The 57,443-nt window shown below is 67.0% G+C and carries 47 protein-coding genes (2 of these 47 running past the window's edge); 31 read left to right on the forward strand and 16 right to left on the reverse strand.

All coding sequences use genetic code 11. From position 1 onward, the window contains the following. A protein-coding gene (pilB, locus tag AC5P8D_RS15085; RefSeq protein ID WP_414614806.1) for a type IV-A pilus assembly ATPase PilB crosses the window boundary here: on the forward strand, positions 1-1,185 show its 3' portion. Its footprint begins 543 nt before the window's first position; 1,185 of the gene's 1,728 nt are visible here — the last part of the coding sequence; its start codon lies off the left edge, out of view; the stop codon is at positions 1,183-1,185. Positions 1,186-1,370: 185 nt separating this feature from the next. Here the strand turns inward: pilB and AC5P8D_RS15090 are convergent, their stop codons facing one another. Both AC5P8D_RS15090 and AC5P8D_RS15095 read right to left on the reverse strand, forming a co-directional pair. After that, complete coding sequence (locus AC5P8D_RS15090) at positions 1,371-2,744, reverse strand: sigma-54-dependent transcriptional regulator (protein WP_171955091.1); 1,374 nt, start codon at positions 2,742-2,744, stop codon at positions 1,371-1,373. Positions 2,745-2,804: 60 nt separating this feature from the next. After that, positions 2,805-4,418: a sensor histidine kinase gene (locus AC5P8D_RS15095; RefSeq protein ID WP_010481516.1), complete on the reverse strand. Its 1,614-nt coding sequence runs from the start codon at positions 4,416-4,418 to the stop codon at positions 2,805-2,807. Between the two features lie 405 nt (positions 4,419-4,823). On the opposite strand from AC5P8D_RS15095, the gene sucC reads away from it, so the two are divergent. The 3 genes from sucC to AC5P8D_RS15110 all read left to right on the forward strand — a co-directional run bounded on the left by sucC (position 4,824) and on the right by AC5P8D_RS15110 (position 8,748). Continuing rightward, a complete protein-coding gene (gene sucC, locus AC5P8D_RS15100; protein WP_004154430.1) occupies positions 4,824-5,993 on the forward strand; it encodes an ADP-forming succinate--CoA ligase subunit beta in 1,170 nt (389 codons plus the stop codon). A 20-nt stretch (positions 5,994-6,013) separates the two neighbouring features. Next, positions 6,014-6,889, forward strand: a complete 876-nt coding sequence (gene sucD, locus AC5P8D_RS15105) for a succinate--CoA ligase subunit alpha (protein WP_495203455.1) — start codon at positions 6,014-6,016, stop codon at positions 6,887-6,889. Between the two features lie 224 nt (positions 6,890-7,113). After that, a complete protein-coding gene (locus AC5P8D_RS15110; protein ID WP_495203456.1) occupies positions 7,114-8,748 on the forward strand; it encodes an NAD+ synthase in 1,635 nt (544 codons plus the stop codon). Between the two features lie 120 nt (positions 8,749-8,868). Here the strand turns inward: AC5P8D_RS15110 and AC5P8D_RS15115 are convergent, their stop codons facing one another. Both AC5P8D_RS15115 and AC5P8D_RS15120 read right to left on the reverse strand, forming a co-directional pair. Next, positions 8,869-10,071 carry a lipase family protein gene (locus tag AC5P8D_RS15115; RefSeq protein ID WP_019660165.1) on the reverse strand — a complete coding sequence of 401 codons (1,203 nt, stop codon included), beginning with the start codon at positions 10,069-10,071 and terminating at the stop codon, positions 8,869-8,871. Between the two features lie 190 nt (positions 10,072-10,261). After that, a complete protein-coding gene (locus AC5P8D_RS15120) occupies positions 10,262-11,149 on the reverse strand; it encodes an outer membrane protein assembly factor BamD (RefSeq protein ID WP_029379759.1) in 888 nt (295 codons plus the stop codon). 114 nt (positions 11,150-11,263) lie between these two features. On the opposite strand from AC5P8D_RS15120, the gene rluD reads away from it, so the two are divergent. The 4 genes from rluD to AC5P8D_RS15140 are packed head-to-tail and all read left to right on the forward strand — an operon-like array spanning position 11,264 to position 13,962. Beyond that, a complete protein-coding gene (rluD, locus tag AC5P8D_RS15125; RefSeq protein WP_495203457.1) occupies positions 11,264-12,253 on the forward strand; it encodes a 23S rRNA pseudouridine(1911/1915/1917) synthase RluD in 990 nt (329 codons plus the stop codon). Then, positions 12,253-13,023 carry a peptidoglycan editing factor PgeF gene (gene pgeF, locus AC5P8D_RS15130; RefSeq protein WP_049437282.1) on the forward strand — a complete coding sequence of 257 codons (771 nt, stop codon included), beginning with the start codon at positions 12,253-12,255 and terminating at the stop codon, positions 13,021-13,023. Before rluD ends, pgeF begins: the two co-directional genes overlap by 1 nt. 20 nt (positions 13,024-13,043) lie before the next feature. Further along, a complete protein-coding gene (locus tag AC5P8D_RS15135) occupies positions 13,044-13,550 on the forward strand; it encodes a DUF4166 domain-containing protein (protein ID WP_019338720.1) in 507 nt (168 codons plus the stop codon). Further along, positions 13,525-13,962: a thiol-disulfide oxidoreductase DCC family protein gene (locus tag AC5P8D_RS15140; RefSeq protein WP_010481531.1), complete on the forward strand. Its 438-nt coding sequence runs from the start codon at positions 13,525-13,527 to the stop codon at positions 13,960-13,962. Before AC5P8D_RS15135 ends, AC5P8D_RS15140 begins: the two co-directional genes overlap by 26 nt. A 72-nt stretch (positions 13,963-14,034) precedes the next feature. Here AC5P8D_RS15140 and otsA read toward each other — a convergent pair whose 3' ends face one another. The 4 genes from otsA to AC5P8D_RS15160 all read right to left on the reverse strand — a co-directional run bounded on the left by otsA (position 14,035) and on the right by AC5P8D_RS15160 (position 20,577). Beyond that, on the reverse strand, positions 14,035-15,399 hold the full coding sequence (gene otsA / locus AC5P8D_RS15145; protein WP_049413347.1) for an alpha,alpha-trehalose-phosphate synthase (UDP-forming): 1,365 nt from the start codon (positions 15,397-15,399) through the stop codon (positions 14,035-14,037). Further along, complete coding sequence (locus AC5P8D_RS15150; RefSeq protein WP_392421810.1) at positions 15,396-17,177, reverse strand: glycoside hydrolase family 15 protein; 1,782 nt, start codon at positions 17,175-17,177, stop codon at positions 15,396-15,398. Before AC5P8D_RS15150 ends, otsA begins: the two co-directional genes overlap by 4 nt. Before the next feature lie 39 nt (positions 17,178-17,216). Continuing rightward, on the reverse strand, positions 17,217-17,975 hold the full coding sequence (gene otsB / locus AC5P8D_RS15155) for a trehalose-phosphatase (protein WP_010481547.1): 759 nt from the start codon (positions 17,973-17,975) through the stop codon (positions 17,217-17,219). 166 nt (positions 17,976-18,141) lie between these two features. Further along, the gene (locus tag AC5P8D_RS15160; RefSeq protein WP_414614951.1) at positions 18,142-20,577 is read right to left on the reverse strand and encodes a TonB-dependent receptor plug domain-containing protein; all 2,436 of its coding nucleotides are present in this window, start codon (positions 20,575-20,577) and stop codon (positions 18,142-18,144) included. A gap of 214 nt (positions 20,578-20,791) precedes the next feature. On the opposite strand from AC5P8D_RS15160, the gene AC5P8D_RS15165 reads away from it, so the two are divergent. From AC5P8D_RS15165 to AC5P8D_RS15180, 4 genes are all read left to right on the forward strand, one after another. Further along, positions 20,792-21,274: a DUF3574 domain-containing protein gene (locus AC5P8D_RS15165; protein ID WP_010481551.1), complete on the forward strand. Its 483-nt coding sequence runs from the start codon at positions 20,792-20,794 to the stop codon at positions 21,272-21,274. 36 nt (positions 21,275-21,310) lie between these two features. Continuing rightward, positions 21,311-22,168 (forward strand): XAC2610-related protein, encoded by an 858-nt coding sequence (locus tag AC5P8D_RS15170; protein ID WP_414614952.1) that lies wholly within the window; start codon positions 21,311-21,313, stop codon positions 22,166-22,168. A 109-nt stretch (positions 22,169-22,277) separates the two neighbouring features. Further along, positions 22,278-23,996 carry a thiamine pyrophosphate-dependent enzyme gene (locus AC5P8D_RS15175; RefSeq protein WP_010481554.1) on the forward strand — a complete coding sequence of 573 codons (1,719 nt, stop codon included), beginning with the start codon at positions 22,278-22,280 and terminating at the stop codon, positions 23,994-23,996. Positions 23,997-24,597: 601 nt separating this feature from the next. After that, entirely contained in the window at positions 24,598-26,208 is a 1,611-nt protein-coding gene (locus tag AC5P8D_RS15180; RefSeq protein WP_010481556.1) for a SulP family inorganic anion transporter, read from the forward strand. A gap of 27 nt (positions 26,209-26,235) precedes the next feature. Here AC5P8D_RS15180 and AC5P8D_RS15185 read toward each other — a convergent pair whose 3' ends face one another. Next, positions 26,236-26,946, reverse strand: a complete 711-nt coding sequence (locus AC5P8D_RS15185) for a glutathione S-transferase (RefSeq protein WP_019338712.1) — start codon at positions 26,944-26,946, stop codon at positions 26,236-26,238. Positions 26,947-27,116: 170 nt separating this feature from the next. On the opposite strand from AC5P8D_RS15185, the gene AC5P8D_RS15190 reads away from it, so the two are divergent. Together AC5P8D_RS15190 and clpB are read left to right on the forward strand one after the other, a co-directional pair. Then, positions 27,117-27,938 (forward strand): DUF3014 domain-containing protein, encoded by an 822-nt coding sequence (locus tag AC5P8D_RS15190; RefSeq protein ID WP_049454658.1) that lies wholly within the window; start codon positions 27,117-27,119, stop codon positions 27,936-27,938. Between the two features lie 181 nt (positions 27,939-28,119). After that, a complete protein-coding gene (clpB, locus tag AC5P8D_RS15195) occupies positions 28,120-30,705 on the forward strand; it encodes an ATP-dependent chaperone ClpB (RefSeq protein WP_010481560.1) in 2,586 nt (861 codons plus the stop codon). A gap of 72 nt (positions 30,706-30,777) precedes the next feature. On the opposite strand, the gene AC5P8D_RS15200 is transcribed toward clpB, so the two are convergent. The 3 genes from AC5P8D_RS15200 to AC5P8D_RS15210 form a co-directional block, all read right to left on the reverse strand. Beyond that, positions 30,778-31,578 carry a MipA/OmpV family protein gene (locus AC5P8D_RS15200; RefSeq protein WP_043400505.1) on the reverse strand — a complete coding sequence of 267 codons (801 nt, stop codon included), beginning with the start codon at positions 31,576-31,578 and terminating at the stop codon, positions 30,778-30,780. Positions 31,579-31,718: 140 nt separating this feature from the next. After that, positions 31,719-33,008: an ATP-binding protein gene (locus tag AC5P8D_RS15205; protein ID WP_414614876.1), complete on the reverse strand. Its 1,290-nt coding sequence runs from the start codon at positions 33,006-33,008 to the stop codon at positions 31,719-31,721. After that, on the reverse strand, positions 33,005-33,742 hold the full coding sequence (locus AC5P8D_RS15210) for a winged helix-turn-helix domain-containing protein (protein ID WP_010481563.1): 738 nt from the start codon (positions 33,740-33,742) through the stop codon (positions 33,005-33,007). Before AC5P8D_RS15210 ends, AC5P8D_RS15205 begins: the two co-directional genes overlap by 4 nt. 182 nt (positions 33,743-33,924) lie before the next feature. Between AC5P8D_RS15210 and AC5P8D_RS15215 the strand changes: the two genes are divergently transcribed. Next, positions 33,925-35,211 (forward strand): O-acetylhomoserine aminocarboxypropyltransferase/cysteine synthase family protein, encoded by a 1,287-nt coding sequence (locus tag AC5P8D_RS15215; RefSeq protein WP_495203458.1) that lies wholly within the window; start codon positions 33,925-33,927, stop codon positions 35,209-35,211. A 275-nt stretch (positions 35,212-35,486) separates the two neighbouring features. Here AC5P8D_RS15215 and ybaL read toward each other — a convergent pair whose 3' ends face one another. After that, complete coding sequence (gene ybaL, locus AC5P8D_RS15220) at positions 35,487-37,184, reverse strand: YbaL family putative K(+) efflux transporter (RefSeq protein WP_071306415.1); 1,698 nt, start codon at positions 37,182-37,184, stop codon at positions 35,487-35,489. A gap of 158 nt (positions 37,185-37,342) precedes the next feature. Next, a complete protein-coding gene (locus AC5P8D_RS15225) occupies positions 37,343-39,730 on the reverse strand; it encodes a TonB-dependent receptor plug domain-containing protein (RefSeq protein WP_495203459.1) in 2,388 nt (795 codons plus the stop codon). A 334-nt stretch (positions 39,731-40,064) separates the two neighbouring features. Between AC5P8D_RS15225 and AC5P8D_RS15230 the strand changes: the two genes are divergently transcribed. After that, entirely contained in the window at positions 40,065-41,930 is a 1,866-nt protein-coding gene (locus AC5P8D_RS15230; protein ID WP_043400521.1) for an ABC-F family ATP-binding cassette domain-containing protein, read from the forward strand. A gap of 91 nt (positions 41,931-42,021) precedes the next feature. Here the strand turns inward: AC5P8D_RS15230 and ampR are convergent, their stop codons facing one another. Beyond that, entirely contained in the window at positions 42,022-42,885 is an 864-nt protein-coding gene (gene ampR, locus AC5P8D_RS15235; protein WP_495203460.1) for a LysR family transcriptional regulator AmpR, read from the reverse strand. A gap of 175 nt (positions 42,886-43,060) precedes the next feature. On the opposite strand from ampR, the gene blaL2 reads away from it, so the two are divergent. The 3 genes from blaL2 (at position 43,061) to AC5P8D_RS15250 (ending at position 45,972) form a co-directional block, all read left to right on the forward strand. Then, positions 43,061-43,972, forward strand: coding sequence for a L2 family extended-spectrum class A beta-lactamase (gene blaL2 / locus AC5P8D_RS15240; RefSeq protein ID WP_495203461.1), 912 nt, complete (start codon positions 43,061-43,063; stop codon positions 43,970-43,972). A gap of 85 nt (positions 43,973-44,057) precedes the next feature. Then, positions 44,058-45,272, forward strand: a complete 1,215-nt coding sequence (locus tag AC5P8D_RS15245; RefSeq protein WP_010481576.1) for a cation:proton antiporter — start codon at positions 44,058-44,060, stop codon at positions 45,270-45,272. A gap of 55 nt (positions 45,273-45,327) precedes the next feature. After that, complete coding sequence (locus AC5P8D_RS15250) at positions 45,328-45,972, forward strand: hypothetical protein (protein ID WP_099560250.1); 645 nt, start codon at positions 45,328-45,330, stop codon at positions 45,970-45,972. A gap of 76 nt (positions 45,973-46,048) precedes the next feature. Here AC5P8D_RS15250 and AC5P8D_RS15255 read toward each other — a convergent pair whose 3' ends face one another. Next, complete coding sequence (locus tag AC5P8D_RS15255; protein WP_495203462.1) at positions 46,049-46,792, reverse strand: DUF3011 domain-containing protein; 744 nt, start codon at positions 46,790-46,792, stop codon at positions 46,049-46,051. Positions 46,793-46,950: 158 nt separating this feature from the next. On the opposite strand from AC5P8D_RS15255, the gene aspS reads away from it, so the two are divergent. The 12 genes from aspS to tolR all read left to right on the forward strand — a co-directional run. Further along, the gene (aspS, locus tag AC5P8D_RS15260; RefSeq protein WP_010481582.1) at positions 46,951-48,702 is read left to right on the forward strand and encodes an aspartate--tRNA ligase; all 1,752 of its coding nucleotides are present in this window, start codon (positions 46,951-46,953) and stop codon (positions 48,700-48,702) included. A gap of 16 nt (positions 48,703-48,718) precedes the next feature. Continuing rightward, positions 48,719-49,039 carry a hypothetical protein gene (locus AC5P8D_RS15265; RefSeq protein WP_019337538.1) on the forward strand — a complete coding sequence of 107 codons (321 nt, stop codon included), beginning with the start codon at positions 48,719-48,721 and terminating at the stop codon, positions 49,037-49,039. A 31-nt stretch (positions 49,040-49,070) separates the two neighbouring features. Beyond that, positions 49,071-49,592, forward strand: a complete 522-nt coding sequence (locus tag AC5P8D_RS15270; protein WP_414614873.1) for a GNAT family N-acetyltransferase — start codon at positions 49,071-49,073, stop codon at positions 49,590-49,592. A 75-nt stretch (positions 49,593-49,667) separates the two neighbouring features. Beyond that, positions 49,668-50,300: an esterase/lipase family protein gene (locus AC5P8D_RS15275; protein WP_029379762.1), complete on the forward strand. Its 633-nt coding sequence runs from the start codon at positions 49,668-49,670 to the stop codon at positions 50,298-50,300. A gap of 176 nt (positions 50,301-50,476) precedes the next feature. After that, positions 50,477-51,208 (forward strand): YebC/PmpR family DNA-binding transcriptional regulator, encoded by a 732-nt coding sequence (locus tag AC5P8D_RS15280; RefSeq protein WP_010481589.1) that lies wholly within the window; start codon positions 50,477-50,479, stop codon positions 51,206-51,208. Between the two features lie 105 nt (positions 51,209-51,313). Further along, entirely contained in the window at positions 51,314-51,835 is a 522-nt protein-coding gene (gene ruvC / locus AC5P8D_RS15285) for a crossover junction endodeoxyribonuclease RuvC (RefSeq protein WP_010481590.1), read from the forward strand. A 13-nt stretch (positions 51,836-51,848) separates the two neighbouring features. Next, positions 51,849-52,442: a Holliday junction branch migration protein RuvA gene (ruvA, locus tag AC5P8D_RS15290; RefSeq protein ID WP_010481591.1), complete on the forward strand. Its 594-nt coding sequence runs from the start codon at positions 51,849-51,851 to the stop codon at positions 52,440-52,442. A gap of 49 nt (positions 52,443-52,491) precedes the next feature. Continuing rightward, on the forward strand, positions 52,492-54,411 hold the full coding sequence (locus tag AC5P8D_RS15295) for a potassium transporter Kup (protein ID WP_014038224.1): 1,920 nt from the start codon (positions 52,492-52,494) through the stop codon (positions 54,409-54,411). A 376-nt stretch (positions 54,412-54,787) separates the two neighbouring features. After that, complete coding sequence (gene ruvB / locus AC5P8D_RS15300) at positions 54,788-55,828, forward strand: Holliday junction branch migration DNA helicase RuvB (RefSeq protein WP_053443408.1); 1,041 nt, start codon at positions 54,788-54,790, stop codon at positions 55,826-55,828. Further along, complete coding sequence (gene ybgC, locus AC5P8D_RS15305; protein WP_010481597.1) at positions 55,818-56,249, forward strand: tol-pal system-associated acyl-CoA thioesterase; 432 nt, start codon at positions 55,818-55,820, stop codon at positions 56,247-56,249. Before ruvB ends, ybgC begins: the two co-directional genes overlap by 11 nt. A 10-nt stretch (positions 56,250-56,259) precedes the next feature. Beyond that, positions 56,260-57,039: a protein TolQ gene (gene tolQ / locus AC5P8D_RS15310; RefSeq protein ID WP_006438802.1), complete on the forward strand. Its 780-nt coding sequence runs from the start codon at positions 56,260-56,262 to the stop codon at positions 57,037-57,039. 24 nt (positions 57,040-57,063) lie between these two features. Continuing rightward, positions 57,064-57,443: the 5' portion of a protein TolR gene (tolR, locus tag AC5P8D_RS15315; RefSeq protein WP_005410751.1), read on the forward strand. It continues 49 nt past the right edge of the window; 380 of the gene's 429 nt are visible here — the first part of the coding sequence; it begins with the start codon at positions 57,064-57,066; its stop codon lies beyond the right edge, outside the window.

The following is a 57,443-nucleotide window of genomic DNA, read 5'->3' on the forward strand; positions in this document are numbered from 1 at the left end:
GGCATCGACGCCAAGGGCGACGACACTCCGGTGGTGAAGTTCGTCAACAAGGTGCTGGTCGACGCGATCCGCAAGGGCGCATCGGACATCCACTTCGAGCCCTACGAAGACGATTACCGCGTGCGCCTGCGCATCGACGGCCTGCTGAAGATGGTGGCGCGTGCGCCGGTGAAGTTGAACCAGCGCATCGCTGCGCGCCTGAAGGTGATGGCGCAGCTGGATATCGCCGAGAAGCGCGTGCCGCAGGACGGGCGCATCAAGCTGAACCTGTCCAAGACCAAGCAGATCGACTTCCGCGTGAGCACGCTGCCGACCCTGTTCGGTGAAAAGGTGGTGCTGCGTGTCCTGGATGGCAGTGCGGCCAAGCTGGGTATCGACAAGCTTGGCTACGAACCGGACCAGCAGAAGCTGTTCCACGACGCCATCCACAAGCCGTACGGCATGGTGCTGGTGACCGGCCCGACTGGTTCGGGCAAGACCGTGTCGCTGTATACCGCGCTGGGCATCCTCAACGACGAGACGCGCAACATTTCCACCGCCGAAGATCCGGTGGAAATCCGCTTGCCCGGCGTCAACCAGGTGCAGCAGAACAACAAGCGCGGCATGACCTTCGCCGCGGCACTGCGCTCGTTCCTGCGACAGGATCCGGACATCATCATGGTCGGCGAAATCCGCGACCTGGAGACGGCCGAGATTGCGATCAAGGCGGCGCAGACCGGCCACATGGTGCTGTCCACGCTGCATACCAACGATGCGCCGCAGACCATCGCGCGCCTGATGAACATGGGTATCGCCCCGTACAACATCACCAGCTCGGTGACGCTGGTGATCGCGCAGCGCCTGGCACGCCGGTTGTGCGGCAACTGCAAGCGCCCGGCCAACCTGCCGGAGCATGCGCTGCTGGCCGAGGGCTTCACCCAGGCGCAGCTGGATGCGGGCATCCAGCTGTACGAGGCGGTGGGCTGCGATGAGTGCACCGAGGGCTACAAGGGCCGAACCGGTATCTACCAGGTGATGCCGATGACCGATGAGATCGCCACGATCGTGCTGGCCGGTGGCAATGCGCTGCAGATTGCCGAGGCGGCGCAGCAGATCGGGGTGAATGACCTGCGGCAGTCGGCGTTGAAGAAGGCCGCCGCGGGTGTGACCAGCCTGGCCGAGATCAATCGCGTTACCAAGGATTGAGGTAGAGCCGAGCCTATGCTCGGCTGATGGCCCGAAGAGCAGCCGAGCGTGGGCTCGGCTCTACAGTAGATCCACGCCATGCGTGGATGATCGGCCACGGATCCCATAATAGATCCACGCCATGCGTGGATGGCGCGGCGGCGCAACGCCAACCAAGGTTGGCGCCTGCCAGGGCCGTTCGGCCCTTACTCCATCCCCAGCTTCTTCAGCTTGTAGCGCAGCGCGCGGAAGGTGATGCCCAGCTGCGCGGCGGTCCGGGTCTTGTTCCAGCGGTTCTCTTCCAGCGCGCGCTGGATGGCGCTGCGTTCCAGCTGCTCGATGTACGAGGGCAGGGCGGCGCTGCCGGGTTGCAGGTCGGCCACGGCTTCGGCGGGAGCTGCGCCACCGGGTGCACGTGGGGCGTGCTGCGGCAGGCGCAGGTCGTCGGCGCCGATGCGGTCTTCTTCGGCCAGTGCCAGTGCGCGTTCCAGGATGTTCTCCAGCTCGCGCACATTGCCCGGGAATGCATAGTGGGCCAGCGCTTCCAGCGCCGACGGCGCCAGCAGCGGGGTGGCACGGCCGTGGCTGCGGGCCAGCCGCGCAAGTACGGCGGCTGCCAGTTCCGGTAGGTCCTGGCGGCGCTCGCGCAGCGGCGGCACCTTCAGCTCGATCACGTTGATGCGGTAATACAGGTCGTGGCGGAAGCGCCCGTCCTCGACCAGTTCGGCCAGGTCCTTGTGGGTGGCCGAGAGGATGCGCACGTCCACAGGCTCCTCGGTGGCAGCGCCGACCGCGCGCACTGATTTTTCCTGGATCGCGCGCAGCAGCTTCACCTGCATCTGCAGCGGCAGTTCGGCCACTTCGTCCAGGAACAGGGTGCCGCCGTGCGCCGCCTGGAACAGGCCGGGCTTGTCGGCATGGGCGCCGCTGAAGCTGCCTTTGCGGTGGCCGAAGAATTCGCTCTCCATCAGCTCGCCGGGAATGGCGCCGCAGTTGACCGGAACGAACGGGCCGGCCGCACGCGCGCCCTGGGCGTGGATGGTGCGGGCGACCAGTTCCTTGCCAACCCCGGATTCACCGAGGATGTAGACCGGCGCCTGGCTGCGCGCGACCTTGCCGATGGTGGTGCGCAACACGTCCATGGCCGGCGAAGCGCCCAGCAGGCGTGCAGCCTGTTCGGTGGCGGGGCCGGGCGCAGGGCGTTCGGTGTTGTTGAGTTCCAGCGCGTGCTTGACCAGGCCGCGCAGCACCGAGATGTCCACTGGCTTGCTGACGAAGTCGAAGGCGCCGGCTTTCAGCGCTTCCACGGCCAGGTCCATGCTGCCGAACGCGGTGATCATCGCCACCGGCGTGCGCGGGTAGTGCTGGGCGATTTCGCTGACCAGCTCAATGCCGTTGCCATCCGGAAGGCGCATGTCGGTGATGCACAGGTCGTACGGATTGCTGGCCAGCAGCTCGCGTGCTTCGGCCAGGTTGGCGGCGGTACTGATGCGCAGCCCCATGCGGCCGAGGGTCAGTACCAGCAGTTCGCGGATGTCGCGTTCATCGTCGACGACGAGGGCGCTGCGGGTTTCGTTCATGGGCGTGAAAGATAAACGAGGGGGCTGGAAGCGACAAATGTTTGACGCACAGATTGGGGATCAGGTGGGCAACAGCGTGTGCGGGCCGGGCAGCACCAGGCGGAAGCAGGAGCCGCCTGCCGGCACCGGGATGTAGTCGAGCCGTGCCTGGTTGGCGCGGCACAACTCGCGGGCGATATACAGGCCCAGGCCGGTGCCGTGCTCGGAGGTGGTGAAGAACGGACGGAACAGCTGTGCGGCCACACTCTCGGGAATGCCGGGGCCACGGTCCATCACGTCGATCACCGCGCTGCGTTCGTGTTGTGCCACGCGCAGGCGCACCCGCGCCGGCTGCTGGCCGATGCGGCCGTACTTCAATGCGTTGTGCACCAGCACGGTGAGCACCTGGTACAGGTGCTTGGTATCGACCTGCGCCATCACCGCCGTGTCGCTGATGATCGGTTCGATGCTGTCGGTCTCCAGCGTCTGGCCCTGCTTGTACTCCAGCACGAAGCGGCGCACGAAGGCGACCAGGTCCACGTTCTCGGGCGTGGCGCGTTCGCGCCGTGCCAGCCCCAGCACGCTCTCGACGATGCCGTTGGTGCGCTGGCATTGCTGGCGGATGATCTGCAGCAGGCGGCGGTCGCTTTCGTTGAAACCGGTGCCTTCCTCCAGCAGCTGCACGGCGTAGTTGATCGCCGCCAGCGGGTTGCGGATTTCATGGGCGAGGCTGGCCGAGAAGCGGCCCATTGCCGACAGGGTGAGCGATTCGGCGCGCCGGGAGACCACGCTGGAGTCGTCCAGGAACACCAGGGCCAGCTCGCTGCCGGCCAGCAGGCGGGCGAAGCGCGGTTGCACTTCCGGCTGGTCGGGGTTGAGCTGCAGCGGCAGTTCGTCCTGCGCCCAGCCGTTGCGCCAGCGCTGCAGGCGGCGCGCCAGTTCCGGCGCGGCGCTGGCCAGATCCAGGCGTCCTGTCTCACCGATGCCGTCGTTGTCACCGAGCAGCATCGAGGCCGCTTCATTGGCCAGGGTGATGCGGTTGTCGGCGTCCACCACCAGCACGCCGGTGCGCATGCGGCGGATGATCAGTTCGTTGATCTGGAACAGGTTGGCCACTTCGTCGCCGCGCTGGTTGGCCAGCTGCTGGTTGCGGCGCGCGCGGTTGCCCACCTGGTAGCTGATGAAGGCCAGCGCCAGGTAGCTGGTGGCGAACATGGCCAGCTCGGCCAGGGTGCGGGTGGGGTCGCCGCCTTCGAGCACCTTCCAGAGGTATTCCGTACCGGTGGCCAGGCTGGCAGCGATTGCCAGGCCCAGGCCCCAGCTCAGCGGCAGCAGGGTGGCGGCCGCGGCGATGTTGAACAGCAGCGACATCGAGATGCCGGCGCTGGCGCCGGGCAGGGCATGCGCCAGCAGGGTGGCGGCGATGATGTCCACCAGCACGCTGCTGACCACGATCGGGCGCAGCCAGCGTTCGTTGCGGCCGATCGCCAGGGCCAGCAGCGACAGCAGCAGATAGATGGCCGCAACGGTATCGGCCAGGCGCGGGTGATGGGCCTCGCCGACCATGCCGGACAGGGGGCTGTAGAGCAGGCCGGCGATGACCGCGGCGATCAGCACCCGGTACAGCGCGAAGAAGTACAGCTCACGCCGCGGAATCGATTCGATGCGGTCGATCAATGAAGCACTGGGTGACACGCCGGAACTCCCCTTCTGGCTGCCTGGGTCTGGAATCTGCGGCGGTCCTGCCTGGCATCCCCTGAAGCCGGGCGGGTACGTCGCTTCTCTGTGGCCTGCGGTGGAAGCAGCCGGGCAGGCCCGGCACTACACACCTTGGTTGACCAGTATAGGGCCCCCGGCAGGGCGCCGCCGGAGCCGCCCGGATCGCGCATTTGGCCCGCCGTGGATACCGGTGGCCAACGGCGGCCCGGGCGCAACTGCCTGAATGGCGGTGGAAATCTGGCCGGGTCTGGCGTTTTGTACAGACTTCTTTGCGCCCCGGCGCTGGCTCGGCCACAATAGTGGGCCCGCCGCGGTCCATGCCGGCGCCCCGCCGGGGCCCTGAGGAATTGCGTGCGGTCGTTCCTATTCCCACGGTGACGCATGAATTTCCACGAATACCAGTCAAAACAACTGCTTGCCGAGTACGGCATCCCGGTCCCGGCCGGCAAGGTCGCTGCGACCCCGGACGAAGCGGTTGCCGCTGCCAACTCCCTGGGCCAGGGCCCCTGGATGGTCAAGGCGCAGATCCACGCTGGCGGCCGCGGCAAGGCTGGCGGCGTCAAGTTCTGCAAGACCACCGACGACGTGAAGGCCGCTGCGGCCAAGATGCTCGGCACCAAGATGGCCACCTACCAGACCGCAGGCGTTGAACTGCCGGTCAACCTGGTGCTGGTGACCACCGCCGGCGAGATCGTCAAGGAACTGTACCTGTCGGTGCTGGTCGACCGTGGCACCAAGACCATCACCTACATCGCCTCTTCGGAAGGCGGCGTGGAAATCGAGCAGGTCGCTGCTGAAACCCCGGAGCTGATCCACTCGCTGAACGTCGACTTCGTCGAAGGCGTGCAGGGTTACCACGGCCGTGATTTCGGCTTCAAGCTGGGCCTGACCGCCAAGCAGGCCGGCCAGTTCGCCAGCATCATGGTGAACCTGTACCGCCTGTTCAACGAAAAGGACCTGGCCCTGGTTGAAATCAACCCGCTGGCCATCCTGGACGACGGCAACCTGTACGCGCTGGACGGCAAGTTCGACAGCGACGACAACGCCGCGTTCCGCCAGAAGGCCCTGGTCGCCATGCGCGACAAGACCCAGGAAGATCCGACCGAAGTGATCGCTTCGGAGCTGGACATCAACTACGTCACCATGGACGGCAACATCGGCTGCATGGTGAACGGCGCCGGCCTGGCCATGGCCACCATGGACGTCATCAAGCTCAACGGCGGCGAGCCGGCGAACTTCCTGGACGTGGGCGGCGGTGCCAACAAGCAGCGCGTCATCGAAGCGTTCAAGCTGATCCTGTCCTCGGACAAGGTTGAAGGCATCTTCGTCAACATCTTCGGCGGCATCGTCCGCTGCGACATGATTGCCGAAGGCATCATCGCCGCCGTGAAGGAAGTGGGCGTCAAGGTTCCGGTCGTGGTGCGCCTGGAAGGCACCAACGTGGAAGAAGGCAAGCAGCTGCTGCGTGACAGCGGCATGGCCATCATCCCGGCTGACAACATCAACGATGGCGCCAAGAAGATCGTTGAAGCTGTCAAGAACGCTGCCTGATTCGACACCAAGGAATTCCCATGTCTGTTTTGATTAACAAGAACACCAAGGTGATCGTGCAGGGCTTCACCGGCCAGCAGGGCACCTTCCACGCCACTCAGATGATCGAGTACGGCACCCAGGTTGTTGGCGGCGTGACCCCGGGCAAGGGTGGCACCACCCACATCGACCTGCCGGTCTTCAACACCGTTGCCGACGCCGTGCAGAGCACCGGCGCCAACGCTTCGGTCATCTACGTGCCGCCGCCGTACGCGGCCGACGCGATCCTGGAAGCCGCTGCTGCCGGCATCAAGGTCATCGTCTGCATCACCGAAGGCATCCCGGTGCTGGACATGCTGCGCGTCAAGAACGTGCTGACCCGTTCGCATCCGGACACCGTGCTGATCGGGCCGAACTGCCCGGGCGTCATCACCCCGGGTGAGTGCAAGATCGGCATCATGCCGGGCCACATCCACCAGCCGGGCAAGATCGGCATCGTGTCGCGTTCGGGCACCCTGACCTATGAAGCGGTCAAGCAGACCACCGAAGTCGGCCTGGGCCAGTCCACCTGCATCGGCATCGGTGGTGACCCGATCAACGGCCTGAACTTCGTCGACTGCCTGAAGCTGTTCAACGAAGACCCGCAGACCGAAGGCATCATCATGGTTGGCGAAATCGGCGGTGACGCCGAAGAAGCCGGCGCCGAGTACATCAAGAACCACGTGATGAAGCCGGTCGTCGGTTTCATCGCCGGTGCGTCGGCTCCGGCCGGCAAGCGCATGGGCCACGCCGGTGCGATCGCCTCGGGCGGCAAGGGCACGGCCGAAGGCAAGTTCGCCGCCATGGAAGCTGCTGGCGTCGTCACCGTCCGTTCGCCGGGCGACCTGGGCGCCGCCATCGCCAAGCTGGTGAAATAAGAACGACTGCCTCTGGCAGCCGATTCTGTAGAGCCGAGCCCACGCTCGGCTTGCTTTGGAAAAGCCGCCCTCGGGCGGCTTTTCTGCGTCTGGCGGCCGCCTGGTCGGCCCATCCACGCATGGTGGGGATCTACTGAGCCAGGGCTGTCCACGCAGTGAACGCCCCCGGCGCGCGCACGACGCGGCGCTACAATGGGCGCATTGCAACCACAGGCTGGATTCCCATGGCTTCGATCCGCATCGCGATGGCGCAGTTCGATTTCCCGGTCGGCGATGTCGCCGGCAACACCGAGCGCATCATCGAGATGATCGGCCAGGCGCGCGACGAGTACGGCGCCGAGCTGGTGATGTTCCCCGAGCTGGCGGTGAGCGGTTACCCGCCGGAGGACCTGCTGCTGCGCCCGGGCTTCCTGTACGAGTGCGAGCAGGCGATGACCCGCATCGCTGCCGCCTGCCGTGGCATCACCGCCGTGGTTGGCTGGCCACAGGCGGCCGGCGCGGTGGTCTACAACGCTGCCAGCGTGCTGCGCGATGGCCTGGTCGAGCAGACCTACCGCAAGCGCGAGCTGCCCAATTACGCGGTGTTCGACGAGCGCCGCTACTTCGATGTCGATCCGGATGGCGGCAGTTGCGTGTTCGAGGTCAACGGTATTCCGGTCGGCCTGCTGATCTGCGAGGACCTGTGGTTCGCCGAGCCGTTGGCCGACACCGTGCGCGCCGGCGCGCAGCTGGTGATGGTGCCGAATGCGTCGCCGTACGAGCGGGGCAAGCATGCCCAGCGCGATGCGGTGCTGGCCGCGCGCACCCGTGAGAGCGGGGCGGCGATCGCCTACCTCAATGTGGTCGGTGGCCAGGACGCGCTGGTGTTCGATGGCGCCTCGGTGGTGGCCGATGGCGACGGTACCGTGCACCCGGCCGCCGCCGCCTTCGTCGACCAGTGGCTGGTGGTGGAGTACGACGGTGAAACCCGCCGCTTCATGCCGCACGTGTGGATGGACGATGGCGACGAGAGCATGGACGCGCTGGCCTGGCGTGCCGTGACCCGTGGCATCCAGGACTACTGCCGCAAGAACGGCTTCAGGAAGGTGTGGCTGGGCCTGTCCGGTGGCATCGATTCGGCGCTGGTGCTGGCCATGGCCGTGGACGCGATGGGCGCCGAGAACGTCACCGCCGTGCGGTTGCCGTCGCGCTATACCGCAGGCCTTTCCAACGACCTGGCGGCCGAGCAGTGCCAGGCACTGGGCGTGAAGCTGGAGGCGGTGTCGATCGAGCCGGCGTTCAAGGGCCTGATGGAATCGCTGGCGCCGATGTTCGAGGGCACCACGCCGGACGTGACCGAAGAGAATCTGCAGTCGCGCAGCCGTGGCGTGATCCTGATGGCGCTGGCCAACAAGTTCGGCGGCCTGCTGCTGACCACCGGCAACAAGAGCGAGTACGCGGTCGGTTACGCCACCATCTACGGCGACATGTGCGGTGGCTATGCGCCGTTGAAGGACCTCTACAAGACCGAGGTGTTCGGGCTGTCCAAGTGGCGCAACACCGTGGGCGGCGCACCGGTGATCCCGCCAGCGGTGATCAGCCGCCCGCCGTCGGCCGAACTGCGCGAGAACCAGCTGGACCAGGATTCGCTGCCGGCCTATGACGTGCTGGATGGCATCCTGTACCGCTACATCGATCAGGAGCAGTCGCGCACGGAGATCGTGGCGGCCGGTTACGACGCGACCGTGGTCGACCGCGTGCTTCGCCTGGTGCGCATCAGCGAGTGGAAGCGGCATCAGGCCGCGCCCGGGCCGAAGGTCTCGCGCCGGGCGTTCGGCCGTGAGCGTCGTTACCCGATCAGCAACGGCTACAAGGGCTGAGGCCCGGTCCAGCAGACGACAGGGAGTGGCGGCCGATGGCCGGCAACCCGTTGGCCCTCTCCGGTGGGTGCGGACCCTGGTCCGCACGATGGTCGAAGATCATCCACGCATGGCGTGGATCTACCGGGCTTCGCCGAGCAGCTGTTCGAGGCCGGCGGTTTCCGCAGCGTCGCTGAAGTGGCCGCCCTCAAGCCGTGCACGCACAAATGCCAGGCCATCCGCCGCCGCCGCATCCAGCGTGCCGCGGTGGTCGACCGGGTAGCGTCGGAACGCGACCGGCTCGCCTCGCAGGGCCAGGCCTGCGGCGTACAGCAGCGTGGTCAGATAGGGCACATCGCGGTCCGCGCTGCCATGGCCCAGCATCAGTGGTTGGCTGAAGCCGCGGCGCGGTACGCCGAGATAGTCGTACAGCACCGCCCAGATGCCCGGCACGCTGGTCAGCGGTGCAGTGAACATGCTGCCGGTATCCGCACCGTCCAGGGTGGCGGCCAGTTCGCCCAGGCACTGCTCACGTGCCACTGCCACGCGGGCGCGGCCGGTGTCGCTGAGGACGCGGTCGATCTGCGGCGCGACCTGCAGCAGGCCATCGAGCAGATACGCGTGATACGCGTTGACTGCACCTGGATTGGCGGTGCGGTTGTCCGGTTTCATCACCAGCGCGGTCAACTCCACTGCCGTGGGCGTACCGGTGGTGAAGCTGCCGCGGTAGTGCAACGCCGGCCCTCCATAGGTGGGGGCGATGTGGCCTGCGGTGAGCGCGGCGGCGCCACCCTGCGAATGGCCGACCGAGACCCAGCGCGGCGACAGCGCTGCGTTGCCCAGGTACTGGCGGCTGGCTTTGACGAGGTCGATGGCGTTGCGCGCGGCAGTGCGCACATGCAGATAGGCATGGTCACCTGGACTGCCGAGGCCCTGGTAGTCCGCGGCGACCACCGCATAGCCCTGTGCCAGGAACTGATCGAGGAAGCGCCCGTCGCGTTGGGGTTGGTAGGGGCCGGACACCGAGGGCGCACAGCGATCTGCGATGCCCTGGGTGCCATGTGCCCAGGACACCACCGGCCAGCCGCCTGCAGGCGCCGCGCCGGCGGGCAGATACAGCAGGCCGGTGCCTTCGGCCAGCTGGCCGCGATGATCCGGGGTGCGGTAGTGCAGCTTGTAGGCCTGCGCGGCCTTGGACGGCACCCATGACGCGCGATAGGGGGCAGCAGACAGCAGGTCGCCCGGTGCAACCGGTGCGGCGGCCAGGGGGCCCGGGGACAGCGCCAGCAGGGCAGTGGCGAGGAGGCAGGCGCGGGGGCGGAAATGGCGTGGCGGTGGGGTCATGAGGCGCTCCTTCACGGCCGGGATGGCCGTTGCGCCGCAGTGTGGAGGGGCTCGCCCGCGCCGATTGGGACCGGCGTCGCATCCGCCGGGGATTCGTAGAATTCCTAGTGTCGTGGTCCATGGGCGCACGAACCCTCCACGCATGGCGTGGATAACCGACAAAGAAAAGGCCCCTTGCGGGGCCTTTTTCTTATTTCTTTTCCAGTCGCGCGTTGCGCTGGCCGGTGCTTGCGGACTTCTCGCCAGCGAACGGGTTCAGCTTGCGGATCATCCACGGGTACTTCGGCCACTTGCCTTCCAGCCACGGGTGGTCCGGCTGGTTCAGCTGCAGGACGCGGCGGGCGTCGTCGGCCAGGGTCTTGTTGCCCAGGTGGGTGTAGGAATCGGCCAGGACGGCGACGGCGTCGTACTGGAACGCGCTCTGCGGGTAGGTTTCCAGCAGGTAGTTGGCGCGGCCGGCGGCCGAGACCCAGGCGCCGCGGCGCATGTAGTACAGGGCGTTGTCCAGCTCGTGCTGGGCGAACACGTCACGCAGCTCCAGCATGCGCTGGCGCGCATCGGCGGCGTACCGGCTGTTCGGGTAGCGGTCCACCACGATGTTGAAGTCCGAATACGCCTGGTGCGGCGTGGACAGATCGCGCCGGCTGGCATCCAGCGACCATACGCGACGAAGGAAAACCGTACTGCGATTGGAGTTGGCCAGGCCGCGCAGGTAGTACAGGTACGCGATGTTGCGATGGGTCGGGTAGGTACGGATGAAGCGGTCGATGCTGGACACCGCGTCATCGTGCTTGCCGGCCTTGTACTGGGCGTAGGCGGTCTCGATCATCGCCTGCTCGGTGTACGGGCCGTACGGATACTGGGCCACCAGGCGGCGGAAGCTGGCTTCGGCGCCGCTCCAGTTGCCACCCTGCATCAGCTTGTGGCTCTTCTCGTACAACTGTTCGACCGGCGTCCCTTCATCGGGGCGATCGCCCTTCTTGGCACCACGGTGGCAGCCGGTGGCGGCGATGACCAGCACCAGCAGCAGGGCGGTGAGGCGGACGGGCGCGGAGAGCATGGCGGAGCGTCGGATCATGGGGTCGAGGCGGGACGCGGCTGGAATACGAAGGGTCGATGATAGCCTAGTGTCCTGTCCAGCGACTGAAACCGGCCGCCGGGACCCCAAAATTTCAAAGAATGCCCCCCTGCCATGTCTGAACAACCCTCTGAATCGGCCCGCCAGGCCATCGTCCCCGACACCGCTGCCGGCCGCCGTTTCGACGCCGTCGTGGCCGAACTGTTCCCCGAATACTCGCGGTCGCGCCTGACCGAGTGGATCAAAGCCGGTGAGGTCCTGCTGGACGGCGCCCAGGTGCGTCCGCGCGATCCGCTGCGCGGCGGCGAGGTGGTGACCCTCAACGTGGTGCTGGAAACGCAGACCGACGCCCAGCCGGAGGACATCCCGCTGGACGTGCTGTTCGAGGACGAGCACCTGCTGGTGATCAACAAGCCGGTGGGCCTGGTGGTTCACCCGGGCGCCGGCAACCACAGCGGCACCCTGGTCAATGCCCTGCTGTTCCGCGACCCGTCGGTGGCGGTACTGCCGCGCGCGGGCATCGTGCACCGCCTGGACAAGGACACCAGCGGCGTGATGGTGGTGGCCAAGACTCTGGAAGCGCAGACCGCGCTGGTCGAGCAGTTGGCCGCACGCGACGTGCACCGCCAGTACCTGGCCATCGTGATGGGCGCGCTGGTGGCCGGCGGTACCGCTGATGCCCCGATCGACCGCCACCCGCGCGACCGCCTGAAGATGGCCGTGCGCGAGGACGGCAAGGAAGCGATCACCCATTACCGCCTGCGCGAGCGCTTCCGTGCGCACACCGCACTGGAGTGCCGCCTGGAAACCGGCCGTACCCATCAGATCCGCGTGCATATGGCGCACGTGCGCCATCCGATCATCGGCGACCCGCTGTACGGCGGTGCATTGAAGCTGCCCAAGGGCGCCAGCGACGAGCTGGTGGCCGCGCTGCGCGGCTTCAAGCGCCAGGCCCTGCACGCCGAGACGCTGGAGTTCACGCACCCGATCACCGGTGAGCCGGTGCGCAACACCGCGCCGGTGCCGGACGACATGCTGCACCTGATGAAGGTGCTGCGCGAAGACAGCCAAGCCTTCGCCGCGCGCGAGCGGGACCGCTGGTGATGGCTGCCGCGCTGCCCTTGCTGCAGGCGGACTGGCCGGCGCCTCCGGGCATCCATGCGCTGACCACGCGCCGGCACGGTGCGGGCATTTCGCCGGCGCCGTTCGCGCAGTTCAACCTGGGCAACCGGCACGCGGCCGATGGTGATACCCCCGCCAATGTGGAGCACAACCGCCAGCTGCTGCAGCAGGGGTTGGCGCTGCCGTCGGCCCCGCACTGGCTGCGCCAGGTGCACAGCAGCACCGTGCTGCGCTTCAGCGCGCCGCCGGTGCCCGGCGCCAGCGAACCGGTGGCCGATGCCGCGGTGACCTCGGTGCCGGGCGTGGTGCTGGCGATCCTGACCGCCGACTGCCTGCCGGTGGTGTTCGCCGCCGCCGATGGAAGTGAGGTGGGCGCGGCCCACGCAGGCTGGCGTGGCCTGGCCGACGGCATGCTGGAGGCCACGGTGGCCGCCATGCAGACGCCGCCGGCGCAGCTGCGGGCCTGGCTGGGCCCGGCCGCCGGACCGGCCGACTACGAGATCGGCGAGGAGGTCTACCACGCCTTCGTCGGCCATGATCCGGCCGCCGAAGCGGCGTTCGTGGCGACGCGCTCCGGTCACTGGAAGGTGGACCTGTTCGCGCTGGCCCGCCAGCGCCTGCAGGCGGCGGGCATGGACCCGGCGCAGGTGCATGGCGGCACGGTGTCGACCATGGCCGATCCGGACCTGTATTCGCACCGGCGCGATCGTCGCACCGGACGCATGGCGACCCTGGCCTGGATCGCGCCCTGACTTCGCCGCTATTCGCGCGCGTGCTGGGGCCGGCCTTCGCCACCCTGGCCGCGCCGGTGCAGGCGCTGCATGCCGCGCCGTTGCCGTGCCGCTACGTGGGGCAGGCGCGCATCGTGAGGGGGTGGCACTGGCTGGTGCCGCTGCTGGCTGCGTTGGCACGGTTGCCAAAGGACGGAGACGCGCTGCCGACCGAAGTGGCGTTCAGGGCACACGGGCAGGGCGAGCAGTGGGCGCGGCGTTTTGGGCGCTGGCCGATGGTGTCGCGGCTGTGGGCGCATGAGGGATACCTGCGCGAGCAGTTGGGCGCGGTGCGCTTCGAATTTGATCTGCAGGCCCGCGAAGGTGGCATCGACTGGTCTGTGCGGCGGGTCTGGGCCTTCGGGCTGCTCCCGCTGCCGAGGCGCTGGTTTGGTGGCGTGCGTTGCCGCGAAGCCTGGCAGGGTGAGCGTTACACTTTCCTGGTCGATGTGACGCTGCCCTGGGTGGGAGCTCTGATCCGCTATGAAGGCTGGCTCGAACCGCAGTGAGGCCGCCGCCGAGGCTGGCAGCGCGGTGATCGTATTCGATGGCGTATGCGCGCTGTGCAACCGCTGGGTGCGCTTCCTGCTGCGCTTCGACCGCAGGGGGCGCTATCGCTTTGCGGCGATGCAGGGCGCACAGGGCAGCGCGATGCTGCGCGCGCACGGGCTGGACCCGCAGGACCCGATGTCGTTCCTGCTGCTGGACGCGCAGGGCGCCTGGACCGATACCGATGCGATCCTGCGCGTGCTGGCGGGGCTGGGCGGCGCCTGGCGTTTGAGCGGCGTGCTGCGGGCAGTGCCGCGCGGCTGGCGTGATGCCGCGTATCGCGCGCTGGCACGCAACCGTTACCGCTGGTTCGGGCGGCATGACGCCTGTTACCTGCCCGCACCGGAGCAGGCCGCGCGGTTCCTGGATTGAAGAAAAAAGGGGACGGAGGGGATCAAGTCGTTTGTGCACAAACGACTTGATCCCCTCCGTCCCCTTTTTCCCTCAGCCTTCCAGCGCGTCGAGGTAGCTGCGGCGCCAGTGGTTGATGTCGTAGGTGCGCAGATGTTCCATCATCGCATGCCAGCGCTCCTTGCGCCTGCTCAGCGACATCGTCGCTGCCGTGGCGATGGCGTCGGCCACGCCGTCCAGATCATGTGGGTTCACCAGCAGTGCCTGCTTCAGTTCGTCGGCAGCGCCAGCCAGCAGAGACAGCACCAGCACGCCGGGATCCTCCGGGTCCTGCGAGGCCACGTACTCCTTGGCTACCAGGTTCATGCCATCGCGCAGCGGCGTGACCAGGCCGACCGCCGCCGCCCGGTAGAAGCCGGTGAGCGTGGCATGGGTGAAGTTCTGGTTGACGTAGCGCAGGGGTGTCCAGTCCGGCTCGGCGTGGCCACCGTTGATGTGGCCGGCGATCTGTTCCAGCTGGCTGCGTAGCTGCCGGTACTCGGTGACGTCGCCGCGCGAGACCGGCGCGATCTGCAGGTAGGTCAGCGAGCCGCGCTGGTCGGGGTGGCGCTCAAGATAGCGCTCGAAGCCGAGGAAGCGCTCGGGCAGGCCCTTGGAGTAGTCCAGGCGATCTACGCCGATCGCCAGCTGGCGGTCACGCAGGCTGTTGCGCAGATTCTTCACCGCGGCCTTGGTGGCGGCGGTGCCGGCCTGGCGTGCGATCAGCTCGGTGTCGATGCCGATCGGGAAAGCCGCCGCACGGAAGCGGCGCCCGCCCGGTGCTTCCAGCTCGCCGTTGTCGAGTACGCGGCCACCGCCGAACAGGCGCAGGTAGGTCTGGAAACGATCGGCGTCGCGCTGGGTCTGGAAGCCGACCAGATCGTAGGCGTACAGCGCGGAGAACAGTCGCAGGTGGTCGGGCATCGCCTGCAGCAGGTCGGCCGACGGCATCGGGATGTGCAGGAAAAAGCCGATGCGGCAGCCGATGCCGCGCTCGCGCAGCAGTGCGCCGAGCGGGATCAGGTGGTAGTCGTGGATCCAGACGATGTCATCCTCTCGCAGCAATGGCGCGAGCTTGTCGGCGAACAGCGCATTGACCTTGTGGTAGGTCTCGCGGGTGCCGCGGTCGTAGTCGACCAGGTCCAGCCGGAAGTGCAGCAGTGGCCACAGCGTGCGGTTGGCGAAACCATTGTAGTAGCCATCGACTTCGCGCTTGCTCAGGTCCATGGTGACGTAGTCGATGTCACCGTCCTTCTGCCGGTGCAGCGTGCCGCTGCCTTCCTTTACGGTCTTGCCGCTCCAGCCGAACCACAGGCCGCCGCGCTCCTTCAGGGCGGCCAGCAGGCCGACCGCCAAGCCGCCTGCGCGGTTCTCGCCGGGCACGGCCACACGATTTGATACCACGACCAGACGACTCACGATGCCTCCTGCCAGGACCGCGACAGGCGCATCGCGGCGGTGATCAGGCCGACGTGCGAATAGGTCTGCGGGAAATTGCCCCAAGCCTCGCCACTGTCGAAGGCCAGATCCTCCGACAGCAGGCCCAGATGGTTTCGCTGCTTCAGCAGCAGCTCGAACATCTCGCGTGCTTCGTCCATGCGCCCGATCGCCGCCAGCGCATCGATGTACCAGAAGGTGCAGATGGTGAAGCTGGTTTCCGGCTCGCCGAAGTCATCCGGCGCGACATAGCGGTACAGCGAATTGCCATGCTTGAGGTCGCGGCCGATCGCATCGACGGTGGCAATGAAGCGCGCATCCAGCGCGTCGATGAAGCCGATATCGGCCAGCAGCAGCAGCGAGGCATCCAGCCGATGGCCACCGAAGGTATCGGTGAAGTGGCCCAGCTCCTCGCTCCAGGATTCGGCCATGATGCGCGCGTGGATGGTGTCGGCGCGCTCGCGCCAGTAGCGTGCGCGGTCATCGCGCTTCAGGCGCACGGCGATCTTGCACAGGCGGTCGCACGCCGCCCAGCACATCGCGCTGGTGTAGGTGTGCACTTCGGTGCGGCCGCGGAACTCCCACAGGCCCGCATCGGGTACGTCGTGCAGGGCGAACGCCTGTTCGCCCAAGGGTTCCAGGCGGGCGAAGGTGTGCGCATCACCCGGGTCCTGCAAGCGCCGGTCGAAGAACAGCTGCGTGGACGCCAGCACCACGCTGCCGTACACATCGTGCTGGCGCTGCACCCAGGCCAGATTGCCGCGTCGCACCGGGCCCATGCCACGGTAGCCGGACAGGCTGGGTACTTCGTCCTCGTCCAGCTTGGCTTCGAAGCCGATGCCATACAGCGGCTGCAGCGTGCCGTCGGTGGTGGCCAGGTTGAAGATGTAGCCGAGGAACTGCTCCATCGTGCGTGTTGCGCCGAGGCGGTTCAGTGCGCGCACCACGAACGCGGCATCACGCAGCCAGCAGTAACGGTAGTCCCAGTTGCGCACGCTGCCGGGGGCTTCTGGAATGGAGGTGGTCATTGCCGCGATGATCGCGCCGCTGTCCTCGTACTGGCACAGCTTCAGGGTGATCGCACTGCGGATCACCGCGTCCTGCCATTCCAGCGGAATGGACAGGTAACGCACCCATTCGCGCCAGTAGTCGCGGGTGCGTTGGAAGGCTTCCTGCACATAGCCACTGATCGAGCGGTTGAGCGATTCATCCACGCCCAGGATCAGGTGGATGGGATGGTTGAGTACGAACGGCAGACCGTCGCGCACGAAGCGCACCGGTACATCGGTGGTCAGCCGCAGCACATGCTCGGGCAGGATCCAGCGCACATGGTTGCTGCCCCAGGTGGACTCCGGCACGAGCGCGCCCCAGTCCGCCAGTGGTCGCGCATGCACGGTGATGCGCGGACTGCCGGCCAGCGGACGCACCTGGCGGATCAGGCTGACCGGGCGGTAGAAACGGTCGTTCTGGCGCCAGCGCGGGGCGAAATCGAGGATTTCCAGTTCGCCACCGTGCGCGTCGCGCAGGACGGTGCGCAGGATCGCGGTGTTGGTCAGGTATTCCTGCTCGCTGCTCGCGAAGTCCTCCAGCTCGATGGCGAAGTCGCCACCGGTCTGCTGGTTGGGACCGAGCAGGGCACAGAAGGTGGGGTCGCCGTCGAAGGTGGGCAGGCAGCTCCAGACAACGCGGGCACGTTTGTCGACCAGGGCGCCGAAGCTGCCGTTGCCGACCACGCCCAGATCAAGATCGGGTTGGGTCATCACGCGGTACATCTCGGTTGCGGCCGTGGGGTGGCCGGGTCAATAGGCATTCTCACGCAGCCAGGCGTGCACGCTGCGTATGTCGGGCAGCGCGAACACCGCCTTGCTCGGTTCCCGCTCGCCCACCAGCACGCTCCAGCCATGCTGGACGTTGGCGGCGTCGAAGCCGAATTCATCGGTGAGGTCGTCACCGAGGAACACCGGCAGGCGGCCGCGGAAGGGCAGGTACTGCATCATCCTGCGCACGGCACGGCCCTTGTCGGTGCCGACAGGCACGAACTCGACCACATGGTCGCCAGGTTGCAGGCGGTAGCTGGCACGGCCGCGCACGTGGCGGTCGGCGAAGGCGCGGACATCGCTGGCGGCATGCGGCGCGCCGCGCCAGTGCAGGGCCAGGCCGACGCCCTTGTCTTCCACCAGTACGCCGGGATGGCCGTGGGCGAAGCGCATCGCCTGCTGGTGCAGTGCGTGCAGCCACTCGGCGGTGTCGTCATCGTGTTCGTCACGCAGCACACGACCATCCTGGCCACGCAGTTCATGGCCGTGCAGGCCAGCGGCAGGCAGTTGCAGGGGAGCGAACAGTTGATCCAGCTGTTCAAGCGGGCGACCACTGACCAGTGCCACGGCACCTTCCAGGCGGTCGCTGATGCGGCCGATGGCTTCACGCACATCCGGCAGCAGCTGCACGGCATCCGGGCGCGCAGCGAATTCGATCAGGGTGCCGTCGACATCGAGGAACAACGCGCAGGCGTCGTCCAGCAATGGCGGTGGCGGACGCAGGGGGAGCGGTTCAGCCATGACGCCCAGCTTGCCAGCGTGGGCGTGTACGTGGGGTCGAGGGCAGGCTACGGCCTTGCTTCGGTGGGTGCCGACCGTGGGTCGGCACAAAGGGTCAGCCTGCATTGAACCCAGACAGTGCGGACCAACGGTCCGCACCCACCCAAGGCAATTACACCCAGAGCAATCAGAAGGTATAGCGAACGCGGCCGTAGTAGTAGGCGCCGTTGCTGCCGATCGGCGACAGCACGTCGTACGGCAGGTTGCCGAAGTAGTGGATATCGCTGTTGGATCGATCCGGGTAGTTGTCGGTCAGGTTCTGCCCGCCGATGGCCACGCTCCACTGCGGGGTGATGCGGTACTCGACCTCGGCATCCAGCTGCCACTCGGCCTGGTAGGTCTGGCGCGGGATGTAGCCGTCACCGAAGTTGAACACGCGGGTGGCGCTGCCGTAGCGGTTCACGCGGCTGCTCAGCGACCAGTGGTCGTTGCTCCAGGCTGCCGAGAAACTACCGCGCGTGCGCGGCGTGGCGTCGGTGAGCGTGTTGGTTTCTTCGATGCCGAACAGCACGTAGTCCGGGTTCAGCGCACGCAGCTGTGCCGGCGTGGCCAGCACGTTCTTCAGCGTGGTCTTGGTATACGCATAGGTGCCGGTCAGCAGCAGCTGGCCATCGCCCAGCGACTGGCGCCAGTTGGTCACCAGCTCGGCGCCACGGGTGCGGGTGTCGGCGGCGTTGACGAAGAAGCTGGCGCTCTGCAGGCCACTGACGCCGTAATTGGCCGCCACATAGTCGGTCAGCGCATCACCGGTGATGCTCTCCGACAGCGCGATGCGATCGTCGATGTCGATCTGGAAGAAGTCCAGCGACAGGTCGAAGTGCTCGCCGATGCGGCTGGTGAAGCCCAGCGAGGTGTTGATCGACTTCTCCGGCTTCAGGTTCTGCGCACCCAGGCCACGCGCGATCGGATTGTTGACCGACAGCAAACGGCCCTGCACCAGCTGGCCGCCAGCGTTGTAGCCGGTGGAGGTGGACTCGTAGCCGATCTGTGCCAGCGACGGCGCACGGAAGTTGTTGGAGATGGCGCCACGCAACGCGAACGCCGGGGTGAATTCGTAGCGCAGGCCGAGCTTGCCGGTCAGTTCACCGCCGAAATCGTCGTTGTGCTCGTAGCGCGCGGCCAGATCGGTGGAGAACTTTTCGCCGAACTGGCTGGACAGGCTGGCATAGGCGCTGGCCACATCACGCGACAGGGTGGCTGCATCCTGTGGGGTCAGGCCGCCACCGGCCTGCGAACCGGTCGGGCGGTCGGTGAACGGGCCGGCCGCGTAGCTGGCCGGGTCACCGGGGCGGGTCTGGTAGCGCTCGTGGCGCGCTTCCACACCCAGGCCCAGGGTGTGGCTGATGCTCTCGCTCTGGGCGAACACGCGGCTCAGGTCGAGGTTGCCCACGGTCTGTGCGTACTCGTAATCGGCGGTCTTGAAACGGGTCGGGCTGGTCGGGCCCAGCGAGGCGTTGAGCGAGTCGCGCAGGCGGTAGGTGAAGTCGTTCTGCCCGTAATCCAGGCTGCCGTCGTAGCTCCATTCGCCCCACTGCCCACGCACGCCGGCCACGGCCTGCACGTCGCGGTTCTCGCCTTCGGAGATCGGCCGGTAACCGTTCGGATAGATCTCCTTCCAGTTGGCATCGCCATCGGGGTAGCGGAAGTAGTTCGCGCCTTCGGTATCCCGCTGGTTGAAGGTACCGAACGCGTAGAACGTCGAGGTCTGGCCCACCGGGATCTCGGTGTTCAGCCACAGGTTGATGTCCTTGCTCTTGCCATCGCCCAGCACATAGTTGCGCTTGCCCTGCAGCGCCAGGTTGCCCGGGGTCTGGTCCCACGGCGGAATCTGGTCGAAGCCAGCGCGGTTGGTGCCGTTGCGGTGCTTGTATTCCAGGCCGACGCGCAGGAAGCCACCGTCTTCGCCCAGCGAGGTGCCGACCTTGGCGCTGATGTTGCCGGTCTGGCCGTCGGTGAGAGTGCGGCCGATCGGCTTGAGGTCGGTGTGGTTGGCGCCGTAGCTGGCCTCGATCTCCCCGCCGTCACCGCCGTTGTCGAGGATCACGTTGATCACGCCTGCCACAGCGTCCGATCCGTACAGCGCGCCGGCGCCGTCGCGCAGCACTTCGATGCGCTTGATCGCACTGACCGGAATCGAGTTGAAGTCGACCGGGGTGGTGCCCTTGCCGATCTTGCTGTCGGTGTTGACCAGCGCGGTGTGGTGGCGGCGCTTGCCGTTCACCAGCACCAGCACCTGGTCCGGCGACAGGCCACGCAGCTGTGCCGCGCGCACGTGGTCGGCGCCACCGGAGTTGGACTGGCGCGGGAAGTTGAACGACGGGAGCAGCGCCTGCAGCGCACTGCCCAGCTCGCCGTTGACCACGCCGGCCTTGCGGATGTCCTCGGCGGTGAGCACGTCCACCGGCGAGGTGGATTCGAGCACGGTGCGGTCGGCGGCACGGGTGCCGGTGACGATCACCGTGTCCAGGTTGGTGGCGTCCTGGGCCAGGGCCGGGACGGCGGCGGAGGAAAGCGAGAGGGCGATGGCGAGGCCGAGCGGCGACGCGGGCAGGCGGGCGGACATGGGGGCTCCAGCAACAACGACGACGGGGAAGGGGGAGACAGTTTCACTTACATCCATCCGGATGAAGCGATATATTATCTTCGCGTGATGGCCGGTGCCGATGCAAGCCCCTGCCAGTCCGGCATGAGCTGATGCCCTGCTGGCATCAGCACGCCGGGCCGGTGGCGCTGTACGCTGCCGGCTCGCCTTGTCCCCCTTCCCCGGAGCTGTACCGATGAAACACCTTGGCCTCGTCTTCGCCGTGCTGCTGGCCACCAGCGGCTGCGCCAGCCTCTCTTCGCAGGCGCCCAGCGCCTATGCCACGGCCACCACCGCCGAACTGAAGGGCGATGCAGCACGCCCGTCCGCCGGCCATGGCTGGGTGCGCAGTGAGCTGTACTTCGGCGTGGGCGAGGAGCAGGGTGCCGGCAACCGCCCGCAGGCCGACACCATCAGCGAGGCGCAGTGGCGCACGTTCCTGGACAAGGAAGTGACCCCGCGCTTCCCGGATGGCCTGACCGTGTTCGATGCCTACGGCCAGTGGCTGTTCCGCGGTGATGCCGCGCCCAACCGCCTGCGCACGAAGGTGCTGGTGGTGCTGCACGAGGACACCCCGCAGCGCCGCGCCGATATCGAAGCGATCCGCCTGGCGTGGAAGCAGCAGACCAAGCATCAATCGGTGCTGTGGTCGCGGCAGCCGGTCGAGGTATCGTTCTGAGTTGAAGGCACCACCGCGGTGCCGCAGGGAGCGATGATGAAACACAGGGAATGCGTGCTGGGCCTGGTGCTGGCGGGATTGCTGGCACCGTCGGCGCAGGCCAGTGGCGACGACGTCGAAACACTGCGGTTCCAGGTGGCCGCGCACGTGAAGGCGCACGCCGATCCCCAGCAGGATGGCAGCATCGCCGTGCAGCTGTCGCCGTCGGGAAAGCGCCAGACGCTGGCGGGCGCGGCCGATGCCGACGGCAATTCGCGCTGGGGTCTGGAGGACGTCGACTTCGATGGCTACCCGGAACTGGTCGCACGCGCCTCGGTGGGCATGGTCAATGAAGCGGTGACGGTGTACCGCTTCGATCCGGCCAGTGCTTCGTATCGCGTGCTGCAGGCCGACACCCACGGCAAGGACAGTTGCGGTGACCTGATGGGGCTGAGCGTGGACGTTGCCACCCGCACCCTCACCAGCAGTTGCCGCAGCGGCCCGATGTGGTACGCCGACCAGTACCGGTTCGCGGGTGCGAAGCTCTACCTGTACCGCGCCGAGAGCGTGTTGATGCTGGGCGATACGTTGAACGCCGCGCTGCAGTGGGAACAAACCGAAGAACAGGGCCCTCTGGCGGTCTGGCGCACCTATGACCCCGCCGGCGGTGTGCTGGAGAGCGCCATTGCCGATGGCCTGGGTGCACCACCGGATGGGCCGTTGCGTGGTCAGCAGGCCACCGTGGTACCTGCGCGCCTGTTCCTGTTCGACCGGCCCGGTGCGTCCAGTACCAAGCGTTACCTCGTGCAGGGCGACCGCGTGGAAATGCTGGATGAACAGGCCGGCTGGGTGAAGCTGCGCTACCGCAACCCGAAGCAGGGCGCGGTGCTGGGCTGGATCAACGTCAATGATTGACGAGACCTCTGCCCGCAGTTTGCACATCGAGGCGACGGGCGACGTGCCCACGGGGGCATCACTTCATCAGGTCTAGCCTCGGGCGTTCCCCCGTTCGAGGATGTATCCGATGAGCAAGCGCGTGGCCGAAATCGTGGTGGACGCCCTGCAGCAGGCCGGTGTCCGCCGTTGCTACGGCATCGTGGGCGATACGCTCAATCATGTGACCGATGCGATGCATGGCAGCGAGATCGCCTGGGTGCACGTGCGCCATGAAGAAGTGGCAGCGTTCGCTGCAGGCGCCGATTCGCTGGTGAGCGGCGAACTGACCGCCTGCGCCGGCTCCTGCGGACCCGGCAGTCTGCACTTCATCAACGGCGTGTTCGAGAGCAACCGAAACCGTGCGCCGATGGTGCTGATCGCCAGCCAGGTGGTGACCAGCGAGCTGGGCATGGAATTCCCGCAGGAAGTGGACTTCAAGGCGGTGTACGCCAGTTGTTCGGTGTTCTGCGAACAGGTGCACAGCGCCGAACAGGCACGCCGCGTGGTCACGTTGGCCTGCCAGGCGGCGATCAGCCGCCGCGGCGTGGCGGTGGTGATCCTCCCGGCCGATATCAGCCAGGCCGAGGTCAAGCACGATGTGCCGTTCTCGGTGCACTACACCCAGCCGGTATTGCGTCCTTCCGACGCCGAACTGCAGCGTATCGCCGAGCTGCTGGGGCAGGGCAAGCGCATCGGCATCTACGCGGGTGCCGGTTGCCAGGGCGCGCACGCGCAGTTGCTGGAACTGGCCCGACGCCTGCAGGCGCCGATCGCGCACACCTCGCGCGCCAAGGACTTCGTCGAGCCGGACAACCCGTACAACATGGGCATGACCGGCATCTTCGGCATCGAGTCCGGCTTCCACACATTGATGGCGTGCGACACGCTGCTGCTGCTCGGCGCCGACTTCGCCTGGGGCCAGTTCTACCCGGACAAGGCCACGATCATCCAGGTCGACCGCGATGGCAGTCATCTGGGTCGCCGCCACCCGGTGAACCTGGGCGTGGTCGGTGATATCGCGCCGACGCTGGATGCCTTGCTGCCGATGCTGCCGCCGCGCGAGGACAGCAGTTTCCTGGACGAGTGCATCGAGCGTCGCGACAAGGCGCTGAAGAAGCGCGAACAGGAAGAACAGCCGGGTGAAGGCGAGCTGATCCACCCGCAGCACCTGACCGCGTTGTTGTCGAAGTATGCGACCGACGATGCGCTGTTCACCGCCGACGGCGGCTCGCCGATGGTCTGGGTGCTGCGGCATATCCGGGTGAATGGCCGCCGCCGCACGCTGACCAGCCTGCTGCACGGCACGATGGCCAACGCGATGCCGCAGGCGCTGGGCCTGCAGAAGGCGTTCCCGGGCCGCCAGGTGATATCGCTGTCCGGCGACGGAGGCCTGGCAATGCTGCTGGGCGACCTGCTGACGGCAGTGCAGGAAAACCTGCCGATCAAAGTGGTGGTGTTCAACAATGGCTCGCTGAACTTCGTCGAGCTGGAACAGAAGGTGGAAGGCCTGCTGGACAACTACACCGACCTGAAGAACCCGGACTTCGGTCGCCTGGCCGAGGTGATCGGCTTCCACGGCCGCACCGTGACCCGCAGCGAGGATCTGGAGGAAGCGGTGCAGGACTTCCTGTCGCAACGTGGCCCGGCATTGCTGGACGTGCATACCAGCCGCGCCGAACTGGTGATGCCGCCACAGATCGAAGCCAAGCAGGTGGCCGGTACCGCGCTGTATGCCGCCAAGGCGGTGTTGAACGGCCGCTTCGACGACGTGAAGCATCTGCTGGTGGACAACTTCCTGAAGAAGTAGGGGTTAGTCGATGCAGGGCTGCGCCCTGCACCCGCTACGAGCCAGAGCCAGAGCAGAAGCGGGTTTCCTGAGGGATGGCGGGGTGGGTCCGGTTGCGGGGGACGCTGCAAGTACGTCCATGTAAGCTCGATCGCGCCATCCATGGCGCTCACGCCCCCGCAACCGGACCTACCCCGCCTTCGACAGTTTCCTGCGATCTGTCGGTAGATCCACGCCATGCGTGGATAACCTGGAAATGATCGAATTGTTCGTGTAGAGCCGAGCCATGCTCGGCTCAGAGCGAAGCGACCCGCTTTTGCTTTTGATCTTTTGATTCCTTTCCGTGGCTGGCACGCGCAGGGAGTTGTCAGGGGCCGGTCGGGATGGGCTGCGCAGGACCGTTGGCGCCATGGATGGCGCCATCGAGCCCCCAGGGACGGGTTTACGGCGTGTCCTGCGCAGCCCATCCCGACCGGCCCACTCCGATAAAGCTGCTTTTGGCGACCCACCCCCAGCCACGAGGGGCCCCGCCGTTGGCTGGAACCCATCATTCCACCTCGGAATTGGCGCGCCGGCCCCGCTGGGCCTACCATCGGCGGTCCCCACCCCCACCGCCCCTTCCATGTCCGCTCCCGCTTCCGCCGCACCGCGTCGCTGGTTCGTCTCCGGCGACTTCAACGGCTTCTTCGGCCTGGTCGTCGACAACCTCTCCATCCTCGGCTTCATCGCCATGGCCCTGGTCGGGATCTTCCAGTTCCCCGCCGACGTGGTGTTCGGCCGCATGTTCCCCGGCACCGCCTTCGGCGTGCTGGTCGGCAACCTGCTGTACACCCTGATGGCGCGCCGGCTGGCCGCACGTACCGGCCGCGACGATGTCACCGCCATGCCGCTGGGCCTGGATGCGCCGACCAGCATCGGCATGGCGCTGCTGGTGCTCGGCCCGGCCTTCCTCGCCTTCAAGCAGCAGGGCATGGACCCGCACGCGGCGGGCATCGCCACCTGGCAGCTGGGCATGGCCGCGCTGGTCATCATGGGCGTGCTCAAGTTCGTGCTGTCGTTCTTTGGCGAAGCGGTCACCCGCGCGCTGCCACGTGCGGCGCTGCTGGGTTCCATTGCCGGCATCGCGCTGGTGCTGATGGGCCTGCTGCCACTGCTGGAAACGCTGCGCTCGCCGCTGGTCGGCTTCACCACGCTGGGCCTGCTGCTGTATGTGCTGATCGCCAAGGGCAAGCTGCCGGTGCGTGGCCCCGGCGTGCTGCTGGCCTTCGTGTTCGGCACCGTGCTGTATTACGGCCTGGGCGTGGCCGGACTGGGTGCACCGGGCTTCCATGTGCCGGAATGGGTGCCACCGCAGGTGGTGCTGCCGCTGCCGACGCTGGGCTTCCTTGAAGGCCTGCCCACGGCGATGACCTACCTGCCGTTGCTGCTGCCGTTCGGCCTGCTGATGGTGGTCGGTGGCATCAACGTCTCCGAGAGCGCACGTGCGGCCGGCGATGACTATCGCACCCGTGACATCCTGCTGGTGGAAGCGGTGGCGACGCTGGTGGCCGGTGTCTGCGGCGGCGTTGCGCAGACCACGCCGTACATCGGCCAGCCGGCCTACAAGCACATGGGCGCACGCAGCGGCTATACGCTGCTGACCGGCCTGTTCGTCGGCATAGGCGGCATGCTCGGCATCATTTCCGGGCTGGTGCAGTGGCTGCCACTGGCGGTGCTGGCACCGATCATCGTGTACGTGGCCATCGACATCACCACGCAGGCCTTCCAGGCGACGCCACGTCACCACACCGGTGCGATGGTGTTCGGTTTCCTGCCGTCGGTGGCCTACCTGCTGGCGATCAAGGCACCCGGCTGGATCGCCCCGGACCAGCTGCCACAGCTGCTGACTAAGCTCGACGGCCACGGCCTGCCCGAGCTGGCGGTGATCTTCACCCTTGGCAATGGCTTCATCATCACCTCGATGCTGTGGATCTCGGCGGTGGCGGCGATGGTCGATGGCCGCCTGCGCCGCGCCTGCGGTTTCCTGCTGGTGGCGGCGGTGCTGACCCTGTTCGGCCTGATCCACTCGGTGGACCCGCGCGGTGGCATCTACCTGCCGTGGGATCTGGAAGGCCTGGCGCGCATCATCAGCTGGCAGTTCGCAGGCGCGTATGTGGCACTGGCGGTACTGCTGGGGTTGCTGTCGTTGCAGAAGCAGCCGGTGAAGCCGCTGGGTGAAGGCACCGATCATTGACCGGGGGACGCCGGGCATGGCCCGGCGCTACCGTTCGGCGTCCAGCTCCGGGTAATGGCGGAAAATGCCATTCGTGTTGAACGCCAGCCGCCGTTCCGAGCCCAGGTAGGCGGCGATGTTCGGCCGCTTCGCCACCCGCTCCTGCAGCGCACGCAGCAGGGGCAGGGTCGGCGCCAGTGCCTGCATGCGGCGCGGGAACATGTAGTCCAGCCCGCTCAGCAGCTGGAACAGCGACAGATCCACATAGGAATGCTCGCGCAATGCATGTCGGCCTCCGTTGGCGGCCAGCACCTGTTCGAAGTAACCAAGGAACTTCGGCAACCGTTCGCCGCGCAGCGACGTGGCCCGGGCCTTAGCTTCGATCTTCTGCTCTTCGTAGTACTTCGATGCGGCGATCGGATGGTGGGTGTCATGTACCTCTGCCACCAGGTCGGCGATGGTCAGCTGCAACTGCAGTGCCTGCATCCGCCGCGAGGCCGCTTGCGGCACCAGGTCCAACGTCGGGCCGAGAAAATCCAGGATGGCCGCGACCTGCGCGATGACCTGTCGCCCGGCCTTCAGGAACGGCGGTGCGAAGGGCTGCGCACCTTCGCTGCCACCGTCGAGGAACGGCTGCATCACTGCATCGCCGTGCACCCGCGCCATGTCGATGTAATCGGCGCCGGCATCTTCCAGCGCCAGGCGCACGAACTCGCCACGGCCCTGGATGCCGGTCCAGTAATACAGCGCGTACTGCATGGCAGTGCCTCCACAGGACAAGACCCGCAGCGTCGCGCGTGGCGTGCAAAGCAGGCGTGAGCGCGGCTCTGCTGCAGGCCCGAACCCGAACGGCAGCGGAACAGGTGGGGAACCCGCTGGAATCGGTGGGGTCACACCCTCTCCATGCGTGTGAAACGAGGTGCTGCATCATGCAGAGTGGAAAGGCGGTATGGCCCTGGGTGTTGGGTGTGGTGGTGATCGGTGGCGCGGGCGGTTGGTTGTTCCGCGATCAGCTGAAGAGCCTGGCAGACGGTGTCTCGGTGCCGGTGCAATCAACCCCCTCCAGTACCAGTGCACCGCCACAACCACAGGCGGCCGCAGAACCCGCGCCAGCGCCACCGCCGATCAAGCATCCGCTGGATACCGAGGTCGCAGCCGATCCGGCGCTGCCGAAGCTGGCTGACAGCGATGCCGCTGCCTGGGGCGCACTGAGCCAGCTGTTCCAGGGCGAGGGCCCGCTGACCCTGTTGCTGCGCGATCACCTGATCCAGCGCCTGGTCACCCTGGTCGACAACCTGGACAAGCCCAGCGTGCCGCCCACTGCGCTGGCCGCACGGCCGCTGCCGGGCAGTCTGCAGGTCGAGCCCGCTGAGGGCGGCGAGCGGATCGCTGCCAGCAACGGGGCACGCTATGCGCCCTATGTGCAGGCATTCACCGCGCTGGACCCGGCGGCGACGGCTGCCGCCTACAAGCGCTTCTATCCGCTGATCCAGCAGGCCTATGTGGACCTGGGCCGACCCGACGGATATTTCAACGACCGCCTGGTCGCGGTGATCGATCACCTGCTGGAGACCCCGGAACTGGCCCAGGCGCCGCTGGTGCAGCGCGATGAGCGCGGCCGTTACCGCTTCGTCGATCCCACCCTGCAGTCGCGATCGATCGGCCAGAAGGCGCTGCTGCGCATGGATCCAGCGCAGGCACGGGCGGTCAAGCAGCAGCTGCGGGCGATCCGCACCGCGATCACCCGCTGAACCCGTCCACCGCGCGGAACTGATCCGGATCAACGCGCCGACCACACCCACTCCGGCATGCTGGCCGCAGGCTGACTGGCCTCGGGGTGCAGTCGCAGTCACCCTTGAAACGGGGTGGGGCAACCGCATCTTTCCAGCATCGCCGGCGCGGGCCGGCCCTGATGACCGATGAGGATTCGCAATGCGGATGGACAAGCTCACCTCGCGTTTCCAGCAGGCGCTGGCAGACGCACAGTCGCTGGCCGTGGGCCGTGACAACAGCATCATTGAACCGGTTCACCTGTTCAGCGCGCTGCTGGACCAGCAGGGCGGCAGCACGCGCCCGTTGCTGGCCCAGGCCGGGGTGAACGTGCCGGTGCTGCGCGAGCGCCTGACCGAGGCGCTGGATGCGCTGCCCAAGGTGTCCGGCCAGGCCGGCAACGTTTCGATGGGTAATGACCTCGGCCGCCTGCTCAATCACACTGACAAGCTGGCTCAGCAGAATGGCGATGCCTTCATTGCCAGCGAGTGGTTCGTGCTGGCCGCGCTGGAAGACAACGGCACGCTGGGCATGGCGCTGCGCGCCGCCGGTGCCGACAAGACCCGCCTGCAGGCTGCCATCGACAAGCTTCGCGGCGGCGAGAACGTGCAGTCGGAAAATGCCGAGGAACAGCGGCAGGCGCTGGAGAAGTACACCATCGACCTGACCGCGCGTGCCGAGAGCGGCAAGCTCGATCCGGTGATCGGCCGTGACGAGGAGATCCGTCGCACCATCCAGGTGCTGCAGCGCCGGACCAAGAACAATCCTGTGCTGATCGGCGAACCCGGCGTGGGCAAGACCGCGATCGTGGAAGGGCTGGCCCAGCGCATCATCAATGACGAAGTGCCCGAAGGCCTGCGCGGCAAGCGTGTGCTGTCGCTGGACATGGGCGCGCTGATCGCCGGCGCCAAGTTCCGCGGTGAATTCGAGGAGCGCCTGAAGGGCGTGCTCAACGACCTGGCCAAGAACGAAGGCCAGATCATCCTGTTCATCGACGAGCTGCACACCATGGTCGGCGCCGGCAAGGCTGATGGCGCGATGGATGCCGGCAACATGCTGAAGCCGGCGCTGGCACGCGGCGAGCTGCACTGCATCGGTGCGACCACGCTGGACGAATACCGCAAGTACATCGAGAAGGACGCTGCGCTGGAGCGCCGCTTCCAGAAGGTGTTCGTCGGCGAACCCACGGTGGAGGACACCATCGCGATCCTGCGCGGGCTGAAGGAAAAGTACGCCGTGCACCACGGCGTGGAAATCACCGACCCGGCCATCGTGGCTGCCGCCACGCTGTCCAACCGCTACATCACCGACCGCCAGCTGCCGGACAAGGCCATCGACCTGATGGACGAAGCCGCCTCACGCCTGCGCATGGAGATCGACTCCAAGCCGGAGGAACTGGACCGCCTGGAGCGCCGGGTGATCCAGCTGAAGATCCAGCGCGAGATGCTGAAAAAGGAAAAGGACGAGGCCTCGCGGCAGCGCCTGGCCGACCTGGAAAACGACATCGACGGGCTGGAGCGCGAGTTCTCCGATCTCAATGAAATCTGGAAGTCGGAGAAGGCCGCGCTGCAGGGCGCCACCAAGATCAAGGAACAGGTCGAGCAGGCCAAGCTGGAGCTGGAAGCTGCGCAGCGCCGCCAGGATTTCGCCAAGATGAGCGAAATCCAGTACGGCCTGTTGCCCCAGCTGGAAAAGCAGCTGGCCGCCGCGCAGGAAGCCGAGCACAAGGACTTCAAGCTGGTACAGGACCGCGTCACCGACGAGGAGATCGCCGAGGTCGTGTCGCGCTGGACCGGCATTCCGGTCAACAAGATGCTCGAAGGCGAGCGCGACAAGCTGCTGCGCATGGAAGAGGTGCTGCACAACCGCGTGGTCGGCCAGGAGGAAGCAATCAAGGTCGTCTCCGATGCCGTGCGCCGTTCGCGTGCGGGCCTGTCTGATCCGAATCGTCCGGCCGGCTCGTTCCTGTTCCTTGGCCCAACCGGTGTCGGCAAGACCGAGCTGTGCAAGTCGCTGGCCGAGTTCCTGTTCGACAGCGCCGACGCGATGATCCGCATCGACATGAGCGAGTTCATGGAGAAGCACAGCGTCGCACGCCTGATCGGTGCACCTCCGGGCTACGTCGGCTACGAGGAAGGCGGCTATCTGACCGAAGCCGTGCGTCGCCGCCCGTATTCGCTGATCCTGCTCGACGAAGTGGAGAAGGCACATCCGGATGTGTTCAACATCCTGCTGCAGGTGCTGGACGATGGCCGCCTGACCGATGGCCAGGGCCGCACCGTGGACTTCCGCAACACCGTCATCGTGATGACTTCGAACCTGGGCTCGCACCAGATCCAGGACATGAGCACCGACGACAGCCCGGAGGCCTACACGCAGATGAAGGCGGCGGTGATGGGCGTGGTGCAGGCACACTTCCGCCCGGAATTCATCAACCGCCTGGACGACATCGTGGTGTTCCACCCGCTGGACAAGCAGCAGATCAAGCAGATCGCGCGTATCCAGATGCGTGGGCTGGAGAAGCGCCTGGCCGAGCGTGGCTTGAAGCTGATGGTGTCCGACGCAGCGTTCGACCTGCTCGGCAACGTTGGCTTCGATCCGGTGTATGGCGCGCGTCCGTTGAAGCGTGCAATCCAGGCACAGCTGGAAAATCCGCTGGCGCAGAAGATCCTCTCCGGTGCCTTCGTCAACGGCGACACCATCGAAGTCGGCAACGACGGCGGTCACCTGGTGTTCGCCAGGGCGTGAATCATGCGGGGCGCTGCCTGATCGCAGCGCCCCGTTTCCTGCGAAGTACGCCGGGCCATGCCCGGCGCTCACTCAGAAGCGGTGCGTATAACCGCTCATCAAGCCGAACTGGTTCGCCTTCTGCACGATCGGGCTGTCGGCGGCATCGCCAAGCAGGCGCGTGCCTTCGGCCGAGATGTACCAGTTGCCGTTGCGGCCCACGCGGTGGCTCCACTTCAGGCCGAGACCGGCGCTGACCAGGCCGGCCTTCGGCTTGTGCTGGGCAAAGCCGGTGCGCGCCGCCTGTTCCGGACTGACGCCGTACCAGGTCTGCATGTAACCGCGGTTGCCGTAGTCGGTGGAAACACTGCCGCTGACCACCCCACCGGCCAGGTCGAACAGCGGCAGGGTCAGGTTCAAGTGCACCTGCTGGGTGGCTAGGCCGTTCTCGGCCTTGTCCTCATCCTTGCGGGTGAACTGCCAGGAACCGCTCAGCACGGCTTCGCCCAGCGTATAACCAGCCGAGACGCCGACCAGGGGACGGGTATCGATATCGCCCATGCCGCGCAGGAAGTCCGAACCGCCAAGCAGGGAGTCCTTTTCCTTGCGGATGCCGCTGGCGCCGACGTAGGCACGCACGCGCGTGTGCTCGCCGATGGACGTGCCCCAGCCGATGCCGCTGGTGCCCAGAAACCAGCCCCCTGGCGAGGTGACATCGAAGGACAGCGAAGGCGTTGCACGATACTCCTCGCTGCCACTGTAGCGAGGTGCCACGCCACCGCCGGCAGCGACCTCGAAGGTCCAGTGGTCATCCTTGGCGTGGGCGATCGGTGCGGCGAACAGCGGCAACAGGGCCAGGCAGAGCAGGGCAGGGGAACGGCGAAGCTGGGACATGGAAACTCTCGACAATGGGAGGAAGGCAGCGCGCGCATCCGGCGAGTGCTGCAGGGTCGTTAGCGTGGCGATACGCCGGCGACCGATCCGTCCGCAGTTGTGCGGGAGTTGTAATCAATTGTAATCGTGCCCGTGGGCGTTCAGCTGGCAGCCAGCGGCCAGTGCATTTCCAGGCGCGCGCCGCCCAGCGTGGCGCGGCTGATGCGCAGCTCGCCACCGTGGCGGGCTGCGATGCGGCTGACAATGGCCAGGCCCAGGCCGAAGCCGCCGGTGTCGCGGCTGCGGCTGTCGTCCAGGCGGGTGAATGGACGCATCACCTTCTCGCGATCGGCTTCGGCGATGCCGGGGCCGTCGTCATCCACACGCAGGCAGGCCCGGCCGCCGACGCCGACCAGCGAGACTTCCACCTGCGAATGCGTGTGGCGCAGCGCATTGCCCACCAGATTGCTCAGTGCCAGCTGCAGCAGGCGCGGCTCGGCATCCACCCGTGGCAACGCACTGGGCTGCACGCGCAGGACCACGCCGCCGCGTTCGGCATCACGGCGTGCATCGGCCAGACAGGCCTGCAGCCAGTCGTCGGCTTCGATGCGCTGCATCGGCTCGCCTTCGCTGGGATGCTCAAGGCGCTCATAGGCCAGCAGTTCGCTGACCAGCCGGTTGAGTTCGGCCAGGTCGCCGTGCAGGCCCTGTGCCAGCCGTTCGCGGCGTTCGCGATCATCACTGTCCTGCATCAGGTCCAGACCGAAGGCCAGGCGCGCGATCGGCGTGCGCAGTTCGTGCGAGATCGCATGGGTCAGGTCGAGTTGGCGCTGCACCAGTTCGGCTACGCGCGCCGCCATGCGGTTGGAATGTTCGACGATGACCCGGATCTGCGAGCGCGGCGAGACCTGTGCGCGCGCTTGCAGATCACCGGCACCGATGCGGTCGGCGTGCAGGCGCAGCGCTTCAAGATCGCGCCAGAGCAGGCGCACCCAGGCGTACAGGCTGGCGCCGACCAGCAGCAGGATGCTGAGGTATGCCGCGATTGTCATGTACGTCGTCATCTGCACCGCGCCAGGCAGGCGCAGGTGCAGCCAGCGGCCTCCGATGCCTTCGATGGGCAGCAGGACCTGCTGGTATTGATCGCGCACGATGAAGCCATCGGCCTTCACGGCTGCCTGTTCCTGGGGGGCGAGCGCGGGCGGACTGTCGAGCAGGGTCAGCGCGATGCCGTAGTGTGGCTGCCACTGCTGCAGGCGCTCACGCTGCTGGCCGGCGTCCAGGCCGGCCAGGCCACTGCGCAGGGCGTACACCTGCCCGCGCACCTGCTCGACGAACACGCGATCCTGCACAGGCGTGTAGATGCCGTCCAGGATGTGGTTGAGGAAAAACACCGACACCAGGAAGCAGGCACCAGTGACGAACCACAGCCACAGGAACAGCCGCTTCATGCGGTCCAGGCCGACGGGTTGAACTGGTAGCCGCGGCCCCACACGGTCTTGATCCGCCGCGGTTCGCGCGCGTCATCGCCCAGCTTGCGGCGCAGCTTGCCGATGCTGACATCGACACTGCGGTCCAGGCCGTCGAAGCCGATGCCGCGCACCGCCTGCAGGATCTGGTCGCGCGACAGGATCTGCCCCGGCTGGCTGGCCAGCAGCCACAGGATCTCGAATTCGGTGGTGCCCATGTCTACCGGCTGGCCATGCAGATGCACCTCGCGCTGCATGCGGTCGATCAGCAGTTCACCATGCATCAGCCGGCAGGGCGTGCCAGTGTTGCTGCTGCCGTGGCGGCGGCGCAGCAGCGCGCGCAGGCGCGCCAGCAGCAGGCGCGGTTCGATCGGCTTGTGCACATAGTCGTCGGCGCCGGATTCCAGGCCCAGTACCTGCTCGATGTCGTCCTCGCACGCGGTCAGCATCAGGATCGGCACGTCGGAGAAGCTGCGGATCTGCCGGCACACGTCGATGCCGCCGAGGCCGGGCAGCATCAGGTCCAGCACCACCAGTTCCGGCGCATGCTGGCGGCAGGCCGCGCCGGCCAGGTCGCCACGGGCGACGTGCTGCACGGCAAAGCCATGCTCGTGCAGGTAGTCGCTGACCAGTTCGGCCAGGCGGCGATCGTCTTCCACCAACAAGACCTGGGTCGGGGTACCGTTGGCGGTGGGTGTCCAAGGGGATGGCTGCATGCGCGTGGGGCCTCCGTGCCCGGGCAGGAGCGCCCGGCGGCGAAGCCTAGCAACGGCCCATGACGGCTGCCTGAATCGCGGCCAACCTGATAACCGGCGGTACGGACGTCATCGCCAGCGGCTCTCAGTGCCACGCCCCGGCTGGCCTATGGTGGCGGTTTCCCCGGATGGAGCCTGGTGCAATGAGCGACCCGCAGTGGCAACTGGAAACCCTGGCCGTGCACGGCGGCTACCGTTCCGACCCGACTACCCGCGCGGTGGCGGTGCCGATCTACCAGACGGTGGCGTATGCCTTCGATGACACCCAGCACGGCGCCGACCTGTTCGACCTGAAGGTGCCCGGCAACATCTACACCCGCATCATGAACCCCACTACCGACGTGCTGGAGCAGCGCCTGGCCGCGCTGGAAGGTGGCATCGGCGCGCTGGCACTGGCCTCGGGGCAGGCCGCGATCACCTACGCGATCCAGACCATCGCCGAGGCCGGTGACAACATCGTCGCCTCCAGCGCGCTGTATGGCGGCAGCCTCAACCTGCTGGCCCACACGCTGCCGCAGTACGGCATCCAGGCGCGCTTCGCCGACCCGGCCGATCCAGCGGCGTTTGCCGACCTGATCGACGAACGCACCAAGGCGGTGTTCGTCGAATCGATCGGCAATCCGCGCGGTAATGTCACCGACATCGCCGCCATCGCCGAAGTCGCTCACGCGGCTGGCGTGCCGCTGATCGTCGACAACACCGTAGCCACCCCGTTCCTGCTGCGCCCGTTCGAGCACGGCGCCGACATCGTGGTGCATTCGCTGACCAAGTACCTGGGCGGCCACGGCACCAGCCTCGGCGGCGCGATCATCGATTCCGGCCGCTTCGACTGGGCCGCGCAGCCCAAACGCTTCGCACGCCTCAACCAGCCCGATCCGAGCTACCACGGCGTGGTCTATACCGAAGCACTGGGGCCAGCGGCCTACATCGGCCGCGCGCGGGTGGTGCCGCTGCGCAATACCGGCGCCGCGTTGTCGCCGTTCAACGCGTTCCTGATCCTGCAGGGCATCGAGACCCTGGCCCTGCGCATGGAGCGCATCAACGCCAATGCATTGGCCGTCGCGCAGTACCTGAAGGCGCACGCCAAGGTCGCCTGGGTGCGTTACGCCGGGTTGGCCGACGACCCCGAGCATGCCGCCGCGCAGCGCTACCTCGGTGGCCACGGCTCGGGCGTACTGACCTTCGGCCTGCCCGGCGGCCGTGAAGCCGGCGCGCGCTTCCTTGATGCGCTGAAGCTGTTCACCCGCCTGGTCAACCTGGGTGATGCGAAGTCGCTGGCCACCCATCCGGCCTCCACCACCCATCGCCAGCTGGATGCCGCCGAACTGGCCAAGGCTGGCGTCAGCGAGGACACCGTGCGGCTGTCGATCGGCATCGAGCACATCGGCGACCTGCGCGCCGACCTGGAACAGGCCCTGGCCGGCGCCTGATAGCCACGCGCTTGGTCGTCATCGCCACAGGCGATCACCACCGGCACCGCGATGCGCTACGGTGGAACTGCCTCTCCAAGGCATGGCAACGTGGCGATCCAGATCCCCGGTCGATGCGGGTCGACCGGGGATTTTTTTGCGCCGCCGTGTCGACCAAGGTCGACACCCACCAACAGCAGCGGGGACCCACCCCGCCATCCCACGGATAGTCAGCCTTTGCTTTTGCCGTTGCCTCGGCAGGTGCAGGGCTGCAAGCCCTGCCGCACCCACACCCCTCACACCACCGGAATGCTGTGCTGCCCCAGATTCCGGTACGGCGGCGTGGACATGATCATCTCCGCCAGCGAATACGCCAGCTCACGTTCGGCCATCACCGTGCCATCGGCACCGTGCTCCAGCAGATGCTTCACTTCCGCATCGCTGTGTGCGCGCGCCAGCAGGGTCAGGTCCGGGTTGATCGCCCGCAGCTTGGCCAGCGCCTCACCGGCTTCCAGCGGCTGCGGAATCGCCAGCACCGCAATCTTCGCGCGCTCCGGATGGGCCTCGGCCAGCACCCGGTCGGCGGCGGCGCTGCCGCGGATCGCCGCCAGGCCCTTGGCGTGCGCCTGCTCGACGTGCTCCTTGTTGTCATCGATCACCAGCACCGGCACGCCACGGTCGCGCAGCACCTGGGCCAGTTCGCTGCCCACGCGGCCATAACCAATCACGATGGCGTGGTCATGCAGGTCACGTGAGGGACCGGTGGCCTCTTCGGGCTCGGCGGCCTGGGGTGACTGCTCCTGCTTGGCCTGCCAACGGTCCAGCAGCCCGAATACCAGCGGGTTGAGCATGATCGACACCAGCGCACCGGCCAGCACCAGCGACTGGCCTTCCTTCGGCAGGATCTGCAGGGCGACGCCGAGGCCGGCGATGATGAAGGCGAACTCGCCGATCTGCGCCAGGCTGGCCGAGATGGTCAGCGCGGTGCTGGTCGGATGGCCGAACGCACGCACGATGAAGAACGCCGCGGCCGATTTGCCGAACATGATGATCAGCACCGTGGCCAGCACCTGCCACGGGTGCTGGACGAGGATGTTGGGGTCGAACAGCATGCCGACCGAGACGAAGAACAGCACCGCGAACGCATCTCGCAGCGGCAGCGAATCGGTCGCGGCCTTGTGGCTGAGCTCCGATTCGTTGAGCAGCATACCGGCGAAGAACGCGCCCAGCGCGAAGGAGACGCCGAACAACATGGCCGAGCCGAATGCCACGCCCAGCGCGATCGCCAGCACCGACAGGGTGAACAGCTCGCGCGAGCCGGTACCTGCGATGCGCTCGAGGATCCACGGGATGACCCGGCGGCCGACCACCAGCATCACCGCCACGAACAGGCCCAGCTGCACGAAGGTCCAGCCGATGTCGGCCAGCACGCTGCCCAGCGAATGTGATTCCTTGGCCGCGTCGGGACCGAACACACCGGCCATCACCGGCATCATCACCAGTGCCAGCACACAGGCCAGGTCTTCCACGATCAGCCAGCCGACCGCGATCTTGCCGCGCATGGTCTCCAGCAGGCGGCGTTCCTCCATCGCCCGCAGCAGCACCACGGTACTGGCGGTGGCCAGTGAGAAACCGAAGATGACGCCATGGATGGCGGGCCAGCCCATCAGCGAGGCCACGCCCCAGCCGAGCAGGGTGGCCACCGCGATCTGGCCGATGGCACCGGGGATGGCGATGGCCTTGACCGCCATCAGGTCCTTCAGCGAGAAGTGCAGGCCGACGCCGAACATCAGCAGCATCACGCCCAGCTCGGCCAGCTGGTTGGCCAGCGCCTGGTCGGCGACGAAGCCGGGGGTGAACGGGCCTACACAGATGCCAGCAACCAGGTAACCGACCAGAGGGGACAAGCGGAGCTTGTTGGCCAGCGCGCCGAAGATGAAGGCGAGCCCCAGGCCAACGGCAACGATGTTGATCAGGTCGGTGTCATGGTGCATCGGCACTCGCAGGAAATCGGGGGAATGCCCCGATTTTCACCTAATGCGCCAGATGCGGCAAACCTTAAATGCAAATGGGGTCAGATCCCTTTTCCTGCAGGAAAAGGGATCTACCCCACCCGCGCCACGGAATGCCGGCCAGCGGCCGGCACTACCGCTTACCAGGTGTACTTGACCCGCCCATACACATACGCGCCGTTGAAGCCGAACGGCGAGTAGTTGCTGTACGGCAGCATGCCGAAGGTGGAGTTCTGCAGGTCTTCGGTGCGGTCCGGGTACTTGTCCAGCAGGTTGTCGGCGCCCACGGTCAGGGTCCAGTTGCTGCTCGGCTTGTAGCTGGCCGAGGCATCCACCACCCAGGCATCGCCGTAGGTCTGGTCGCGCAGCGCGGTGGCCGAGTTGCGCACGGTGAACTTGCCGTAGCGGGTTGCGGCCAGGCCCAGTTCCCAGTGATCCGAACGCCAGGTGCCGCTCAGGATCGCCTTGTCGCGCGGGTAGCTGTCCTCGATGCGGCCGATCTCATCACGGCCGATCAGCGACTGGGTCAGGCCCAGCGTGCCAAACACCGCCGGGGTGCCGCCGATGCGGCGCACTTCGGTGTCGTTGTAGCTGTAAGCCGCGGTCAATTCCAGGCTGCTGGCGTTGAACGGCACCGTATAGCTGGACACGAAGTCGACGCCACGGGTGCGCGTATCCAGGCCGTTGGTGAAGTAGGAGAACGCGGTCACCTGCGGCAGGCCCAGGGTGCCCAGCAGCGCGCTGGTGGCCGCGTTGGTGGTGATGCTGGACGACAGCGCGATGCGGTCATCAATGTCGATCTGGTACGCATCGACGGTGATGTACAGGCGGTCGACCGGCTGCAGCACCAGGCCCAGGCTGTAGGAGGTGGAGGTTTCGGCCTTCAACGGCGAGGCGCCCAGCGCCTGCGCGGCCGGGCTGGTGGTCGGGAAGGTGCCGCGTTCAACGAACACGCCATTGAGGAACTGGCTGGTGACGGCCTGGTAACCCTGCTGCGCCAGCGACGGTGCGCGGAAGCCACTGGACGCGGTAGCGCGCAGCGCGACCTTGTCGGTGAACGCGTAGCGCGCCGACAGCTTGCCGGAGAAGCGGTCGCCGAAGTCCGAGTAGTCCTCGTAGCGGCCGGTGATGCCCGCCGAGAACTTCTCGGTCAGGTCCGCTTCCAGGCCTGCATAGACCGCGTAGTTGTGGCGGTCGGCATGCACTTCATTGGTCGGGGTGAAGCCCGCGAAGCCCTGCGCGCCGCTGCCGGTGTACGAGTTCAGTTCGCCCGGGTTCTGGTCCCACTTCTCCTTGCGGTACTCACCGCCGAAGGACAGCGTGACAGGGTAGGCCAGGCCCCAGTCCAGCGACTTGGTCAGATCGGCATTGAAGATGTCCTGCTGGTACTTCAGCGTGCCGTCGTAGAACGAGCGCGGGCTGGTCGCGCCGAGGCTGTAGTTGATGCTGTTGCGGGTGTGGAAGTCCAGAGTGTTCTCGCCGTGGTTCAGGCTCAGGTCCCAGGTCCAGCCGTTGTCGGTGTTGCCCTTGACCCCGGCCACCAGCGAGCGGTCCTTGGAGTACTGGTTGATCTCCGGCACGAAGCCGTCCGGGTAGGTCTGCGCCAGCAGCGCGCTCTGCCCGTTGTGGTTGCGCGAACGGTAGAACGCGAACGAGGTGATGTCGCGGTTGCTCAGCAGCGCGCTGGCGTAGCCGGTCACGTGGTCGCTGAAGTCGAAGCTCGCGTTGGCCGATGCCGCGGTCGCATCCACGCGCGGGTCGCCGACGATGAAGGTCTTCTGGCCGATGCTCGGGAAGTTACCGGTGTTCGGCGTGGTGCCGCGGTATGGGCCGGCGCGGTTGCTTTCGTCCTGCTGGCTGATCTGGCCGGCCACGTGCACGCGGCCACGGCCGTTGCCGAACTCGACGCCGGTATCGCCGGAGAGCTGGTACTTGTTGCCGTCACCGGCCGAGTACTGGCCGTAGTCCACCGCCAGGCTGCCGCCACTGCCGCTGCCCTTGAGCACGATGTTGATGACGCCTGCAATGGCGTCCGAGCCGTACTGTGCCGACGCACCGTCACGCAGCACTTCCACGCGCTCGATGGCGGCGATCGGGATCGCGTTGATGTCCACGGCGGACGAGCCACGGCCGATGCTGCCGTTGACGTTGATCATCGCCGAGGTATGGCGGCGCTTGCCGTTGACCAGCACCAGCACCTGGTCCGGCGACAGGCCGCGCAGCTGCGCCGGGCGCACGCCACTGGTGCCATCGGTCAGGGCCGGGCGCGGGAAGTTCAGCGAGGGCAGCGCGCGCGACAGCGCGGTGGCCAGTTCACTGGTGCCGGTGGACTGCAGTGCTTCGGGGGTAATGATGTCGATCGGCGATTGCGATTCGGCCACCGTGCGGTCGGCCACGCGGGTGCCGGTGACGATCACCGTGTCCAGGGTGTTGGCGGCGGTGCCGGCCTGCTGGGCAGCGGCAACGAACGGAGAGCCACCGAGTGCGACAGCGACGGCGGCGGCGATCAGGCTGGTCTTGCGGGTCATCGGGATGGGGCTCCGGTTGGCGGGGGCGGCACCGGAATCGACATCACGGGGGTGAGGTGGACGGCGGTTGTTGCGGTGCGCAAAGCAGGAATTAACGGGATATTCAGTGGCTGTCAAATGCCGGTCATCGGGAAAAACGTTGCAGAAGCAACCATTTAGCCTGGATCGGAGCTTGCGGGGAGGGGCCCGGGAGGCGCGCGGCGAGGACGTGGGAGAGAGAAACGTCGGCCGCTGCGCATCCCGGGGCGCGTCAAGTATTCGTTAACGCTAGAATTGCGTCGCAGGAACAGTGCTCACCAGCACATTCCATTCGGTTATATGGACGCCTCCCCCGATGATCTCCCTTCGTAATTTCGCCTTGCGCCGCGGCGAGCGGCTGCTGTTGTCCAATGTCGACCTGACCCTGCACGCCGGTTACCGGGTGGGTGTGGTCGGCCGCAACGGTGCTGGCAAGTCCAGCCTGTTCGCGGCGGTGAAGGGCGAGCTGGAGGCGGACAAGGGCGATGTCGATCTGCCCGGCAAGGTGCGCATCGCCAGCGTTGCCCAGGAAACCCCGTCGCTGCCCGACCCGGCGCTGAGCTTCGTGCTGGGCGGCGACATCGAAGTGGCCGCGGTGCTGGCCGCCGAGGCCGAGGCCACCGCCCGTGAAGACTGGGAAGCGGTGGCCGAAGCCCACACGAAGATGGCCGAGCTCAATGCCTACGACGCCGAAGCGCGCGCCGGCAAGCTGCTGCATGGCCTCGGCTTCCCGGCCGAGACCCACCATCGCGCGGTGTCCTCGTTCTCCGGCGGCTGGCGCGTTCGCCTGAACCTGGCCCGCGCGCTGATGATGCCCAGTGACCTGCTGCTGCTGGACGAACCGACCAACCACCTGGATCTGGACGCGGTGTATTGGCTGGAGCAGTGGCTGCTGAAGTACCCGGGCACCCTGCTGCTGATCTCGCATGACCGCGAGTTCCTCGACAACGTGGCCACGCACACCCTGCACCTGCACGGTGGCGGCGCCAAGCTCTACCCGGGCGGCTACACCGACTTCGAGCGCCAGCGCGCCGAACAGCTGCGCCAGCAGCAGATCGCGCACGAGAAGGAACAGGCCGAGCGCGCCCACCTGCAGAGCTTCATCGACCGCTTCAAGGCGCAGGCCAGCAAGGCCGCGCAGGCGCAGAGCCGCATGAAGCGCCTGGCCAAGCTGGCCGGTACCGAAGCGGTGCGTGCCGAGCGCGAGTTCCGCATCGAATTCGCGCCGCCGGCCAAGCTGCCGTTCTCATTGATTCGCCTGAACCACGTCGAGGCCGGTTACGGCAAGGATGCGGTGATCCTGCACAACGTCGGCTTCGGCCTGGAAGCGGGCCAGCGCATCGGCCTGCTCGGCCCGAACGGTGCGGGTAAAACCACCCTGGTGAAAACCCTGGTGGGCGAACTGGCACCGATCGTGGGCGAGCGCATGGCGCACCCGGACCTGAAGATCGGCTACTTCGCCCAGCACACGGTGGAGTCGCTGCACGAAGGCCAGTCGCCGATGGAGCACTTCCGCGAAATCGCCCCGGATGCGCCGAACCAGTCGTTCCGCGATTTCCTTGGCAAGTGGAATTTCCCGGGCGACCGCGCGTTCGAGCCGGTCGATGGTTTCTCCGGTGGCGAGCGCGCACGCCTGGCGCTGGCACTGATCGCCTGGCAGCAGCCGAACGTGCTGCTGCTGGACGAACCGACCAACCACCTTGACCTGGAAATGCGCGAAGCGCTGGCCGAAGCACTGGCCACCTTCGAGGGCGCGATCGTGATGGTCTCGCATGACCGCCACCTGATCGGCCTGGTCTGCGATACCTATTGGCGCGTGGCTGATGGCGTGGTCGAGCCGTTCGACGGCGATCTGGATGCCTACGCCGCGTGGCTGCGTACCCGCCCGCAGGCACAGGGCACCAAGGCCCGCATGGAGCAGGTGGAAGAGCCGGTGGTGGTCAAGACCGCGCCGGTGGCGCAGGTAGTGCAGAAAAAGCCGGTGAACCCGCACAAGCTGGCCGCCGCCGAGGCCAAGGTAGCCGAGCTGGAAGGCGCGCTGGCCGAGCTGGACCGCCAGTTGGCCGACCCGGCCAACTACGCCGATGCCACCCGCATGGCGGTGATCGGCCGTGACCGCGAAACCGCCGCCGCGCAGCTTGAAAAGGCCGAAGCGGCCTGGATGGAACTGCTGGAGTCCTGATGCCATGGGTAGCGCCGGGCCATGCCCGGCGAGCGCAACGGATCGCAAAAGCCGCCGGGCATGGCCCGGCGCTACCCACGTCGCCTGCGTTTCATCCCTGCGCCTGCAGCCATTCGCGGAATCGCTTCGCCGGTTCACGCTCGGCGCGCGAGCGCAATCGTGTCAGCCAGTAGCGCCCCAGCTCCAGCGTGGTGCTGAACGGCTGCAGCAGGCGACCTTCGGCCAGCTCCTGCTCGAACATGCGCAGCGGCAGCAGCGCCACGCCGGCGCCGCCGACCGCGGCCATCGCCACTGTCAATGACGAATCAAACACCGGCCCGCGGGCTTCCACGCCACTCACTCCTGCCGCCTGCAACCAGCGCGGCCATTCGTCGCTGCGGTAGGAGCGCAGCAGCGGCAGCGTGCCCAGGTCGCGCGGCTGTTTCAGCCGCCGCGCCAGTGCCGGCGCGCACAGCGGCGCGAACGGCGCGTCGAGGATCGCCGAGCAGGCCTGGCCCTGCCAATCGCCATCACCAAACCGGATGGCCAGGTCCAGGCCTTCGCCGGCCAGGTCGATGCGGTTGTTGTGGGTCTGCAGGCGCAGCTCGATGTCCGGGTGCGCGGCCTCGAATGCGGCCAGCCGTGGCAGCAGCCAGCCGGTGGCGAAGGTGCCGACCACGCCCAGCGTCAGCACTTCACGGGCCGGCCCGCCGGTATAGCGCGCAATGCTGGCGGAGATGCGCTCGAACGATTCGTTGAGCACCGGATACAGCGCCGCGCCTTCGTCGGTGAGCGCCACGCCGCGAGGCAGTCGGTGGAACAGGCGGATGCCGAGCCGGTCCTCCAGCCCACGGATCTGGTGGCTCAGCGCGGCCTGGCTGACACACAGCTCCAGCGCGGCACGGGTGAAGTTCTGGTGGCGGGCGGCGGCCTCGAAGGCGCGCAGCGCGTTCAGTGGCAGGGTGGGATGCAGCATCGTCGAGTCGTGAGCCTGGATGATGGCTGATCCTAACGCCTGGGCAGGGAAGGCCGCTAATCGCAGGGATTGATGCAATAGACATCAATAAATCTAATGGCTTGTGCTGAATTTTCGCGCTGGTCGTCCTGGCCGTGGGTTCCAATAATCGAACGGTCCCCAGGAGAACCCCCGCATGCTCGCCCGTCGCCGATTCCTGCAGTTCAGTGGTGCCGCTGTTGCTTCTTCGCTTGCCCTGCCGTTGCTGGCACGTGCAGCGGGCAAGGCCGCCGCCAACGCACCCACAGATGCCGCCATCAACGCCGCCGGTGATTTCGCCGCGCTGGAAAAGGCCTGCGCAGGACGCTTGGGCGTGACCCTGCTCGATACCGCAAGCAGTCGCCGCGTCGGCCATCGCCAGGACGAGCGCTTCCCGATGTGCAGCACCTTCAAGAGCATGCTGGCCGCGACCGTGCTCAGCCAGGCCGAGCGCGCACCCGCGCTGCTCGACCGGCGCGTACCGGTGCGCGAGGCCGACCTGCTCTCGCACGCACCGGTCACCCGCCGTCATGCCGGCAAGGATATGACCGTGCGCGACCTGTGCCGGGCCACGATCATCACCAGCGACAACACCGCCGCCAACCTGTTGTTCGGCGTGGTCGGTGGCCCGCCGGCGGTGACCGCGTTCCTGCGCGCCAGCGGTGATGCGGTCAGCCGCAGCGACCGGCTGGAGCCGGAAATGAACAGCTTCGCCGAAGGCGACCCGCGCGACACCACCACACCGGCGGCGATGGCTGGTTCGCTGCAGCGTGTGGTGCTGGGGACAGTGCTGCAGCCGGCATCGCGGCAGCAGCTGGCCGACTGGCTGATCGACAACGAGACCGGCGACGCCTGCCTGCGCGCGGGCCTCGGCAAGCGCTGGCGCGTTGGCGACAAGACCGGCAGCAATGGCGAGGACGCGCGCAACGACATCGCCGTGTTGTGGCCGCGCGCGGGCGGCGCACCGTGGGTGCTGACCGCCTATCTGCAGGCCGGCGCGATCAGCAATGAGCAGCGCGCCCTGGTGCTGGCCCAGGTGGGCCGGATCGCCGATCGACTGATTGGGTGAGGTAACCGGGGTCATTCAAACGTGGCTTGCCGGATCGGTTCGGCGCGCGCATCCTGCGCGCGTTCGAACCCCACGGAAGACCCCGATGAGCCATGAGTTGATCTACCTGCTGCTGATCTTCGCGCTGCTGGTGATCCCGCGCGCGCTGCAGCGCTTCAGCCTGCCCGCACCACTGACCTGCCTGCTGTTCGGCATCATCGGCATGCTCTGGCTGGGCGACCAGGCCCACGATGCGGTGATCGGCCTGCTGGCCACGCTGGGGATTTCCTCGCTGTTCCTGTTCGCCGGCCTGGAAGTGGACCTGCAGGCGCTGCGCCGTGGCATGTGGCCGCTGCTGGCGCATCTGGTGATCCGTACCGGCACGCTGTTCGGCGTAGGCTGGCTGGCCTGGCGCTACGCGGGATTGCCCTGGCAGGCTGCCGGCCTGCTGGCCCTGGCGCTGCTGACGCCCTCCACCGGTTTCATCATGGATTCGCTGTCGCGGCTGGGCCTGAGCGAGGACGAGCGGTTCTGGGTGACCAGCAAGGCCATCGCCGGCGAACTGCTGGCGCTGGCGGCGTTGTTCATCGTGCTGCAGGCGGGCGATCCGGGGCATATGGCGCTGTCCAGCCTGGCCCTGCTGGCGATGATGGTCGGCCTGCCGCTGCTGTTCATCGGCCTGGGCCGTTGGGTGGCGCCGCACGCGCCGGGCTCGGAATTCTCGCTGCTGGTGATGGTGGGCATGGTCGCGGCCTACATCACCTACCTGCTGGGCGTGTACTACCTGGTCGGCGCGTTCATCGCCGGGCTGGTCGCGCGCCTGCTGCACCAGCGCATGCCGTTGCTGGCCTCGCACGAGAACCTGCATGCGCTGCGCCTGTTCGCCTCGTTCTTCGTGCCGTTCTACTTCTTCAACGCCGGCACCAAGGTGCCCGCCGAAGCGCTCAGCTTCGAGGCCCTGGGGCTGGGCATCGTGATCACCCTGGTGGTGCTGCCGCTGCGCATCGGCGTGGTCTGGCTGCAGCGCCGGGTCATGTTCGGCGAGAGCTTCCGCAGCAGCCTGCGGGTCTCGCTGGCGTTGGCTCCGACCCTCATCTTCACCCTGGTGCTGGCGGCGATCATGCGCGAGCGCTTCCAGATCCCGGCGGTGCTGTTCGGCGCGCTGTTGCTGTATGCGGCGTTGACCACGCTGCTGCCGTCGCTGGTGTTCCGTACCCCGTTCGATGTCGATCCGGTCGAGCAGGAACCTGCGGGTGAAGGCGAAGCCGCGCCGGTGGCAGCCACAGAAACACTGCCGGCGGCATCTGCCCTCGATCGCTGAGCGGATGCTGCGCGTGCGGTTTGCGCACTTCGGCCATGGCCGTTAGGGTTGGGGTATGAAACTGCCTGCCGCCGTCACCGCTTCCGTCCTCCTGCTCAGCCTTGCTGCCTGTACGCAGCGCTCCGACACGGTCGCCCATGATCTGGCGACCGCACCGGCCGATGCCTTCATGGCCGCCATCGCCGCGCATTGCGGCCAGGCTTACGCCGGCAAGGTGGTGGAGGACACGCCGGCGCCGACAGGGAAGGACCCGTTCGCCGGGCAGCGCCTGGTGATGCATGTGCGCGGCTGTGCCGACCCGGCGCATGAGCTGCGCATCCCGTTCCACGTGGGGGATGACCACTCGCGCACGTGGGTGCTGACCCGCACGCCGAACGGGCTGCGCCTGAAGCACGACCATCGCCACGAAGACGGCAGCCCCGACGCGATCACCCTGTACGGTGGCGATAGCACGCCGCCGGGCACTGCCGAGCGCCAGCAGTTCCCGGCCGATGCCGATTCGGTGGCGATGTTCCGCCGCGCCGACATGCTGGCCTCCACGCACAACACCTGGGCGATGGAAATCGATCCCGACCAGACGTTCGTCTACGAGCTGACGCGCCCGGACGGCCGCCGCTTCCGCGTGCAGTTCGATCTGAGCAAGCCGGTCGACCTGCCGCCGCCGCCTTGGGGTGATGAGGCCGCGCAGCCAGCCCGGTAGCGCCGGGCCGTGCCCGGCGGGTTTTCTGCAGTTGACCGCGCCACTGCGCTCGCCGGGCATGGCCCGGCGCTACCCCTCACCGCGTGCCGAAACGTGCCCGGCAGCCGTTGCTCACCCACACCTGGCCACGCGAGTAGCCCCAGCTGCGGCCTTCCTGGCAGGCACTGCCGGACAGCTGCTGCTGCAGCACCGGGCGGCCCTGGCGCTCATCCCAGTCGCAGGTCTGCGAGCGGTTGTTGTTGCTGCTGCAGGTCACCGTGTAATTGCTGTTTCCGCCGCCCCAGCCACCGCCGCCACCGCCCCAGCCACGGGCTTCGGCGAATTCGGCACGGCAACCGCCACTGACCCAGACCGCGCCATTGCGCACGCCCCAGGTACGCCCTTCGTTGCAGGGGCTGCCAGACAGCTGGCGGACCAGGCGGGCATTGCGCCAGCCGACCGGGCAGCTGCGCTCACGGTTGTTCTGGCTCTCGCAGCGGATGGTCTCGCCGGGCCGGCCGTTGTTGCCGCCCCAGCCACCGCCATTGCCGCCGCCCCAGCCACCGCGGGCCTCGACGAACTCCGCTCGGCAGCCGTTGGTGACCCAGATGCTGCCGTTACGGCCGCCCCAGGTTCGTCCTTCATCACAGTCCGAGCCGGACAGCTGGCGCACCAGCTGCGCATTGCGCCAGCCGGTGTTGCAGACCCGTTCGCGGTTGTTCTGGCTTTCGCAGCGGACCACGCCGCTCTGCGCATGCGCGGAAGGGGCGGGCAGGGCAAGGGTACCCAGGGCACCCAGGCTGAGGGTTACGGCCAGGCTGGCCAGGGACAGCGGTTTCATGGCGGCATCCCATACGGTGGCAGGTGCCCGACTATAGGGAGGGGGGCGATCAAGCCGGTGTGACTGGCCGGATTTGCCCCGGCCGGGGCCTCGGCCGCAGAATACGAGGCTTTCCGGCCCCCATCCGGTGCCGGCGTTCTCCAGCGGAGCTTCCCCCCATGCGTACCCACTTCTGCGGCCTGGTCGATGAGACCCTGATTGGCCAGACTGTCACCCTCGCCGGCTGGACCGACGTGGCCCGTAACCAGGGCGGCGTCTGCTTCATCGATCTTCGAGATCATGAAGGCATCGTGCAGGTGACCGTGGAAGTCGACAACGCCGACGTGTTTGCCGTGGCCGCGTCGCTCGGCTATGAGGACGTGCTGCAGGTGGAAGGCGTGGTGCGTGCCCGCCACGCGGTGAACGACAAGATGCGCACCGGCAAGGTGGAAGTGATCGCCACTGCCATCACCGTGCTGAACAAGGCCGCGCCGCTGCCGTTCCACGCCCACGAGAACCCGGGCGAAGAAACCCGCCTGAAGTACCGCTACCTGGACCTGCGCCGCCCGGAGATGCAGCGCATGCAGCGCACCCGCATCAAGCTGGTGCAGGCCCTGCGCCGCCACCTGGACGAGAAGGGCTTCCAGGACATCGAGACCCCGATCCTGACCAAGGCCACCCCGGAAGGCGCCCGCGACTTCCTGGTGCCGGCGCGCATGCACCCGGGCGAGTTCTACGCCCTGCCGCAGAGCCCGCAGCTGTTCAAGCAGATCCTGATGGTGGCCGGCTTCGACCGTTACTACCAGATCGCGCGCTGCTTCCGCGACGAAGCCCTGCGTGCCGACCGCCAGCTGGAATTCACCCAGCTGGACATGGAATTCGCCTTCGTCCGCGAGCGCGACGTGCAGGACTTCGTCGAAGACATGATCCGCGCCATCTTCAAGGAAGTGGTGGACGTGCAGCTGGACGCCAGCTTCCCGCGCATGACCTGGGCCGAGGCGATGCGTCGCTACGGTTCGGACAAGCCGGACCTGCGCATCGCGCTGGAACTGGTGGACGTGGCCGAGCTGGTCAAGGACAGCGAATTTGCCGTGTTCACCGGCCCGGCCAACGATGCCGAAGGCCGCGTTGCCGCGCTGCGCATCCCGGGCGGTGCGGCGCTCAGCCGCAAGCAGATCGACGAGTACGCCGCGCATGCCGCCAAGTACGGTGCCAAGGGTCTGGCCTACATCAAGATCGCCGACAACGGCGAAGTCAGCTCGCCGATCCAGAAGTTCTTCAGCGAGGAAAGCTTCGCTGCGCTGGTCGCGCACGTCGGCGCCGGCAACGGCGACATCGTGTTCTTCGGTGCCGGTGGCTACAACAAGGTCTCCGACTTCATGGGCGCGCTGCGCCTGAAGGCCGGCAAGGACTTCGGCCTGGTCGCCGACGGCTGGGCACCGCTGTGGGTCACCGACTTCCCGATGTTCGAGTGGGACGAGGAAGAACAGCGCTACGTCGCCCTGCATCACCCCTTCACCGCACCGGCCGTGGACGACATCGCCGACCTGCGCGCCAACGCCCGTACCGCCGTCTCGCGTGGCTACGACATGGTGCTCAACGGCAATGAGATCGGCGGTGGTTCGATCCGTATCCACCGTCCGGACATGCAGAGCGCGGTGTTCGAGCTGCTCGGCATCGGTGCCGAAGAAGCCCGCGCCAAGTTCGGCTTCCTGCTCGACGCGCTGAACTACGGCGCGCCGCCGCACGGTGGCATCGCCTTCGGCATCGACCGCATCGCCGCGCTGATGGCCGGCACCGAGTCGATCCGCGACGTCATCCCGTTCCCGAAGACCACCGGTGCACAGGATCTGATGACCGACGCGCCGTCGCCGATCGTCGACGCGCAGCTGGCCGAAGTGCACATCCAGGTTCGCCCCAAGACCAACTGATCAGGAGATCCAGGCAATGACCGAGTTCGCGTTTTCGCTGGAGTGGGAAAAGCTGGGCAATGAAGGCGCCGAGGCCAATCTGGTCACCGAGCGTGCACGCGTGTTCGGGGGGTGGCTGGTTCGTGTGGGTACCAACCCGGCGGCGATGGCCCTGACCTTCGTCGCCGACGGCGAAGGCCGTTGGGACGGTGAAGACTTCGGCGTCGAGGATTACGAGGACGACGAAGAGGAAGAGTACGACGAGGACGAGGAAGGCGAGGAAGAAGAGGACGAGGACGAAGAGGAATACGAGGAAGAGGACGAGGAAGAAGAAGCGGAGTCGCCTGAAAAGGCTTGACCCGCCCTTCGCCCTGACGTCAACTTCCTGCATGTATTCGATCCGCCGCGCCACTGTGGACGACGCGCCGACCCTGTCGGCGCTGGCTGCCCGCACGTTCACCGAAACCTTCGGCCATCTGTATCCGCCGCAGGACCTGCAGGCCTTCCTTGAGGAGGCCTACACGGTCGAGCGCCAGCGCGTGATCCTGGCCCACCCCGACTACGCGGTGTGGCTGCTGGAGCTGGACGGGGAGGCGGTCGGCCATGCCGCCACCGGCCCCTGTGGCCTGCCGCATCCCGAGGTGAAACCCGGTGACGGCGAACTCAAGCGCCTGTACCTGATCAAGGCCCAGCAGAACTGTGGCTGGGGCAGCCGCCTGCTGGAAACCGCGCTGGCCTGGCTGGAGCACGAAGGCCCGCGCACGCTGTGGCTGGGCGTGTGGTCGGAGAACTTCGGCGCACAGCGCTTCTACGCCCGCTATGGATTCGAGAAGGCGGGCGAATATCTGTTCCCGGTCGGCGACACCCACGATCTTGAATTCATCCTGCGCCGCACACCGCGCGCAGCCTGACGTTCACCGCCGCTTGCTGCGCGCGCGTGTTCAATCACCGTACGTTCCCGCCCCGCTGACCGCCAGGCTGTTTGCATGACTCCCCCCGTATTGCTGCTGCATGGCATCTGGAATGCCCGTGCCTGGGTCGGGCCGCTGGCCTGGCGCCTGCGCGCACGTGGTTTCCAGGTGCACGCGTTCGGCTATTCCTCGGTATTCGGTGGTCCCGACGTGGCCGTGCCGCAGCTGCTGGAGCGGCTGACCGATGCCGGCCCGTTGTCGCTGGTCGGACACAGCCTGGGGGGATTGCTGGCGCTGGAGGCCTTGCGCCGCCAGCCGCAGCTGGATGTGCAGCGCGTGGTCTGCCTGGGCTCGCCGCTGCGCGGCAGTGGCACTGCGCGTTCGTTGTCCGAGCACGGCTGGGGCCTCGCGTTGGGGCGCAGCAGCGACCTGCTGCTGGATGGCCTGCCGGACTGGCAGGGCAGGGCCGAGGTTGGCCTGATCGCCGGTTCGGTGCCGCATGGGCTGGGCAGCCTGCTGGGGGCCATCGACGATGCCTCGGACGGCACCGTGGCCCTGGCTGAGACGCGCCTGCCGGGTCTGGCCGACCATTGCGTGGTCCGCACCAGCCACAGTGGCCTGGTGGTGTCGCCCGATGCCGCGCGGCAGACCGCGCATTTCCTGCGCCACGGCCAGTTCGACCACAGCCGCGACGCGGCGGCAGCATAGGGGCAGGGGAGGAAGGGCCGCCCTGTAGAGCCGAGCCCATGCTCGGCTGCATTCCGTCGGGCCCATTGAGCCGAGCATGGGCTCGGCTCTACAACAATACGGGCCTAGACACGGTTGCAGCGCCCGATCAGGTAGAATCCGCGCCTTGATCCTGAAGCAGCCAGACGGTAGCACCCATGGGTAGAGGCCCCTCCATCGAAGCCCGCAAGAACGCGTCCGACGCGAAGCGCGGCAAGATTTTCACCAAGATCATCCGTGAGATCGGCGTTGCCGCGCGCGGCGGTGGAGGCGACCCCAACAACAACCCGCGCCTGCGCGTGGCGATGGACAAGGGCCTGGCCGTGAACATGTCCAAGGACGTGATCGAGCGCGCCATCAAGAAGGCCACCGGTGAACTGGAAGGCGTCGATTACGAGGAAATCCGCTACGAGGGCTATGCCCCGGGCGGCGTGGCCGTGATCGTCGACTGCCTGACCGACAACCGCGTGCGCACCGTGGCCGATGTCCGCCATGCGTTCAGCAAGTGCGGCGGCAACATGGGCACCGAAGGCTCGGTGGCTTTCATGTTCAAGCGCCTGGGCGTGCTCAGCTTCGCCCCGGGCGTCGACGAGGAAGCCATCACCGAGGCGGCCATCGAGGCCGGCGCCGATGACATCGTGGTCTATCCGGACGATGGCTCGATCGATGTGGTCACCAGCCCTGACGCGTTCAACGCGGTCAAGGATGCAATGACCGCTGCGGGCCATGTCGCCGACCACGCCGAGATCACCTTCCGCGCCGACAACGACATCAAGGTCGAAGGCGACGTCGCCCTGCAGGTCAAGAAGCTGCTGGACATGCTGGAAGACCTGGACGACGTGCAGGACGTGTACTCCAACGCCGAACTCGGCGCCGACGCCTACGCCTGAGCCGTCTTCGACGGCCTGGGCGCGGGCCGTTGAACGGTCACCGCGGACAGTCATGAGCCCATACGCCTGCCAGCGCCTCCCGTTCCGCCCCGCCAGGAGTGCCGCATGACCCGCATCCTCGGCATCGACCCCGGTTCGCAGCGGACCGGGGTCGGCATCATTGATGTCGACGCCACCGGAAAGGTCAGCCACGTGCATCACCAGCCGCTGGTGCTGCTGGGCGCCGACGATTTCCCGCAGCGCATGAAGCTGCTGGTGCTGGGCCTGGCCGACCTGTGCCGCGAGTACCAGCCGCAGGAAGTGGCCATCGAACGCGTGTTCATGGCCCGCAACCCCGATTCTGCACTGAAGCTGGGCCAGGCCCGTGGCGCGGCGATTTCCGCCGTGGTGCTGCGCGACCTGCCGGTGCATGAATATGCCGCCAGCGAGATCAAGCTGGCGGTGGTCGGTCGTGGTGGCGCCGAAAAGCAACAGGTTCAACACATGGTCGGGCTCATGCTCAACCTGAAAACCAAGCTGCAGGCCGACGCGGCCGACGCGTTGGCGGTGGCTATCACCCATGCCCACGTAAGGGCAACGGCCAACCGCCTGGGGCTCAGTGCCCGCCAGGCGTGGGGCCGCAAATGAGGAGCTGCACGCAATGATCGGTCGACTGCGCGGCATCGTCGCCTACAAGGCGCCGCCGTGGCTGGTGGTGGACGTGAACGGAGTGGGCTACGAGCTGGAGGCGCCGATGAGCACCTTCTATGACCTGCCCGAGCTCGGCCGCGAGGTCACCCTGTACACCCATTACGCGCAGAAGGAAGACAGCGTCTCGCTGTACGGCTTCCTGCGCGAGGGCGAGCGGCGCCTGTTCCGCGACGTGCAGAAGGTCAGTGGCATCGGCGCGAAGATCGCGCTGGCCGTGCTGTCCGGCGTCACCGTCGAGGAGTTCGCGCGCATGGTCCAGGCCGGTGACATCACCGCGCTGACCCGCATTCCGGGCATCGGCAAGAAGACCGCCGAGCGCATGGTGCTGGAGCTGCGTGACCGCGCCGCCCAGTTCGGTGCCGGCGGCGCGCTGCCCACCGGCAGTGGCCCGGCTCCGGCCGACCCGCTGTCCGATGCGACCGTGGCGTTGCAGCAGCTGGGCTACAAGCCGGCCGAAGCCGCGCGCATGGCCCGCGACGCCTTCAATGAGGGCGACGAAGTGGCCACCGTGATCCGCAAGGCGCTGCAGTCGGCGCTGCGCTGACCTGCCTTTCTTTCCCCCAACCCACCGCCTGAGCTTCGCCAGGAGTCCCATGTCCAGCAGTCAAACCCCGCACGCCGCCGCCCCAGGCGGCCATGGTCACGCCCCTCCAGCCGGAGGCATGGCGCTGATCATCGGTGCGATCGGCGTGGTCTTCGGTGATATCGGCACCAGCCCGCTGTACACCCTGAAGGAGGCGTTCTCGCCGCACTACGGGCTCAACAGCGACCACGATACCGTGCTGGGCGTGCTGTCGCTGGCGTTCTGGGCGCTGAACATCGTGGTCACGCTGAAGTACGTGACCATCATCATGCGCGCCGACAACGACGGCGAGGGCGGCATCATGGCGCTGATGGCGCTGACCCAGCGCACGCTGCGCAACGGTTCGCGCTCGGCTTATGTGGTGGGCATCCTCGGCATTTTCGGTGCCTCGCTGTTCTTCGGCGACGGCGTGATCACGCCGGCGATTTCGGTGCTGGGCGCCGTCGAAGGCCTGGAGGTGGCCGCGCCGGGCCTGCATGCCTTCATCGTGCCGATCACCGTGGTGGTACTGCTGATGGTGTTTGCTGCGCAGCGCTTTGGCACCGAGAAGATCGGCAAGGCCTTCGGCCCCATCACGTCGGTCTGGTTCATTTCGCTGGCCGCGATCGGTATCTACAACATCGTCGACGCGCCGGAAGTGCTGAAGGCCTTCAACCCCTGGTGGGCGATCCGCTTCTTCATGGAGCACAGCTGGCACGGCATCTTCATCCTCGGCGCGGTGGTGCTGGCAGTGACCGGCGGCGAAGCGCTGTACGCCGACATGGGCCATTTCGGCGCCAAGCCGATCCGCCACGCCTGGTATTTCTTCGTTCTGCCGTGCCTGGTGCTGAACTACCTGGGGCAGGGCGCACTGGTGCTCAACCATCCAGAGGCGCTGAAGAACCCCTTCTTCGAGGCGGTGCCGCCGTGGGCGCTGTATCCGATGATCATCCTGGCCACCATGGCCGCAGTGATCGCCTCGCAGTCGGTCATCACCGGTGCGTTCTCGGTCTCGCGCCAGGCCATGCAGCTGGGCTACATCCCGCGCATGCGCATCAAGCATACCTCGCACGACACCATTGGCCAGATCTACATCCCGGGCATCAACTGGGGCATAGCGGTGATGGTGATCGGCCTGGTGCTGGCCTTCCGCAGCTCGTCCAACCTGGCGGTGGCCTACGGCATCTCGGTGTCTGCGACGATGCTGATCGACACCCTGCTGCTGGCCCTGGTGGCACGCTCGCTGTGGCCGAAGGCACGCAAGTGGATCCTGCCGCTGTGCGTGGTGTTCTTCATCATCGACCTCGGCTTCGTCATCGCCAACGGTGCCAAGCTGCTGCAGGGCGCTTGGTTCCCGGTGGTGCTGGGCATCTTCCTGTTCACCATGATGCGCACCTGGCGCCGTGGCCGCGAGCTGCTGCGCGATGAGATCCGCAAGGACGGCATCCGCCTGGATACCTTCCTGCCGGGCCTGATGCTGGCACCGCCGGTACGTGTGCCGGGCACTGCGGTATTCCTCACCGCCGACCCGACCGTGGCCCCGCATGCGCTGATGCACAACCTCAAGCACAACAAGGTGCTGCACGAGCGCAACGTGTTCCTGCACGTGGAAACCCTGCCGATTCCATATGCGATGGAAGGGCAGCGGCTGAAGATCGAATCGGTAGGCGACGAGTTCTATCGCGTCTACGTGCGCTTCGGTTTCATGGAGACCCCGGACGTGCCGCTGGCGCTGATGCGCTCGTGCGACCACGGTGGCATCTATTTCGACCCGATGGACACCACCTTCTTCGCCAGCCGCGAGACCATCGTGGCCACCGCCAACCGCGGCATGCCGATCTGGCGCGACAAGCTGTTCGCGCTGATGCATCGCAACGCCGCTCCCGCGACCGGCTTCTTCCGCATTCCGGGCAATCGCCTGGTGGAACTCGGCGCACAGGTGGAGATTTAATCTCCACCGTCGATCCATCCAACCTACCGTGTCGACCAAGGTCGACACCCACCAAGAGCAGGCCATACCGTGTCGACCAAGGTCGACACCCGCCAGGAGCAGGCAGAGCAGGCCACGCCATCCAGACAGACTGCGGCGATCTGTCGAAGGCGGGGGTGGGTCCGGTTGCGGGGGCGTGAGCCGCATGGATGCGGCGACCGAGCTTACATGGACGTACTTGCAGCGTCCCCCGCAACCGGACCCACCCCGGCATCCCCCAGGAAGCCAGCTTTGGCTGTTGCTCCGGCTGTTGCTCCGGCAGTTGCTCCGGCAGTTGCCTCTGCGGGTGCCGGGCGCAGCCCGGCCGAAACCCGTACTTTTGCCGCATAATCAGCACATGACCGACGACCGCATCATCGGCGCCGGCGCCACCCGCGAGGATGACGCCGCCGACGCCAGCATCCGCCCCAGGCGCCTTGCCGACTACCTCGGCCAGGTGCCGGTGCGCGAGCAGATGGAGATCTACATCCAGGCGGCCAAGGGGCGTGGCGACGCGCTCGACCACGTACTGATCTTCGGGCCGCCGGGCCTGGGCAAGACCACCCTCAGCCACGTCATCGCCAACGAACTGGGCGTGGCCCTGCGCGTGACCTCCGGCCCGGTGATCGAGAAGGCCGGCGACCTCGCCGCGCTGCTGACCAACCTGCAGCCGCACGATGTGCTCTTCATCGACGAGATCCATCGCCTGTCGCCGGTGGTCGAGGAAGTGCTGTACCCGGCGATGGAAGATTTCCAGATCGACATCATGATCGGCGAAGGCCCCGCCGCCCGCTCGATCAAGATCGACCTGCCGCCGTTCACCCTGATCGGTGCCACCACCCGTGCCGGCCTGCTGACCGCGCCGCTGCGCGACCGCTTCGGCATCGTCCAGCGCCTGGAGTTCTACAGCGTCGAGGAGCTGACCCGCATCGTGCGCCGTTCGGCGGCCATCCTGGCCATCGACTGCACCGCCGACGGGGCAGGGGAGATCGCGCGCCGCGCGCGTGGTACCCCGCGTATCGCCAACCGCCTGCTGCGCCGCGTGCGCGACTACGCGCAGGTGAAGGCCGGCGGCCACATCGACGAGGCCGTGGCCCAGGCTGCGATGAAGATGCTCAAGGTCGACCCGGAGGGCTTCGACGAGCTTGACCGGCGCCTGCTGAAGACCATGGTCGACTACTTCGATGGCGGCCCGGTCGGCATCGAATCGCTGGCGGCAGCGCTGTCCGAAGAGCGCGGCACGCTGGAAGACGTGGTTGAACCGTACCTCATCCAGCAGGGCTTCCTGGTGCGTACCGCGCGCGGCCGCATGGCCACCCACAAGGCCTACCGGCACATGGGCCTGAAGCCGAAGAACCCGCCGCAGGACCTGTTCGCGGAGGTTCCCGATGTCGGTTGAGCCCCGATTCAGTTGGCCGACACGCATTTACTGGGAAGATACCGACGCAGGTGGCGTGGTTTACCACGCCCGCTACGTGGCCTTCATGGAACGGGCCCGGACCGAATGGATGCGTGCGCTGGGCTACGGCCAGGAGCGCATGCGCGCCGAGCATGGGATGGTCTTCGCGGTGCGCTCGATGCAGATGGATTTCATCAGGCCGGCACGGCTGGATGACACCCTGCAGGTGAGTGCCCGCCTGGTCCAGCTGAAGAAGGCCAGCATGGTCTTCGACCAGCAGATCCTGCGCGACGGCGAACTGCTGCTGTCGGCGCAGGTCCGCATCGCCGCACTGGAAGCGGCCAGTTTCCGCCCGCGTGGCATGGACGAGGCCGTCCTTGCCGTGCTGCAACCCCACCTCCACCCCGAATCCGAACACTGAGGAACAACGGATGATCGCAACGCTCCTGGCCCTGCAGGCCACGGTCACCGAGGCACTGCCGGCCGACGTCAGCAACGCCGCGACACAGACCCTTGCCCAGGCCACCACCGGCGGCGGCATCAACTACCTCGAACTGATGGCCAAGGCCAGCCTGCCGGTGAAGATCATCGTGCTGCTGCTGCTGGTCGGCTCGTTCGTCAGCTGGGTGATCATTTTCCGCAAGGCCCGCGTGTTCAAGCAGGCCACCCGCGAAGCCGACGAGTTCGAGAACCGCTTCTGGTCCGGTGCGGACCTGGGCAAGCTGTACAGCTCGGCCACCGACCGCAGCCGCAATGTCGGCGGCCTGGAAGCCATCTTCGAAGCCGGTTTCCGCGAATACACCCGCCTGCGCGACAAGCGCCGCCTGGATGGCCGTGCGCAGCTGGAAGGCGCGCAGCGTGCCATGCGCACCACCTACACCCGCGAAGTGGACCAGCTCGAGCGCAACCTGGAACTGCTGGCCAACATCGGCTCGACCGCCCCGTACGTGGGCCTGGTCGGTACCGTGTTCGGCATCATGGTGACCATGCACGACATGATCAGCAGCGGTGCGCAGGCCGGCATCGCCGCCGTCGCGCCAGGCATCTCCGAAGCCCTGTTCGCCACCGCCATCGGCCTGTTCGTGGCGATTCCGGCAGTGTGGGCCTACAACCGCTTCACCACCCGCGTAGAGCGCATGTCGGTGCGGTTCGAGACCTTCGCCGAAGAGTTCAGCTCCATCCTGCAGCGCCAGAGCGCTGGCGACGAGTAAGCGCCTGACCCGGGAGTCCAAGCCATGTCCGCTGCCATCGGTCGCCGCAAGCGCCGCAAGCTGAAATCGGAAATCAACGTCGTTCCCTACATCGACGTCATGCTGGTGCTGCTGATCATTTTCATGGTCACCGCGCCGCTGCTCACGCTGAGCTTCGACGTCGACCTGCCGCAATCCAACGCCAAGGCGCTGGAGAGCAAGCAGGACCCGGTGATCGTCTCGGTGCGCCAGGACGGCCAGCTCAGCCTGAAGCTGCCCGACGCCAAGGAACCGACCGCCGTGTCGGCCGAGGAACTGGAAGGGCGCCTGGCCGGCATCGCCGCCCAGGACAAGGGCGTGCGCGTGATCGTCGCCGCCGACCGCGCCGTGGCCTATGAAAAGGTCATTGCTGCGATGGATGTGAT

This window comes from Stenotrophomonas sp. YJH_SMC_101-4, from assembly GCF_059370395.1.

Bases quoted from the DNA above. Each gene is read 5' to 3' on its own strand.
- aspS (WP_010481582.1), top strand. From the start codon at position 46,951: ATGCGTACCCACTTCTGCGGCCTGGTCGATGAGACCCTGATTGGCCAG.
- AC5P8D_RS15175 (WP_010481554.1), top strand. From the start codon at position 22,278: ATGAGCAAGCGCGTGGCCGAAATCGTGGTGGACGCCCTGCAGCAGGCC.
- AC5P8D_RS15170 (WP_414614952.1), top strand. From the start codon at position 21,311: ATGAAACACAGGGAATGCGTGCTGGGCCTGGTGCTGGCGGGATTGCTG.
- AC5P8D_RS15265 (WP_019337538.1), top strand. From the start codon at position 48,719: ATGACCGAGTTCGCGTTTTCGCTGGAGTGGGAAAAGCTGGGCAATGAA.
- clpB (WP_010481560.1), top strand. From the start codon at position 28,120: ATGCGGATGGACAAGCTCACCTCGCGTTTCCAGCAGGCGCTGGCAGAC.
- pgeF (WP_049437282.1), top strand. From the start codon at position 12,253: ATGGCTGCCGCGCTGCCCTTGCTGCAGGCGGACTGGCCGGCGCCTCCG.
- ybaL (WP_071306415.1), bottom strand. From the start codon at position 37,184: ATGCACCATGACACCGACCTGATCAACATCGTTGCCGTTGGCCTGGGG.
- AC5P8D_RS15150 (WP_392421810.1), bottom strand. From the start codon at position 17,177: ATGACCCAACCCGATCTTGATCTGGGCGTGGTCGGCAACGGCAGCTTC.
- AC5P8D_RS15110 (WP_495203456.1), top strand. From the start codon at position 7,114: ATGGCTTCGATCCGCATCGCGATGGCGCAGTTCGATTTCCCGGTCGGC.
- AC5P8D_RS15255 (WP_495203462.1), bottom strand. From the start codon at position 46,792: ATGAAACCGCTGTCCCTGGCCAGCCTGGCCGTAACCCTCAGCCTGGGT.
- ruvB (WP_053443408.1), top strand. From the start codon at position 54,788: ATGACCGACGACCGCATCATCGGCGCCGGCGCCACCCGCGAGGATGAC.
- ybgC (WP_010481597.1), top strand. From the start codon at position 55,818: ATGTCGGTTGAGCCCCGATTCAGTTGGCCGACACGCATTTACTGGGAA.
- AC5P8D_RS15160 (WP_414614951.1), bottom strand. From the start codon at position 20,577: ATGTCCGCCCGCCTGCCCGCGTCGCCGCTCGGCCTCGCCATCGCCCTC.
- AC5P8D_RS15230 (WP_043400521.1), top strand. From the start codon at position 40,065: ATGATCTCCCTTCGTAATTTCGCCTTGCGCCGCGGCGAGCGGCTGCTG.
- AC5P8D_RS15190 (WP_049454658.1), top strand. From the start codon at position 27,117: ATGCAGAGTGGAAAGGCGGTATGGCCCTGGGTGTTGGGTGTGGTGGTG.
- sucC (WP_004154430.1), top strand. From the start codon at position 4,824: ATGAATTTCCACGAATACCAGTCAAAACAACTGCTTGCCGAGTACGGC.
- tolQ (WP_006438802.1), top strand. From the start codon at position 56,260: ATGATCGCAACGCTCCTGGCCCTGCAGGCCACGGTCACCGAGGCACTG.
- AC5P8D_RS15280 (WP_010481589.1), top strand. From the start codon at position 50,477: ATGGGTAGAGGCCCCTCCATCGAAGCCCGCAAGAACGCGTCCGACGCG.
- rluD (WP_495203457.1), top strand. From the start codon at position 11,264: ATGTCTGAACAACCCTCTGAATCGGCCCGCCAGGCCATCGTCCCCGAC.
- blaL2 (WP_495203461.1), top strand. From the start codon at position 43,061: ATGCTCGCCCGTCGCCGATTCCTGCAGTTCAGTGGTGCCGCTGTTGCT.
- sucD (WP_495203455.1), top strand. From the start codon at position 6,014: ATGTCTGTTTTGATTAACAAGAACACCAAGGTGATCGTGCAGGGCTTC.
- AC5P8D_RS15270 (WP_414614873.1), top strand. From the start codon at position 49,071: ATGTATTCGATCCGCCGCGCCACTGTGGACGACGCGCCGACCCTGTCG.
- AC5P8D_RS15245 (WP_010481576.1), top strand. From the start codon at position 44,058: ATGAGCCATGAGTTGATCTACCTGCTGCTGATCTTCGCGCTGCTGGTG.
- AC5P8D_RS15185 (WP_019338712.1), bottom strand. From the start codon at position 26,946: ATGCAGTACGCGCTGTATTACTGGACCGGCATCCAGGGCCGTGGCGAG.
- AC5P8D_RS15115 (WP_019660165.1), bottom strand. From the start codon at position 10,071: ATGACCCCACCGCCACGCCATTTCCGCCCCCGCGCCTGCCTCCTCGCC.
- ruvC (WP_010481590.1), top strand. From the start codon at position 51,314: ATGACCCGCATCCTCGGCATCGACCCCGGTTCGCAGCGGACCGGGGTC.
- AC5P8D_RS15295 (WP_014038224.1), top strand. From the start codon at position 52,492: ATGTCCAGCAGTCAAACCCCGCACGCCGCCGCCCCAGGCGGCCATGGT.
- AC5P8D_RS15200 (WP_043400505.1), bottom strand. From the start codon at position 31,578: ATGTCCCAGCTTCGCCGTTCCCCTGCCCTGCTCTGCCTGGCCCTGTTG.
- otsB (WP_010481547.1), bottom strand. From the start codon at position 17,975: ATGGCTGAACCGCTCCCCCTGCGTCCGCCACCGCCATTGCTGGACGAC.
- AC5P8D_RS15140 (WP_010481531.1), top strand. From the start codon at position 13,525: ATGAAGGCTGGCTCGAACCGCAGTGAGGCCGCCGCCGAGGCTGGCAGC.
- AC5P8D_RS15180 (WP_010481556.1), top strand. From the start codon at position 24,598: ATGTCCGCTCCCGCTTCCGCCGCACCGCGTCGCTGGTTCGTCTCCGGC.
- ampR (WP_495203460.1), bottom strand. From the start codon at position 42,885: ATGCTGCATCCCACCCTGCCACTGAACGCGCTGCGCGCCTTCGAGGCC.
- ruvA (WP_010481591.1), top strand. From the start codon at position 51,849: ATGATCGGTCGACTGCGCGGCATCGTCGCCTACAAGGCGCCGCCGTGG.
- AC5P8D_RS15205 (WP_414614876.1), bottom strand. From the start codon at position 33,008: ATGAAGCGGCTGTTCCTGTGGCTGTGGTTCGTCACTGGTGCCTGCTTC.
- AC5P8D_RS15275 (WP_029379762.1), top strand. From the start codon at position 49,668: ATGACTCCCCCCGTATTGCTGCTGCATGGCATCTGGAATGCCCGTGCC.
- AC5P8D_RS15250 (WP_099560250.1), top strand. From the start codon at position 45,328: ATGAAACTGCCTGCCGCCGTCACCGCTTCCGTCCTCCTGCTCAGCCTT.
- AC5P8D_RS15165 (WP_010481551.1), top strand. From the start codon at position 20,792: ATGAAACACCTTGGCCTCGTCTTCGCCGTGCTGCTGGCCACCAGCGGC.
- AC5P8D_RS15225 (WP_495203459.1), bottom strand. From the start codon at position 39,730: ATGACCCGCAAGACCAGCCTGATCGCCGCCGCCGTCGCTGTCGCACTC.
- AC5P8D_RS15090 (WP_171955091.1), bottom strand. From the start codon at position 2,744: ATGAACGAAACCCGCAGCGCCCTCGTCGTCGACGATGAACGCGACATC.
- AC5P8D_RS15215 (WP_495203458.1), top strand. From the start codon at position 33,925: ATGAGCGACCCGCAGTGGCAACTGGAAACCCTGGCCGTGCACGGCGGC.
- AC5P8D_RS15120 (WP_029379759.1), bottom strand. From the start codon at position 11,149: ATGATCCGACGCTCCGCCATGCTCTCCGCGCCCGTCCGCCTCACCGCC.
- AC5P8D_RS15210 (WP_010481563.1), bottom strand. From the start codon at position 33,742: ATGCAGCCATCCCCTTGGACACCCACCGCCAACGGTACCCCGACCCAG.